This is a genomic window from Roseateles saccharophilus (assembly GCF_031458095.1).
Lineage (GTDB): Bacteria > Pseudomonadota > Gammaproteobacteria > Burkholderiales > Burkholderiaceae_C > Pelomonas > Pelomonas saccharophila_A.
On the sequence record NZ_JAVDXU010000003.1, the window covers coordinates 335,457 to 391,197 of the forward strand.

Genomic DNA, 55,741 nt, shown 5'->3' on the forward strand with positions numbered 1-55,741 from the left:
GATCGAGAACCAGGAGCAGCTGGTGCGCATCGCCCGCGAGGTCGTCACGCGCCAGATCGATGCCCATGAGTTTTCCGCCCAGGCCCAGGCCTTCGCCCGCGAGCGGCCCGAGCTCACGCACGTCACCTGGCTCAGCGCCAAGCGCGAGCGCCGCAGCAGCGTCGGCGCGGCGGGCTTCCAGGCCGATGGCCTGATGTCGGCGGACGGCGGTGATCCCTCCATGCCCATGGCCAACCAGTCCAATGCGGCGGCCATCGCCTTCGAGGCCGCCAAGGAAAGGCGCCAGCCGGTCTACTCGCCGCCCTTCTCCGACGCCAACGGCACCACCGTCTTCCAGCTGCACATTCCGCTGATCGACCGCGGCGGCTTTGCCGGCGTGCTGATCGCCGAATACACCGTCGAGTCGCTGCTGCGCTACTACGTGCCCAGCGAGGTCGCCACCCGCCACAGCATCGCCGTGCTGGATGCGCGTGACCAGGTCGTCAGCAGCACGGTCACGCCCATGCCGGGCCAGGTGCTGCGCCGCGCCTCGCTGCTGCACGACGTGCCGCTGGCCCCGGCCCTGAACGGCCTGGTGCTGCGCGGCCAGGGCTGGCGCACCTCCATCGGCCTCATCAACAACGCGCTGTTCTGGCTGGTGCTGGCGCTGGCGGGCATGACGGTGTGGATGCTGCTGGGCACCTGGCGCCATATGCGCCGGCGCACCCAGATCCAGAACGCGCTGACGCTGGAGACCAATTTCCGCCGCGCCATGGAGAACTCCATGCTGACCGGCATGCGCGCCATGGACATGGACACGCGCATCACCTATGTGAACCCGGCCTTCTGCGCGATGACGGGCTTTTCCGAAGCCGACCTGGTCGGCCGCACGCCGCCCTACCCCTTCTGGCCCAATGACAGACGTGAGGAGAACGCACGCCTGCTGCAGCAGGAGCTGCAGGGCCGCAGCCCCTCGGGCGGCGTCGAGGTCAAGATCCAGCGCAAGGATGGCTCGGCCTTCGACGCCCGCGTCTATGTGTCGCCGCTGGTCGACACCAAGGGCAAGCAGACCGGCTGGATGACCTCGATGACCAACATCACCGAGGCCAAGCGCGTGCGCGACCAGCTCTCGGCCTCGCACGAGCGCTTCACCACCGTGCTGGAAGGCCTGGACGCGGCCGTGTCGGTGCTGTCGGTGCAGCCACCCGAGCTGCTGTTCGCCAACCGCAGCTATCGCCTGTGGTTCGGCGCCGACCCGGCAGGACATGCCCTGCTCGCCGGCGGCCAGCTGGTGGGCACGACGAGCCGGCGCGGCGGCCTGGACGATGGCGCCGACGAGGTCGACGACTATTCCGGCCTGCCCGCCGAGGCCCTGACCGATGTCGGCTCCGACCCGCGCGAGGTCTATGTCGAGTCGCTGGCCATGTGGTTCGACGTGCGCGCCCGCTATCTGCAGTGGACGGATGGGCGCCTGGCGCAGATGCTGATCGCCACCGACATCACCATGCGCCGCCACGCCGAGGCGCAGGCCGCCCTGCAGGCCGAGAAGGCCCAGGTGACGAGCCGGCTGATGACCATGGGCGAGATGGCCTCCAGTGTGGCCCACGAGCTGAACCAGCCGCTGACCGCCATCACCAACTACTGCAACGGCATGGTCAGCCGGGTGCGCAGCGACAGCATCGACAAGGACGCCCTGATGGCGGCCCTGACCAAGACCGCCAAACAGGCCGAGCGGGCCGGCCAGATCATTCACCGCATCCGCAATTTCGTGAAGCGCAGCGAGCCGCAGCGCCAGCCGGCGCATGCGGCCGACATCGTCGAGGACGCGGTGGAACTCGCCGGCATCGAGCTGCGCCGCCGCACCGTCGCCATCCACACCTATGTGGCCCAGCGCCTGCCGCAGCTGATGGTCGACCCCATCCTCATCGAGCAGGTGCTGATGAACCTGCTGAAGAACGCCGCCGAGGCCATCGACAACGCCTCGCTGCCGACCTCGCGCCGCCACATCGAATTGCGGGTCGTGCCCAAGCACAGCGCCGAGCTGGGCGGCCAGATCGAGTTCTCGGTCACCGACATGGGCCCGGGTTTGCCCGATGAGGTGCTGGCCCGCATGTATGAGGCATTTTTCTCGACAAAAGCCGACGGATTGGGCATTGGATTAGGGTTATGCCGGTCTATCGTCGAGTCCCACCAGGGCCGGATAAAAGCCGAGAACCTCTACAATGGCTCCCTGGTTGTTGGCTGCCGATTCGCCTTCACGATCCCCGTCACCATCACCTCAGAACACCTGCGTCAGGAAGCCTCTCAAGGCATTCTCGGCAGCGCTCAGAGAACAGAACCCACAGCACCATGAGCTTGATCCCCAAGAAGGGCAACGTCTACGTTGTCGATGACGACGAAGCGGTCCGCGACTCCCTGCAGTGGCTTCTCGAAGGCAAGGATTACCGGGTCAAGTGCTTTGACTCCGCCGAATCCTTCCTGGCCCGCTACGACCCCCGTGAGGTCGCCTGCCTCATCGCCGACATCCGCATGGATGGCATGACCGGCCTGGAACTCCAGGACCGCCTCATCGAGCGCAAGAGCCCCCTGCCCATCGTCTTCATCACCGGTCACGGCGACGTGCCCATGGCGGTGCAGACCATGAAGAAGGGCGCGATGGACTTCATCGAGAAGCCCTTCAAGGAAGAAGAGCTGCTGGCCCTGGTGGAGCGCATGCTCGACCAGGCCCGCGACGCCTTCTCCAGCCACCAGGAAGCCGCCAGCCGCGACGCCCTGCTGGCCCGCCTGACGACGCGTGAAGCGCAAGTGCTGGAGCGCATCGTCGCTGGCCGCCTGAACAAGCAGATCGCCGACGACCTCGGCATCAGCATCAAGACGGTCGAGGCGCATCGCGCCAACATCATGGAAAAGCTCAACGCCAACACGGTGGCCGATCTGCTCAAGATTGCGCTGGGCGCCACCGCCAAGGCTTGATTCCCAACATCCCCTCGAAGGCCGCTGCACCCCAGCGGCCTTTTGCATTTCTCCGGAGTAGTTCATGACCGCCCAACTGATCGACGGCCTCGCCCTGTCCAAGGCCACCCGCGCCGAAGTCGCCCAACGCGCCGCTGCGCTGACCGCCCAGGGCCGCCAGCCCGGCCTCGCCGTCGTGCTCGTGGGCGACAACCCGGCCAGCCAGGTCTATGTGCGCAACAAGGTCAAGGCCTGCGAGGAGGCGGGCATCCATTCGGTGCTGGAGAAGTACGACGCCTCCATGAGCGAAGCCGAGCTGCTGGCCCGCGTCGAGGCCCTGAACAACGACCCGACCATCCACGGCATCCTGGTGCAACTGCCCCTGCCCAAGCACATCGACGACCACAAGGTCATCGAGTCCATCTCGCCGGCCAAGGATGTGGACGGCTTCCACGTCGCCAGCGCCGGTGCGCTGATGGTGGGTGAGCCCGGCTTCAAGGCCTGCACCCCTTATGGTTGCATGAAGATGCTGGAGAGCATCGGCATGGCCAACCTCAAGGGCAAGCACGCCGTCGTCATCGGCCGCAGCAATATCGTCGGCAAGCCCATGGCCATGATGCTGCTGGCCGCCAATGCCACCGTCACCATCTGCCACAGCGGCACCGCCAACCTCGGCGAGATGACCCGCCAGGCCGATGTCATCGTCGCTGCCGTGGGCAAGCGCAATGTGCTGACGGCTGATATGGTCAAGCCCGGCGCCGTCGTCATCGACGTCGGCATGAACCGCAACGATGAAGGCAAGCTCTGCGGCGACGTGGATTTCGACGGCGTCAAGGACGTGGCAGGCTGGATCACTCCGGTTCCCGGTGGCGTGGGTCCTATGACCATTGCCATGTTGCTCGTGAACACGCTTGAATCCGCGGAGCGAAGCCTCAAGTCCGCCTGACCATGACGAATCCCCTGCTGTCCACCGCCGCCCTGCCCGAGTTCGCGGCCATCACGCCCGAGCACGTCAAGCCGGCCATCACCGAACTGCTGGCCGCCGCCCAGGCCGCCCTGGACGAAGCCACCCATCCGGAAACGCCGGCCGACTACGACGTCCTCTCGCGCATCCTCGACACGGCCACCGAACGCCTGGGCACCGCCTGGGGCGCCGTCGGCCACCTGAATGCCGTCGCCGACACGCCGGCCCTGCGCGAGGCCTTCAACGCCATGCTGCCGGCCGTCACCGAGTTCAGCACGGCCATGGGCGCCAACGAGGCACTGTTCGCCAAGTACAAGGCGGTCATGGCCGCCCAGGGCGCGTCCTTGAGCGCGCCCCGCCAGCAGGTGCTCAAGCACGCCATCCGCAACTTCGTGCTGTCCGGCGCCGAGCTGCAGGGTGCGGCCCGCGAGCGCTATGCCGCCATCCAGGAGCGCAGCGCCGAATTGCAGCAGCAGTTCAGCGAGCATGTGCTGGATGCCACCGACGGCTGGAGCCATGTCGCCACGGCTGAGGAGCTGGCTGGCGTGCCCCAGGACGTGCTGGACGCCACCCGCCTCGACGACGGCGGCCATAAGCTGACGCTGCATTTCCCGGTCTATCTGCCCGTCATGCAGTACGCCGAGAACCGGGGCCTGCGCGAAAAGCTCTACCGTGCCTATGTGACGCGTGCGAGCGATATCCAGGAATCCGGCGGCAAGCCCGAGTGGGACAACACCGCCGCCATGCGCGAGATCGTCGCCCTGCGCCAGGAAGAGGCCCAGCTGCTGGGCTACAAGAGCTTTGCCGAGGTGTCGCTGGCGCCCAAGATGGCATCCACGCCGGCCGAGGTGACGAGCTTCCTGCGCGACCTCGCCCGGCGTGCCCGCCCCTTCGCCGAAAAGGATCTCGCCGAGCTGCGCGAGTTCAGCAAGGGCCAGCCGCTCGAGTCCTGGGACGTCTCCTACTGGAGCGAGAAGCTCAAGGAAGCCCGCTACGCCTTCAGCGACCAGACGGTGAAGCAGTACTTCACGGCGCCCAAGGTCGTCGGTGGCCTTTTTTCCATCATCGAGCGCCTCTTCGACGTGTCCATCAGCGAGGCCCACGCCTCGGTCTGGCACGAGACCGTCAAGTTCTACGAGATGCGCCGCAACGGCCAGCTCATCGCCCAGTTCTACCTCGACCTCTATGCCCGCAACGGCAAGCGCCCCGGCGCCTGGATGGACGAGGTGCGCAGCCGCTGGCTCAAGCCCACGGGTGAGCAGCAGACGCCCGTCGCCCTGCTGACATGCAACTTCGCTTCGCCCGTCGGCGACAAGCCGGCCCTGTTGACCCACGACGACGTCATCACCCTCTTCCACGAGTTCGGCCACGGCCTGCACCACATGCTGACCCAGGTCAACGACCTCGGCGTGTCGGGGATCTCGGGCGTCGAGTGGGACGCGGTCGAACTGCCCAGCCAGTTCATGGAGAACTTCTGCTGGGAATGGGATGTGCTGCAGCAGTTGAGCGGCCATGTGGACAGCGGTGAGCCGCTGCCGCGCGAGCTGTTCGACAAGATGACCGCGGCCAAGAATTTCCAGAGCGGGCTGATGACGCTGCGCCAGATCGAGTTCGCGCTGTTCGACATGCGCCTGCATGGCGAGCCGGGCGCTGAAAGCCATGTGCAGAAGGTGCTGGATGAAGTCCGCGCCGAGGTCGCCGTGCTGATCCCGCCGGCCTTCAACCGCTTCCAGCACAGCTTCTCCCACATCTTCGCGGGCGGCTATGCAGCGGGCTATTACAGCTACAAGTGGGCCGAGCTGCTCAGCGCCGATGCCTGGAGTGCCTTCGAGGAAGAAGGCGTCTTCAACGCCGCCACCGGCAAGCGTTTCTTGAACGAGGTGCTGGAGCAAGGCGGGGCGCGCGACGCCATCGACAACTTCAAGGCCTTCCGCGGTCGCGAGCCTCGCATCGATGCGCTGCTGCGCCACCAGGGCATGAGTTGAGGACAGCGCGAAAAAAGTCTCACGCCGGCGAGGCGGGAACGGGAATTCCACCCGCTTGAGGGTGGCCGGTCCCGGACGGCGGCCAAGACAATTCAGGGTTCAGGGACAACCACTGAACCATGAGCCTTCGAATCCTGCCGGCGCTGCTAGCCCTCCTCAGCCTTTCGCCTGCCGCCTTCGCGGCGACCTACCGCTGCGAAGTCAGCGGCAGCGTCGTCCTGACCGACAAGCCCTGCGCCGGCAGCAGTCCGCCGCCGATGGGCTCCATCGGCCCGGCTCGCATGCCGTCTTCCTACCAGACGCCGCCTCCGAGCATGGAGCCGGCGCCGGAGCACCACCGCTATCTCAGCCAGCGCTGCGCGGAACTCAGCGATGCCATCCGCACCGCGCCCGCCCGCGGTGTCGGCTACAGCACGGTCAACGACCTGCGCCGCGAATATTCGCGCGATTGCAGCGAGGACGACCAGTACGCCCGACGCCTGGCCAGCGACGCCAAGCGCAAGGAACGTGAAAACCAGTTGGCCCTGCGCGCCGAGGCCGAGCGCTCGCGCCAGGACGCCGACCGTCTGCAAGAAAAATGCATGGCGCTGCGCGATTCGCTGCGCAACCGCCGCGTCGAGAACGAGACCGAGAGACTCAACAAGAAGGCGGCCGAAGAGGCCTACAACGCCAACTGCCTCGGCAAGTAAGCCCCTCATCAGGGCATGAGCTGATGCCCGAACCGGCTGCGTCGCCGACTGCCGGCATGCAGGGATCGCCCACCCCCTACCGGCTTCGCCGGCCCCCTCGAGGGGGCGCTGTCAGCGGCCCAGCAAAGCCGGTTCCGCGACAGCCGCTGTGTAGACCCATCACCGGTTTGCCGCTGGGATCACCACAGTAGAGCAACCGATACGCAATCAAGCCTCGATGGCCGAGACTGCGTGCATGCCATTCAAGACATTATTTGCCGCCGCTGTGCTGACGCTCAGCGGCGGTGCCGTTTCCGCCCAAGGCCTCCTCGTCCACAACGCCCGCGGCCTGACCCTCGATGAGCGCGGCCGCGTCATCCGCTTCGATGCCATGCAGGTGGGCGCCGACGGCCGCGTGATCGCCATCGGCAAGCTGGGTGAACTGCCGGCCGGCGACATGCAGCGCGTGGACGCCGGCGGCCGCGTGCTGATGCCCGGCCTCATCGACGCCCACGGCCATGTGCTGTCCCTCGGCGCCGCGCGGCGCAGCCTGCAGTTGCGCGACACGGCCGACCTCACCGCCGCATTGGCTGCGATCAAGACCCACGCCGAAGCCAGGCCCGAGGTGGCCTGGATCACCGGCGGCGGCTGGAACCAGGCCGTCTGGAAGCTGGATCGCTTCCCCACCGCTGCCGAACTCGATACGGCAGAGAGCCAGCGCCCCGTTTTCCTCACCCGCGTCGACGGCCACGCCGGCTGGGCCAACGGCCGCGCCCTGCAACTGGCCGGCATCACGCGCGACACGCCCGACCCGGCCGGCGGCCGCATCGAGCGAGACGCCAGCGGCGAGCCCACCGGCGTGCTGGTCGACGCCGCCATGGGCCTGGTCGAACGCCAGATCCCGGCCGAGGATGCGGCCGAGCTGGCGGCCAATCTCGACACCGCCGAGCGCGAACTGCTGTCGCTGGGCATCACCAGCGCCCACGACGCTGGCATCTCGGCAGCCGCCGATCAGTTGCTGCGTCAGCGTGCCGCGGCCGGCCAGCTCCAGATGCGCATCTATGGCATGGCCCGCGGCAGCGACGAGGCCTTCATGGCCCGACTGCGCGCCGCCGGCCCCTTGCCGGACCTCGGCAATGGCCACTACGCCTTGCGCGCCGTCAAGCTGTTTGCCGACGGCGCCTTGGGCAGCCGTGGCGCGGCCCTGCTCGCACCCTATGCCGATGCCCCGCAGACCCGCGGCCTGCTGTTCCGCAGCGATGCCGAGCTGCTGGCGCAGATGCGCGCCGCCGCCAAGGCCGGCTTCCAGGTCAATGTCCATGCCATCGGCGATGCGGCCAACCGCCAGGCCCTGGCCGGCTACGAGGCCCTGGCCAAGGAGATGGGCTCCCGCAGTACGCAGCTGCGCCACCGCATCGAGCATGCCCAGGTCATCGCGCTCACCGACATCCCGCGCTTCGCCAAGAATCAGGTCATCGCCTCCATCCAGCCCACGCATGCGACGTCCGACATGAACATGGCCGAGGACCGCGTCGGCGCGCAGCGCATCCAGGGCGCCTATGCCTGGCAGCGCCTGCTCAAGAGCGGCGCCAGCCTGGCCTGCGGCTCCGACTTCCCGGTCGAGGAGCCCAGCCCCTGGGCGGGCCTGTATGCCGCCATCACGCGCGAGGACGCGGCCGGCAAGCCGGTCGGCGGCTGGTACCGCCAGCAGGCGCTCAACCCCGTGCAGGCCCTGGACTGCTTCACCCGCGGCGCGGCCTTCGCGGCCCATGCGGAAAAGGACCTGGGCCTGCTGACTCCTGGCCACCGCGCCGACTTCATCCTCGCCGACCGCGACCCGCTGACGTCTTCGCCGGCAGCCCTGCTCAAGACGCGGGTGCTGCAGACCTGGGTCGGTGGCAGGCTCGTCTTCACCCGGGAGCCCTGAAGTGCGCTATGTCGCCCTCTGGCGTGGCATCAATGTCGGCAAGGCCAAGCGCCTGGCCATGGCCGATCTCAAGGTTGTGCTCGCCGAACTCGGCGCGACGGATGTGCAGACGCTGCTGAACAGCGGCAACGCCGTCTTTGACTCGAAGAAGAAGCTCAGCGCCGACAAGATCCGCGCGGCCGTGCTCGAGCAGCTCGGCGTCGATGCCGCCGTCATCTTGAAGACGGCCGCCGAATGGGCCGCCATCGCGGCGGGCCATGGCATTGACGGGGCCGACGATCCCAGCCGCCTGCTCGTCGCGGTGACGACCGACGCCGCCGCACTGCAAGCCGCATCCTCCGTCACGGTCCAGGGCGACGAGCGCCTGATCGTCACCGAGCACGCCGCCTATCTGTGGTGCGCCCACGGCATCCTGGAAAGCAAGGCAGGGGTCGCCCTGCTGAAGAAGCTCGGCGACGGCGGCACGACGCGCAACTGGGCGACGGTGGAGAAGCTGAACGCTGTCGCGAACGCTTAGTCGCCGTCCAGCATGTGCACCCGCATGCCGACGCGCTCGCGGGCCGGCGCCTTCCAAGGTGCCCGCTCCAGCATGCGCCGCCCATCCTTCAGGCCAGCGCCCCAGCGGGCGCGCAGGCGCGAGTCGGAGAAGTCGATGTCGCGCCAGGAATCCTCGCCGGGCAGGGCCTGCATGACGAGGTGGACGACGTCGATGCGCGAGTCGCAGCCCAGGGCCAGCAGCTCCTTGATGGCGGGGTCGGCGGCCGTCTTGGCGTCAAGCTTGTGGCCGACGATGCGCAGGGCGCGGCGCAGGTTCTGCAGGCGCTCATGGTCGTCCAGGTGCTCGAGGATGCGGCTGGCGTACTGGATGTCCTTGTAGCGCGTCAGCGCGCCGGCCATGGTGCTGGGCGCGGCCTCGCTGGCGTCCCACAGGTCGACCATGAAGCACAGGGTGTCGCGGCGCTCGCTGTCGTCCAGCACCACGTCCAGCGGCGTGTTGGAGTAGATGCCGCCGTCCCAGTAGGCGTCCTTGCCGATCTGCACCGGCGCGAAGCCGGGCGGCAGGGCACCGCTGGCCATCACATGCTCGGGCGTGATGCGTGTCTTGCCATCGCGGTTGTCGAACAGGGCCAGGTTGCCGGTGCGCACATTGACGGCGCACAGCGTCAGCCGCACCTCGGCAGCGGCGATGCGGTCGAAATCCACCAGCTCACGCAGCGTCGCAGCCAGCGGCGCAGTGTCGTAGAAGCCGAGTTCGGTCAGCGGCGCATGGCGGTTCATGTCCCAGGCCTGGGGGCCGCGCGGGCGGAAGAAGCCGGGGATGCCGGTGGTCAGCGTCTGCCAGGTCTGCCAGGCGGCGGTGAAGGGGCTGGCCGGCAGATGCGGCGCAAAGCCGGGCCGCGTCACGCCGTCCCAGAACTTGCGCAGCGCCGGCAGGCGGTCAGCCGGTGCATTGCCGGCGATCAGGGCCGCATTGATGGCGCCGATGGAGGTGCCGACCAGCCAGTGCGGCGGCAGGTTCGCATCCTCCAGCGCCTCGACAAAGCCGGCCTGATAGGCGCCCAGGGCACCACCGCCCTGGAAGACATAGACGGTCTGCGACGGGCGGCTGGCCATCAGCTCAGCTCGACGGCGTCGTCGCAGGGAATGGCGCGCAAGACCGGCAAGTCCTCGCAGGCCGCTGAGAGGGCCGACAGGGCGGGAAAGTCCGTCGCAGCCACCTGGGCGGCCAGCACGGATTGCGTGAACGTCCATGCGGTGCTGACGGTGATGCCCGCCTGGCTCAGACCTTGCGCCGTCGCGTCCAAAGATCGCGAGGCCAGCTCGCGCTCGAGTTCGCCATAGGCCGCAAGCAACTGGCCGGTGACGCGCTGCACCCACGGGTCGTGGCGTTTCTCCGCCGGACGCAGGGCGCGCTCGTAGACGATCTGGGCCGACTTCTCGCAGGCCGCCAGCGCCAGGCCGATCAGCCTCAGTTCGCGGGCCAGCGCGGCGCTGTCGCGCGGCAGCAGGCTGCGGCCGGCGAGGCTTTCCACGTATTGCAGCAGCAGCGTCGAATCCATCAGCACCGTGCCGTCGTCGCAGATCAGCGTCGGCGCCTTGACGACGGGGTTGATCTGCTGGAAGGCATCGAAGCCGCGGAATACCGAGATGGCTGCGTGCTCGAAGGGCAGGCCCAGCAGCCGCATCGAGATGGCGACGCGGCGCACATAGGGGGAGTCCAGCATGCCGATGAGCTTCATGCGCCTTCCTTCGGTTTGACGGGGCTGATGCCGCGTTCGCTCATCAGCTGGTCCAGCACCTCGCGGCCGTGGCGGCGCTCGATCTCGGCCTGCATCACGCGGTTGTAGGCGTCGGCATGGGCCTGGGTCAGCGAATCGGCTTCCTTGCCCTTGATGACCCAGGCGAAGCCGTAGCGCTGCTTCAGGCTTTGCGCCCGGGCCGCGGGCGTTGCGGCACCGAAAACCTCCAGCTGCAAGCGGCCGGCCTCGACGTCCATCCGCGCCTTGGCCTCGCCCCGCTCCGCGGCGCCTGCCGGATTGCCGATGCGCAGGTCGATCTCCGCGATCGTCTGCCGCTGCGGCCTGGAATCGCCCTGGGAGACGCGGAAGCGCTCGAACAGCCCGTACATGACGAGGGCGGCCAGCAGGCTGCACAGGACGGCCACCACGCGGATGCGCGTGCTCGAGCGTTGCCAACCCTTGCCCAGGCGCTCATCGGCCAGGGCCACGGCCAGAGTGGATTTCGCTGATTCCATGGATTGCATCAATTCCTTGAAGTTGTCTTCGCGGCCAGCGGCGCGAGCGCGGCACGCACGCGGGCCTGCCAGGCGCCCTGCTCCGCGGGAGTCCAGTCCGGCCAGCGCGGCGTCTCGGCTTCGAGTTCGGCCGCCAATTCTCGCAACCCGTCCAGGCCTGACACGGTGGCCGCCAGGCTGAGCCGGGCCAGCCATTCCTGAACCTCGCGCATGCGCGGGTAGGCCGCGAACAGCCAGCGGGCCACCTCGGGCCGGGCGCGCCAGTCGGCGCTGCCGAAGCGCTCCAGAGCCAAGGCGGTGAGGCGCTGGCCGGCGCCCAGGCAGTCGAAGGCCACGCAGCCCTCGAAGCCGCGCGGGATCAGCGCGTCATGGATGCCGCAGCGGTGGTCGGCGCAGAGATGCCCGCAGGGCGTCTCGGCGGGCTTGTCAAAACCGAAGCCCTGTTCGGCGTCGAAAGGCGGGATCACGCAGCACAGCGCCACGCAGGCCGAGCAATCGGCCTTCAGGTGGGCGGGGAGCTGTACTGCAATGGTCACTCCGCATTGTCCGATACACCGACCATCCAGCCCACGCCGAAGCGGTCGTTGACCATGCCGAACAGCGGTGCCCAGAAGGTCTTGCTCAGCGGCATGCTGATCTGGCCGCCATCGGCCAGGGCCGCAAAGGCCTCGCGGGCGGCGTCGGCGTCGGGGCAGTCCAGCGACAGCGAGAAGCCTTTGAAGGCCATGTTGCCGTCGCACATGCCGTCGGACATCATGACCAGGGCCCCGCCGATATGCACGGAGGCATGCATGATCTTGTGCTCCGAGCCCGGCGGCAGCATGCCCTCGGGCGGCGGCTCCGGGCTCTCGGAGTTGCGCATCATGAATTCCACCTTGGCGTTCAAGGCCTTCTTGTAGAACTCGATGGCTTCTTCGCAGCGGCCGTTGAAGAACAGATAGGGATCGATCTTCATTGCAGTCTCCGGTGACGGGCAGTTAGGCAACTCTACGGAATCTTGAAATCGCCAGCTGTCGAAATGATGAAACTCTCTGCCTTGATGTGTTTGCGCCAGGCCGCGTTGGCCTGCTCGACGCTGACGGCCGCCAGCGCCTCGTCGCGCTTCTGGGCCGCGGCCCAGGTCTCGCCGCGCTCGGCCAGGCTGGTCAGGCCGCCGGCCAGCGCGCCGGGGTCGGCGCGGCCCTGCTTGCGGCCTTCCAGGATGTCCTTCTTGGCGCGCTCCAGTTCCGCCGCGGTGACACCGTCCTTGGCCATGCGCGCCACTTCCTCCTGCACGACCGCGATGACGCGCTCGCGCTTGTCCGGCGCATAGCTGGCCTGGATGGCAAAGCTGCCCGCATTGCCCCAATGGCTGGCGCTCAGCGAGGCGCCGATGCCATAGGTCAGCCCCTCCTTCTGCCGCACCCGCTCCGAGAGCCGGCTCTCCAGCCCGCCGCCGCCGAAGATGTGCACAGCCAGCTCGAGGGCCGCGTAGTCGGGCTCTTCGCTGTTCAGCGGCAGGGTCTCGTGCAGGCGCACGATGGCGTTGGCCTTGTCGCGGGCGATGGCGTCGAAGCGCGCCGGCGGCACGACGACATGCTGGGGGATGTGGCGCACGAACTTCGGCGCCGCGGGCTTCTTCCAGTCGCCAAACAGCTTGTCGACCTCGGCGCCCAAGCCGTCAGGCAAGGCACCGACGACGCTGACCTGGGCCTCGTTGAAGCTCCAGTAGTCGGCGTAGAAGCGCTTGATCTCCTCCAGCGTCGTCGCCTTCAGGTTGGCGATGCGTTCGTCCACGCTCATCACATAGTCGGGATGGCCCAGGGTGACGCCGCGCGCCTTGTTGTAGTGGCCGCGCGTGGCTTCCTGGCGCAGCACGCTGGGCTCCTGGCGCGAGGCCTCGATGCCGGCGATGGCCGACTTGATCTCGCGATCGAAGGCGTCCTGCGGGAACAGCGGCTTGCGCAGGGCATCGGCCGCCACGCGCAGCGCCGGCAGCAGGGTGTCGCGCTCGGCGCTGAGGAAGATGGTGGCGCCCTGGTCGTAGCTGGTGACGTTGAGGTTGGCGCGCAGCTTGATCATGGCGTCCTGCAGCTGTTGCTTGGTATAGCCGCTGCTCCCCTCGTCCATCAGCGAGCCGACCATGCCGGTGCCGTTGCGCACGAAGGTCGCGTCGCGTTCACCCCAGCGCAGCTGCATCTGCAGCACCACGGTGTTGCCGCGGGTCTGCTTCTTCAGCGTGTGCAAGTGGATGCCGCTGGGCAGGGTGCTGCGGCTCATGCGCGTCTCGAGCACGGCGGGCACGGGGTCGAGCTGCTCGCCCTCCTCCACCTGGGGCGGTCCCTTGAGTTGGGCCAGGCGCTGGGCCAGGGCCGGCGCGGCGGGAATCTCCACGCGTTCGACCTTGTCGACCGGCAGATAGCGGCCCAGGGTGCGGTTGGCGGGCTTGAAGTAGGCGGTGCGCACGCGCTCTACATCGGCCAGCGTGACCTTGGGGATGTCCTCCATCAGCTGGAACAGCAGCCGCCAGTCGCCGGCGGCGATGAGGCCGGAGATCTGCTGGATCAGGGCCTCGGGGTTCTTCATCTGCTGGCGGTAGCTGTTGACGGCGATGTCGCGCACCCGCGCCAGCTCGCTCTCGTCAAACGGCTTGGCCGTGCGGCCTTCGGCCAGGTCCAGCAGCTGGGCCTCGATCTTGTCCACCTCGGCGCCCGGCGGCAGGGCCGCGAAGGCGGCGATGGTGCCGGGGTCGGCGCCACCGACGCCGGCAATGCCAGCCGCCAGGGCCAGCTTGGGCTCGACGAGCTGCTTGTAGAGCTGGCCGCTGGGCTGCAGGCTCATCAACAGGCCGTAGACGACCAGGGCCGGCGTGTCCGGGTGGGTGATGGCCGGCACGTGGTAGACCGCCAGCAGGATGGGCTGGCCACCGACCCGGCGCACGACCACGGTGCGCTCGCCGTCCTGGGCCGGCTCCACCGTGTAGGGCTGGGGAATGGGCACGGCCGGTTGGGCGACAGCGCCGAAATGCCTGGCGATCAGGGCCAGCGTGGCCGCCTTGTCGAACTGGCCGGCAATCAGCAGCGTCGCGTTGTCGGGCCGGTAGTAGCGCTTGTAGAAGGCCTGCAGCTTCTCGATGGGCACGTTCTCGATGTCGCTCTTGGGGCCGATGGTGGCGTGGCCATAGGGGTGCCAGGCAAAGGCCGCCGCGCTGACGCGCTGGTTCAGCACCGCGAAGGGCTGGTTCTCGCCACGCTCGAACTCGTTGCGCACCACGGTCATCTCGGTGTCGAGGTCGACCTTGGCGACACGGCTGTTGACCATGCGGTCGGCCTCCAGGTCGAGCAGGAAGGCCAGGGTGTCGGCGTTCGCATTGAAGCTCGCGAAGTAGTTGGTGCGGTCCACCGTCGTCGTGCCGTTGAAGCGCACGCCGCGCTGGGCCATGGCGCCGGGGATGTCCTTCTGGCGCTGCGTACCCTTGAACAGCATGTGCTCCAGCAGATGGGCCATGCCGTATTCGCCGGGCGCCTCATGGCGGCTGCCGACGCGATAGGTGATGTTGACCGTCGTGGTGGTCTGCGTGGCGTCCGGCAGGAGCAGCAGCTGCAGGCCGTTGGGCAGGCGGTATTCCTCGATGCCGCCGAGTTCGCGCACACGCTCTGGAAGCGCGACGATCGCCGCAGGCGCCATGGCGACGGGCCGCGGGACGGCGGTCTTGGGCTTGGCGGCTGCCGCCGGCTGGGCCTGGGCCGTTCCCAGCGCCAGGCTCAACAGGGCGATGCCCAGACTCCGGGGCATCCACCCAGCCAGCTTCATCTTCATTGCGTCTGTCTCCAGTCGGCCGCATCTTCGGCCTGGCGGGGATTCTGCGTGGTTTTGGCGGCGTGGCCGTTCGTCAGGCCTCTATCCAGCCTCTGGGGCCGGCGAGCAGAATGTCCCGCACGGCGCGAGCCCAGGAGGCCCCCATGGACTACTCCCCTTTCCACGACGGCATGCGCCGCCTGCAGGACGAGCGCGACACCCGCGCCATCGCCGACCGGCTGGCCCAGGTCACGCTGCGCAGCGCCTTCACCGACGATGACCGCGCCTTCATCCAGGGTTGCACGATGTTCTTCGTCGCCAGCGCCGACGCGGCCGGCCGGCCCGATTGCTCGTACAAGGGCGGCCTGCCCGGCTTTGTGCGCGTGCTGGACGGCAACACCCTGGCCTTTCCCGACTACGACGGCAATGGCATGTACCGCTCCTGGGGCAATGTCGCCGTCAACCCGCAAGTAGGCCTGCTCTTCATCGATTTCGAGAAGCCGCGCCGGCTGCGCGTGAACGGCAGCGCCCGCCTCAGCGCGGAAGACGAGTTGATGGCGCAGTTCCCCGGCGCCGTCTTCATCGTGCGCGTGACGGCCGACGCCATCTTCCCCAACTGCCCGCGCTACATCCACAAGATGGCCCTGGTGGAGGCTTCTGTCTATGCGCCGCGCGAGGATTACACGCCGCCGGTGCCGGCCTGGAAGGGCTTTGACGCCTTCCGCGACGCCCTGCCGGCACGCGACCGGCAAGGCTGAGCTAGAGCTGCGCCAGCAGTGCCGTCACGGCGTCCACGCTGGCCGGCTTGGTCAGGTGGGCATCGAAGCCGGCGGCCCGCGAGCGCTTCTTGTCCTCCTCCGAGCCCCAGCCCGTCAGGGCCACCAGCAGCGTGGACGCAAAGCGCGCGTCCTGGCGCAGCAGGGTCGCGAACTCATGGCCGCCCATGCCCGGCATGCCGACGTCGCAGAACACGGCCTGCGGCAGAAAGCTGGCCGCCTTTCGCAGCGCGGCCTGGCCGCTGTTCTCGACCTCGACCTGATGGCCCGACAGGGACAGCAGCATGGCCAGCGACTGCGCCGCGTCATCGTTGTCGTCCACGACAAGGATGCGCGCCGGCCGGGCTGCCTCGGGCTCGGCGGCGGCCGGCAGCGGCGCCGGCGCGGAGTCCGCGGCCAATAGCGGCAGCTCGAGGGTGAAGGTGCTGCCCAGGCCAGGGCCGGGGCTTGCCGCGCTGACCCGCCCGCCATGCAGGGACACCAGGCTCTTGACCAGAGCCAGGCCTATGCCGAGGCCGCCCTGGGCGCGCTCCAGCGAACGATTGACCTGGGCGAACATGTCGAAGACGCGGTCGGTCATGCCCTCGGGCAGGCCCACGCCGCTGTCGCGCACCGTCAGCACCGCATTGCCGCCGGCGCGCGACAGCGTGAGCCAGATGCTGCCGCCGTCCGGCGTGTACTTCGCTGCGTTGTTCAGCAGATTGCTCAGCGACTGCGCCAACCGCGTCAGGTCGCCATCGACGCAGAGCTCCTCATCCGGCAGCGACACGCTGAGGTGATGGCCGCCGCGCTCGATCAGCGGCTGGCAGGACTCCAGCGCCACCTCGACGACACGCCGCATGTCCAGCGGCTCGCGCTGCAGGATGAGCTTGCCGGTGGAGATGCGCGACACCTCGAGCAGGTCGTCGATGAGGCGCAGCAGCTGGTTCATCTGCCGGTTCATCATCTCCGTGACGCTCCTGGCATGGGCCGAATCCTGGGGCGGATTCGCGCCCAGCAGCTGCAGGCCGGTCCGGATGGGCGCCAGCGGGTTGCGCAGCTCGTGCGCCAGCGTGGCCAGGAACTCGTCCTTGCGCTGGTCGGCCTGGCGCAGCGAGCGCTCGGCACGCTGCAGGGACTCGATCTGGTCGCGGATCTGGTACTGCCAGCGCCGCCCGCGCAGGGCCGTGCGCACGGCGCTGATCATCACGCGCGTCGACGTGGGCCGGTCCAGCACGGTGAGGTTGCGCAGCCGGGCCTCGCGCAGCCCCGCCGCCTGCATGCCGTGACGGCACAAGGCCAGCACGGGCAGGTTGGACCAGGACGGCTGGCGCTCCAGCACGTTCAGCAGCACTGCGAAGCCGGGATCGACGAAGGCCGAGTCGGTCACCATCAAGGCCCCGGCGCCTTCATGCATCAGCTCGTCGGCGTGCCGCCACCCTTTGCAGGCGACCCCTTCGATGCGCGCCTCGGCCAGCAGGCGACGCGTGACCTCGCTGTCACGCGCCGTCGGCGCCAGCACGATGACGCGTTCGCTGTAGGAGCGGCTGTCAGCGTCGTCCGGCTCGATCATCGCCAGGCTCGCCCTCGTGCCGCACCGTCACTTCCACCGGAACGCCCGCCAATACACCGCGCAGATTCATCAGCGGCGGGCCCAGGTGCACGCCCTCGCCATCGAACCAGAGCTGGCGGATGGTGTCCTCATGCCAGCCACTGCGCTTCTTGATGACCGAGATGGCCTTGCGCACCGCGCCGTGGTGCTCATACATGCGGAACAGCACGACGGCATCGGCCAGATAGCTGGTATCGACCGGGTTGCGCATGTTCGATCCCATCATGCCGGACTGCGTCGCCACGACGAAAGTCGCCACGCCATGGTTGTTCAGATAGGTCAGCAGCTCGTGCAGCTGGGTGACCAGCGCGCGCTCCTCGGGCATGGCGTTCAGATAGCCGTTCAAGCTGTCGATGACGACAACACTGGCGCCGTCGGTCTCGACGGAGGTGCGGACGATGTTGGCGAACTGGCTGGGCAGGACCTCGGCGGCGTCGATCTGGCGCACCTGCAGCTTGCCGGGACCTATGCCTTCCTCGGCCACCATTCCCAGGCTTGCCAGCCGGTCCAGCAACAGCTTGCGGCCTTCCTCGAAGGTGAAGATGGCGGCATGGCCGCCCCGCTTGGCCGCCATGACGGCATATTGGGCAGCGATGGTCGATTTGCCGGAGCCGGCCGGGCCGACCAGCAGCGTGGCCGTGCCGCGGTCGGTGCCGCCGCCCAGCAGTTGGTCCAGCGCGGGGACACCACTGGGCACGACGTCCCGCTGGTAGGTCGCGCCATGCTGACCGGGCCTGAGTCGCGGGAACACCTCCAGGCCGCCGCGGCGGATCAGCAGATCCTGCTGGCCGCTGATGAAATCGCTGCCGCGGAACTTGGTGATGCGCAACTGGCGCTGCGCCGGCCCGTAGGCCGGCACGTGGCGCTCCAGCGCGATGACGCCGTGGGCGATGCTGTGCAGCTGGGTGTCGGCGCCCTCGCTGGAGCGGTCATCCAGGAACAGCACGGTGCAGCCACGGCCGACAAAGAACTGCTTGAGCGCCAGGATCTGGCGCCGGTAGCGCAACGAAGCCTGGGCCAGCAGGCGCAGCTCGGACAGCGAGTCCAGCACCATGCGGCGCGGCTTGCAGCGCTCGACGGCCTCCAGCACCCGCCGGGTCGTCTCGCTGAGCTCGACTTCCGAGGGGTGGTACATGGTCAGGTCGGAGTCGCCGAACAGGTCACTTTCGGCCGCCACCAGTTCCACGATCTCGACGCCATCGAGCGCCCAGCCGTGCGACGCCGCCCCGGCACGCAGCTCGGCGGCCGTCTCGCCCAGGGTCACATAAAGGCAGGGCTCGCCCTCGCGCACGCCCTGCATCAGGTACTGCAGCGCCAGCGTCGTCTTGCCGGCCCCAGGCTCGCCGTCGACCAGATAGAGCTGCCCGGCAATCAGGCCGCCATGCAGCACCTCATCCAGGCCGGGCACGCCAGTCGCTGAACGGGTTTTTCCCGCGGTCATCAGGTCCTCCTGTCGGGATGTGGGGCCAGGGCATCGGCAGTCCGACGCCGCTCATAAACCAGTGTATGTCGACCGGTCGGCCCCGCTTGTCAGCCAAGGGCGCGACAAGCGCCGCCGCGGTGCTAGCGCATGCCCGTGACGCGCAGGATCTGGGTCAGCAACTGCTGCGGGCGCACGGGCTTGCCCAGATGGACATCGAAGCCGGCAGCCAGCGTGCTGTCGCGATCGGTCTGGCGCGAGAAGGCGGTCAGCGCGATCGCAGGCAGCCGCGCGCCCCCGCCCTCGCGCTGGCGCAGCTCGCGGATCAGCTCGTAGCCGTCGCGGTCCGGCATGCCGATGTCGCTGATCAGCAGGTCGAAGCGGTTCACCGCCAGGCTCTGCAGCGCGGCGTCCACCGAGGCCTCGTGCTGGACCTGCACGCCCTGCTCGCCCAGGATCATGGACAGCATGGCGCCGGCCTCCAGGTCGTCCTCCACCAGCAGCACCTTCAGCCCCACCAGCGGCGTCGACGGCGCGCCCTGGGCGCCGAAGGCGCTGGCTGCGCCAAGATCGGCCGGCGAGGTCGTGCTGTGTTCCCCCGGCAGCCAGATGGCGAACTGCGCCCCCTGGGCGCGGCCGGCGCTGGCCACCGAGACATGTCCGCCATGCGCCTCGACCAGGTTCTTCACGATGGCCAATCCCAGGCCCAGGCCACCATGCCGGCGGTTGCTGGACGCATCGCTCTGGGCGAAGCGGTCGAACACGAAGGGCAGGAAGTCCGCGGCAATGCCCTCGCCCTGGTCGGCGACGGTGAGGGCCACGCCGCCCTCCTCGACCCGCAGCGTCAGCGTGATCTCGCTGCCCGCGGGCGAGAACTTGACGGCGTTGCCCAGCAGGTTCCAAAGCACCTGCTGGATGCGGGCGTCGTCGGCGTAGATCTTGAAATCCTCCTGCTGCAGGTCCAGGCGCAGGTGATGGTTGCTGCGCTGCAGCAGGGGCTGCACGGCCGTGACGCTGGCCGCGACGATGCTGCCGGCATCCACCCAGTCGAGGTTGAGCGGCAGCTTGCCGAGATTCAGGCGCGACATGTCCAGGATGTCGGAGATGAGCCGCGCCTGGATGACGGCATTGCGCTCGATGGCGGCCAAGCCGCGTTCGAGCATCTCGGGCTGGCTGCGCTTTTGCAGCATGTGGGCCCAGTTCAGGATGACGTTCAGCGGCGTGCGCAGCTCGTGCGACAGCACGGCGATGAGGTCGTCCTTGAGGCGGCTGTGGCGCTCGGCCGTGCCGCGTGCGCTGCGCTCCCGGTCCAGCAGCTCCTGGCGCTGCTGCGCCAGCAACAGACGCTGCGAGATGTCGGTCGCCACCAGCATCGCGATGCCGGGCTCGGTGTAGGTGGCGGCCGCCCATTCGATGGGCACGAGACGGCCATCCGGCTGCGCGAGCTGGAACTCGGCGTGCGCGCTTTCGGTGGACAGGCCGCTCACGAAGGCCGCCGCGGCGCCGGCGTCGGCCGCGGCGACGAAATCCTGCAGCACCCGCCCCGTCACCTCCGCCTGCGTGCGGCCCAGCAGGGCGAGCATGGCCGGGTTCACGTCCAGCAGCCTGCCGTCCAGCGTGTCCAGCAGGCCGATGCCGCTCGGCGCCCCCTCAAAGGCGGCGCGGAACTTGGCCTCGCTGTGGCGCATCGCGTCCTCGGCTTCGCGCGTGCGCACCAGGGCTTGGATGGTCGAGACGATGACGGCCGGCTCGACCGGATGCGTCAGGTAGGCGTCGGCGCCGGAATCCAGGCCACGCACCTTGTCCTCGTCGGTCAGATAGGCCGCGGTGAGGTGGATCACGGGCAGCTTGAAGGTGGTGGGCTGGCGGCGCAAACGGCGGCAGACTTCCAGGCCGTCGATGTCGGGCAGGTGGATGTCCAGCACGACGGCCGACAGGCTCTCGTCGGCCAGGGCCAGCGCTTCCATGCCGCTGGCGGCCTCGACGACGGGAAAGCCGGCCGCTTGCAGCTGGCGCACGGTGGCGTAGCGCCCGACCGGGTCGTCGTTGACCACCAGCACGCGATGGCGCGAGCGATCCAGCTTGCGCGGATCGGCGACGACGGGGGCGTCAGGCAAAAGCGGCCCGCTCATGATCAGCCCGCTGCCTCCGGCCCCTCGGCCAGCCTCAGCGGTACGGTGACGGAGAAGATCGAGCCGCTGCCGGTCGCGCTCTGCAGGGCGATGCTGCCGCCCAGCAGCTCGGCCAGGCGCTTGCTCAACGACAGTCCCAGGCCGGTGCCGCGCAGGCGTTTCTGGGCCGGCGAGTCGAGCTGGGAGAAGTCCTGGAAGATGGCCGAATGGAACTCGGCCGCGATGCCCATGCCGGTGTCTGCGACCGAGAAGGTCATGACCTCGCCCAGCTGCACCGCCGACACGCGGATCTCGCCCTTGGCGGTGAACTTCAGCGCGTTGGAGATGAAGTTGCGCAGGATCTGCGACAGCTTGCCGTTGTCGGTGAACAGCTGCGTGGCGCCCTGGGGTTCCTCGAAGATCAGCTGCACGTCGGGGTTGACCAGCACCGGCTTGAACATGCCGCGCAGGGCGGCGAACAGATCGACCAGCTCGAACCAGGCCGGCGACACGTCGATGCGCCCGGCCTCGACCTTGGCCAGGTCCAGCAGGTCGTTGACCATCTCGGCGAACTCCTCCGACGTGGTGCGGATGAAGTTGATCTGGCGCTCCTGCTCGACGGTCAGCGGCCCGTCGACACGGTCCAGCAGCAGGCGTGTCAGGCTGCGGATGGACGAGATCGGCGTGCGGAACTCATGGCTCATATAGGCCAGGAAGCGGCTCTTCAGCTCGGTCGCCTGGCGCAGTTGCTGGGCCTGCGTGTCCAGCTCGGCATACAGGGCCAGCACGCCGCCGTTGGTCTCGTCGAGCTCCTGCTGCAGCAGGATCACCTGCTGGCGCGCCTCATCCAGGGCCGCCTGCAAGGCAGTGACGTTGTCCGTGGGTCGTGCCTGCATACCAGGGTCTTGCCTTCAGTGTCTGCGGACGACGACGACGGTGGCGTCGTCATGGCCGCGGCAGTAGTCGCGGATGATCCAGCCCGCGATCACCATCGGCCCGCAGGCCATCAGGCCGGCCGCATCGGCCAGGTTCCAGCGCGACACGATGCCGTCGGTGAACAGCACGAGGATGGCGTGCTCGGGCCAGTCATAGGCCACGTCGCGCAAGCTGCGGATCTGCAGCCCCAGCGTGCCGGGCTGGGACATCAGGCCGCGGTCGCTGATGCCGTTGATCAGCCGGCCGGAGACATTGCCCGCGCCGGCAAACAGCAGCCGATCCAGCGAGCGCTCGATGGCGACGACGGCGACGGCCGCGCCGCGCGTGCTGCGCATGCTGGGGTGGGCATCCTCCAGCACGGCGGCAGGCGCAGCGGACGCGCAGCGGCGGAACAGCTGCAGCGCCAGGTCGGCGGCCTCGGCAGCATCGGGGCCGTGGCCCAGGCCGTCGGCCATCAGCAGCAGGGTGCGGCCCTCCTTCAGGCACAGGCCCCAGCTGTCGCCGGAGACGCGCTCCCCGGGCGCGGGCAGGCCGATGCCGGCCACGGTCAAGTCGGTGGCGGGCGCGGCCGCAGTCGTCGTCGCAGCCTCGAAGCGTGCGGCGATGACGGCACCGCGCTGCGGCTGCGAAAAGGCCGAGAAGCGATTGGCGATGCGCTTCACGGCGCCCAGCCCCGTCCCCGCGGAGCCCGCGGTGGAAAAGCCGTCCTGCAGGCAGCGCTCGACGTCCATGCCGGGCCCGTTGTCGAGCGACACCACCTCGATGGCCGTATCGCCGTCCAGACCCAGCAGCAGCGCACCGCCGCCGGCATGGCGGACAAGATTGGTGCCGAGCTCGGTGACACCCAGGGCCAGCCGGCCTGCGGCCGACTCGCCGAAGCCGAGTTCCGTCGCCAGCAACTGGGCCGCGCGGCGCGCCTCGCCGACCTGGCTCGCATCCGCGATGGCAAAACGTTGGAAGGGGCGCATGCCGGCCTACTTCCAGCGCGTGATGGTCACGCGGGTGCCCTTGCCCACGGTCGACACCAGCTCGAACTCGTTGACGAGCCGCTTGCTGCCCGACAGGCCCTTGCCCAGCCCGCCGCCAGACGTCCAGCCGTCCTTCATGGCCAGGTCCAGGTCGGGAATACCAGGGCCCTGGTCGACGAAGGACAGCGTCAGCCCCGCGCGGATGCCTTCCCGGTGCAGCTGCCATTGCATGTCGCCACCGCCGCCGTAGATCAGGGTGTTGCGCGACAGCTCGCTGGCCGCCGTGATCATCTTGGTCTGGTCGACCAGGGAAAAGCTCAACTGCTGGGTGAGCTTGCGCACCAGTTGCCGGCTGGTGACGACATCGTGCTCGGTGCGTATGGGCACGCTGCCCTCATTGCCCGCTGGATTCGTCGTCATGTAACTGTTCCCCGCTTGCTTGGAGCAGCAGTTCCATGCCGCGCTCGACGTTGAGCGCCGTGCGGACGCCATCCAGGGACAGCCCGAGCTCGACCAGCGTGATCGCGACGGCGGGCTGCATGCCCACGACCACCGAGTTCGCACCCAGCACGTGGGCGATGCTGGAGATGCTGGCCAGCATGCGCCCGATGAAGGAGTCGACGATCTCCAGCGCGGAAATGTCGATCAGCACGCCGGTGGCGCCGCTGCGCTCGATCCTGGCGGCCAGGTCGTCCTGCAGCGCCAGGGCGGTCTGGTCCATCAGGTCGACCTGGATGGTGACCAGCAGCAGCCCGCCGATCTGGAGGATGGGGATGCGTTGCATCTCACTGCGCCGTGGCGGCGGCCACCGGCTTGACGCGGTTGATCACGAAGCCCGCGCGCTTGAGCGCCACCGACAGCGCGTCGGCCAAGGTGGCCTTGGTGATGACGCCGGCCAGGTCGATGCCCAGGTGCACGATGGTCTGGGCGATCTGCGGGCGGATGCCGCTGATGATGCACTCGGCGCCCATCAGGCGGATGGCGGTCACCGTCTTCAGCAGATGCTGGGCCACCAGCGTGTCCACCGTGGGCACGCCGGTGATGTCGATGATGGCGATGGTGGAGCCGGTGTCGACGATGCGCTGCAGCAGCGCCTCCATGACGAGCTGGGTGCGGCCGCTGTCCAGCGTGCCTATCATCGGCGCGGCCAGCACGCCGTCCCACAGCTTGATGACCGGTGTCGACAGTTCCAGCAGCTCCTGTTGCTGGCGGGCGATGATCTCCTCGCGGGTGCGCTGGTAGCTCGTCACCGTGAACTGGGCCATGGTGTCGATCAGCGTCGACACTTCCCAGACGGCATTCACCAGCCCGTCGGACTCGTTGGCGAGGGTGTGCTGCAGGCCGGAAAAGACCGGTTTCTTCAGCGCCAGCACGAAGCGGCTGGTGTCGGCCGCCGAGGCCCCCTGGGCGGCGCGCGAGCGCGACACCGCGGCGAGGAACTCACGCACCTTCTCCCAGGCCGGATCATCGAACTGGTCGAAGCCGCCGTTGGCGCGCACGCCGGCGACAAAGGCATCCAGCAACTGCTCGGTGCCCTGGCTGTCGGTGCCAAGGCCACGACCGCCAGTGGTGGTGGCCAACTCGGCTCGCCAGCCGGCGAGGATCTGGTCGCGATGCTGCGACAGCAGCGACTCGACGGCCGCGGCGTTTTTCTTCATGGGTTCCTCGCATGACAAAAGGTGACCACCATTGGTCATGCGCGGGTCCGATGCCAGGCGCCGGCCATGCTAGCCCGCCGGGCCGGCCTTCCCTGTCAGACAAGGCGCCGAAACCTGTTCCCGGTCGCACGGTGATGACGCCGGTGTCAGACAACGCGAGATCCGGCAGGCAAGCCACCTCGGCCGCCTCGCTGGCATCTACACTGCAACATCTGCCGCGCGTCTGCTCACTGCCGCGGCAGCCCCAGCAGACCGGGCGCCACGCACCACCTCCGCGTTCCCATGCTCGCCGGCTTCCGCCGTCGGCTTCGGTTGTCATCTGCTTGCAGCGGCGAGCCCCACTTCCACCTCGAAGCCCGCTTCGAGTCGCCCCTTCCGGCACCGCGGCCCGCCCGCCTGGGCGCACCAACGCCGCCCTGCCCCCTTGATGACCTGCATGACAGGCCCGCCGCACGCGGCGACCGCTGCCACGCGCTGGAGAAGCTGATGAAGACAGCCCCGAATACCCCCGACACGAGACGCGACGCCCTGCGCGATGGATTGCTCGCCACCGTCGACCTGCTCAAGCGCCGCCGCGCCGCGGAGATCGCCGAGACGGCCATCGACGGATACGTCGCCCTGCACTGGCTCGAATGGCATGGCGGCTCGCTGCGCCTGACGACGACGGGCGAGAACATGTGCAAGCACCTGACCTCGCAACTGGACCGCGCCACGCCGCGTCCGGCGTATTGAAGCGCCGGCTGGCCGCCCGATGCCCGCGCCCGATCCGTTGCTGCTTGCCATCGTGCGCATCGGCACCTTCGCCGGCAAACGCGCGTTGACCGGCGCCAGTGGCTTCTTCTTCCGGCGCGAACAGCGCCTGTATCTGGTCACGAGCCGCCACGTCTTCATCGACGAGGAGGCCGACCACCATCCCGACCGCGTCGAGCTGGAACTGCACGCCGACGCCGGCAACCTGGCCGATGCCATCGTGCTGTCGGCCCTGCTCTACCGCGACGGCCGCGCCAATTGGCGCCAGGGCCGCGACGACGCCGGCGGCATTGATGTCGCAGTGCTGGAGATCGATGTCGCCGCCCTGCCCGGCAGCGTCCAGCTGACGGCCTTCACGCTGGAAAGCCTGCCCGGCAAGAGCGATGAGGTGCCGCTGGGCCAGGCCGTGCTGATCCCCGGTTTCCCGCTCGGCTTTCACGACGACCTGCACCACCTGCCCGTCGTGCGCCACGGCGCCATCGCCTCGCCCTATGGCTGGCGCTTCCAGGGCCAGGGCTGGTTCCTGACCGATGCACGCACCCATCGCGGCATCAGCGGCGCGCCGGTGGTCATGCGGGCGCCGGGCCGCAAGCCCCTGCCCTGGCTGCTGGTGGGCATCCATTCGACGCGCTTTGACATCGGCAACCGCGACCTCGCGGCCGACGAGTCCCTGGGCCTGAACGCAGCCTGGTATCCCGACATCCTCGCCACCCTCACCGATCCCTCACCACGCCGCGAGCCGGCGTCCAGACCGGCGGCGAAGGCCGCGCCATGACGCGCGACGGCGAGCAGAGCCGCCTGCTGGCGCTGGAGCGGCAGATCGCCGCTGCCGAAGCGACGCTGCTGGAATTGCAGGCCGCCATCCTGGAAGCCCGCAGCGAGCGCGGCCTGGTGGCCGCCGCGGACGCCCGCCTGGAGAACGAACGCCTGCAGGTGGAGAACCAGCTGGCGACGCGCGAGGTGGTGAGCGCCAACGCTGCGCTGCAGGTCGCCGTCAAGGCCTCGCAGACCGACTCGCTGACCGGGCTGAAGAACCGCGAGGTGCTGTGGGATCGCCTGGGCCATGACATGGCGCTGGCACGCCGCCATGGCCACCGCCTCATCATCTATTTCCTCGACATCGACGGCTTCAAGCGGGTCAACGACCAGCTCGGCCATGCCGTCGGCGACCTGCTGCTGCAGCATGCCGCAGCCGTGCTGCAGACCACGGTCCGCGGCAGCGACACCGTCTGCCGCATCGGCGGCGACGAGTTCGTCGTGCTGGTCGCCGCGGCGCGGCGCGAGGACGCGACCCAGGTCGCCGACAAGATGGCCCGCGCCCTGGCCGAACCCTGCCTGCTCGCCGGCCATCCGATGAGCATCTCCGCCAGCATCGGCTACAGCGTCTTTCCCGACGACGGCGATTCGCCCGGCGTGCTGGTGCACATGGCTGACGAGGCCATGTACCGCATCAAGCGCGCTGCCTCGCGCCTGCACCCGCCCCAGCCGCTGCTCAGCCGCCAGCAAATCTCATGACGACCCTGTACGAAGGACATGTTTTCACGCCGCGGGCGTCGGGAACGGGACCCTACTTCGGGCACTACCGCGTTGCGGTCCAGGGTTCGGATGCCACGGCCTCACCCTGGGTGGACCTGGCGAAATCATGGCCCACGCAGCAGCTGGCCTGCGATGACGCGACGCGGGCGGCGCGCTTTGCCATCGACGCCAGGAACTACGGCAGCGCATCGAGCCGGGCGGTGGAGGCCGCGGCTCGCGTCATGATGCTGGATGGCAATGCGTCCGGCTGGGCGGACGCCGTGAAAGCCCAGCGAGCGGCAGCGCGTGAGCGCGACAGCCTGGAAGCCCGGTTGCTGGGCGCCAGGGAAGCGCATTGGCCGGATGTGCTGGTGCATGACGATGGCGCCGGACCGTCGCGCAGCCGTTGAAGGGCCTCAGGCGAGCCACAACCGCAGCAGGCCGTAGACCTGAGGGCTGGACAGCAGTTCGAGGTGGCCTGTGTCCGGGACGATGGCCTGCAGCTCCGGGTCGAAGTCCAGGTGGCAATCGGCGTCGCCATGCTGGCCCAGCGCGCTGGGCACCGGCACCAGGCCATCGCCCGGCAGCCTGGCCTTGGGCTGCCCGGTCGCAGGGCCCAGGCTGGCGGCGACGGCAAAGCAGCGGGTAGCGCCGGGCAGTCCAACCTGGCCGGCGCGCTGCGTGCCGTCATCCCCCGAAGGCGCGCTCAGCACATTGCCCAGGCGCAGGTCGTTGATGCCGGCACTGCGCAACTTGCCCAGACGCGCCAGCGGCGCGGCATAGGGCGCGGCGCCAAGCAGCAGGTCGACATCCTGTCCGGCGCGCCCGAGCGGTGCGCCCTGGTGCGGCGTGCCCAGGCAGACCAGGTCATTCACCCGCCCCGGCCAGCGCAGCCCGCCGCGTTGCAGCAGGGCGCCGTGATGGATGGCGCTGCGCGCCACCAAGCCGCCCATGCCGTGGCCCATCATGGCCAGTCGTCCCACCGGCACCGGCCAGACGTCATACAGCCTCTCCATCATCTGCGCCAGGATGCGGCCGTTGGTCGACACGCTCAGGCCGCTGTTGTAGTGCAGATAGACCGGCGTGTAGCCCAGCTCGCGCGCCAGCGCCTCGCCGTGGTCATGGCCCGCCTGCTGCCACTGCAGGTCGTTCATGCACAGCTCGTGCAGCAGCACGAGCACCCGCGGCGTTGCGCCGGCGTAGTGCGAGCGCAGCTCGTAACGGTCCAGCAGCAAGGAGCCGCCCGAATGACGGAACGCCATCGGGATCGCCAGCGGGCTGCGGGTCGCGGCCAGATGATCGCCCAGCAGGCCGTTGAGTGCGGCCAGGATGGCCTCGCGTTCCGGGCCGCCATGCAGGTGGGGATCCGCAGCGGCCAGCGCCGCCGCCAACCAGCCGAGCAGGGTCTCGGCGCTGGCTTCGTTCGCCGCGGCCGCCCGGCCCAGCATGGGAAGCTGGGGCGGTGTCGCGACGCGCGACCGCATCGCCTCGACGAGGCCGGCCAGCCCGGCCACGGCCTCCGTGCTCAAACGGGCGGCACCGCGCAGATCGGCGGCCTGCAACAGCTGCGTCATGGCCGCGCCGCCGCAAATGCCGCGACATCGCCGCAGGCCTCCTTGAGCAGACCAAGGCGAGGGGATGGGGGAAAAGGCAAGGGACAGCTCCGTTCAAGGACTTGTCCCGTCAGAGGCGACGCTTCCGCCCGTGGCGCTTCAAGCAAACCGATGCGGGGCGATTTCACGTGCAGCGTGCCCCGATGCGACGCAATGTACCTGAACGGTTGCAGCAGAACGCCGAGCCAGCCGCAGCCGTTGGGGCTGCCGCCAGCCCTATTTCTTGCGCGGCGCGACGGAAATCGCCTCTGCGGCCTTCTCCGCCAAGGTGGCGGGAATCACCGGCAGGACAGGCGCATGCACCTTCTTCGGTTTCTTCTGTTCCTTGTTGCCGCGTTGACCTTTGGACATGGGAGCTTTCGTTGAGGGAGCGAGCACGGCGTGCCGCCAAGTCTTGCTTTTAGACCTGGGGCGCGCTGATGTCGGTGCGGCGGCGCACGGACCGAGCCGCGATTCGTGACCCGGGCGTTCGAGCCTGGATCTGGCGCTACGGTCTCGCTAGCGCCGCCACGGCGCGCTCTTGATGGCCTCCGTCGCCTGCGCCTGCGGCAATGCCTTGGCAAACAGCCAGCCCTGCCCCACCTGCACGCCAAGCTGCTCCAGCAGGGCGGCCTGCTTCTCGTCCTCGACGCCCTCGGCCAGGGTCTGCTTGCCCAGGGCCAGGGCCAGGCCGACGATGGTGCGCACGATCTCCTGGGCCTCGCGGCCGGCGGCCAGGCGGATGACGAAGCTGCGGTCGACCTTCAGCGTGTCGAAGGGGAAGCGGTGCAGATAGGCCAGCGACGAATAGCCGGTGCCGAAGTCGTCGATGGACAGCTTGAAGCCCATGCGTGCCAGCTCCTGCAGCACCTCGGCGCTGCGCTGCGGGTTGGCCATGGCCATGCTCTCCGTGACCTCGAGCTTGAGGCGGTGCGTCGGCACATCGCCCAGGGCCGCCAGCGTGGCGCGGGCGTCGGCCAGCAGTTCGATGTCACGCTCCAGCTGCACGCCGGACAGGTTGACGGCCACCTCGCCGGTGAAGCCCAGTGGCTGCCAGCGGCGCAATTGGGCCGCCGCCTCCAGCAGGGCCCAGCGGCCGATGGCGCAGATCTGGCCGCTGGCCTCGGCCACCGGGATGAAGTCGCCCGGCATGATCAAGCCGCGCTCCGGATGGCGCCAGCGGATCAGGGCCTCGAAGCCGAGCAGGGCTCGATCTGCGAGACGCACGAAGGGCTGGTAGTGCAGCTCGAACTGGGTGCCGCTCGCCAGGGCCGCGTCGATGGCGTCACGCAGCCAGCGCCGCGACTGCTCGACGAGCTGCTCGGCGGGGTCGAACTCATGAGTCTGGCCGGGACCGCCGGCCTTGGCGCGGGCCAGCGCCCCTTCGGCGGCGGCCATCAGCTCGTCGGCCGTCGCCGGACCATGGCGGCGCTGGGCCCAGGACAGGCCGGCCGTCAACTGCAGCATCGGCGTGGCGACATTGAAGGGCGACTGCAGCAGGGTCTGCACGCGCCGGCCCAGGTCAGCGGCGCTGTCGCCCCCGGCCAGCAGCAGGGCGAACTGGTCGGGGCCGATGCGGGCGACCAGATGGCGTGCGCCGAAGGCCGCCTTCAGGCGCGCACCCAGCTCGGTCAGCACGGCGTCGCCCACCACCGGACCCTGGGCCTCGTTGAGCGCCCGAAAGCCATCCAGGCCGAGCAGCAGCAGCCCGGTCTCGGGCGCCGGCACGCCGCTCAGCAGCTGGGTCAGCTGCTCGCGGAACAGCACGCGGTTGGCCAGGCCGGTGAGGCGGTCGTGCAGGGCGTCGAAGCTGATCTGCTGCTGCAGGCGCTGGCTCTCGGAGATGTCGGTCAGCGAGCCGGCCATGCGCACGGGCTTGCCGTCCTCGCGCACGGCCAGGCCGCGCGCCAGCAGCCAGCGCTCCTGGCCGCCTTGGTGGAAATGCAGCACCTGGTGGAACTGCAGGCTCTGCCCGTTCAGGTGGGCCTGCAGCTCGGCCTCGAAGGCGTTGCGCATGGCCGGCTCCAGCGGCTGGGTCCAGGCCTGGATGGAATGGCCCGCCTCGGCCGCCGACAAGCCCATCAAGGCCAGCCAGCGCGGCGAGTAATAGACCTCGCCCGTCGTCAGGTCCCAGTCCCACAGGCCATCGTTGGCGCCCTGGGCCGCCAGGGCATAACGCTGCTCGCTGGCAGCGAGCCGGCGGGCGGCCAGGCGGCGCTGGCCCTGTTCGATGCCGGCGCGCAGCGCACTGCCGCCCAGGGTCGCCAGGCCACAAGCCAGCAGCGGCGGTGCCAGCGCGAAGACGAAGTAATGGCTCTCGAAGGCCCATTGCACGCCGGCCAGCAGGGCCAGGGTGCCCAGCAGGATGGCAGCCAGGGCCATGCCCAGGGGCCGGCGCGCCAGCAGGGCCACGGCCGCGAAGGGCAGCAGCAGCACGGCCGCCAGCTCGGCCGCACCGCCCCAGGCCGGACGCACCAGGCTGCGGCCGGTCAGCAGGTTGTCGGTGACGGTGGCGATGCGCTCCATGCCGGGCAGGCGGGCATCGAAGGGCGTGGGCACATGGTCGCCCGCGGCCAGGGCCGACACGCCCAGCACCACCACGCGACCCTGCAGCTTCGCCGGGGCCACGCGGCCGGCCAGCAGGTCGTCGAAGCCGACGCTGTCGAAGCTGCCGGTGGGGCCGTAATAGTTCACGCCCAGGCGCGACAGCTCGTCCAGCCGCGACTGCAGCGCCTGGCCGACGCTGAACTCGGCGCCAAAGCGCGCCTTCGCCTGCTTCCAGTCGGCGCCGCGCGCAAAGGCCGCCAGGCGCAGCGGCATCGACGGATAGACCTCGCCATTCAAGCGCAGCAGCGGCAGGTCGCGGCGCATGCTGCCGTCGGCCTCGGGGCGCACGCTGATATGGCCCAGGGCGGCCGCCGCCTCGGCCAGGCCCGCCTCGGGCGCGACCAGGCGGCGCGGCCGGTACCAGTCCTCGCTGCGCGCCAGGGCGGCTTCGTCGTCATAGCGCAGCAGGGCCTGAGCCAGCACGGGCGCAGGCACGGCTGCCGCATCGGCCTTGCCGTCGTCGGGCAACGAGAAGGGAATCACGGCGCAGCCGCAGGCCTTCATCGCGGCAGCCAGCGCGGCGCTGCCTTCGGGCGTGCCGCCGCCGGGCAGCAGCAGGATGTCCAGGGCCACGGCGCGCGCGCCGCCCGCCTGCAGAGCCTGCACGGCGCGGGCCATCTCGGCACGGTCGGGCACGCGGCCGCCCAACGCCTCCAGCGCTGCGTCGTCCACCCGCACCAGCAGCAGGGGCAGTTCGGTGCCCGGCGCGAGTTCGCCGCGCCAGCGCGTCTGCCAGTCCAGGGCCCATTGGTCGGGGCGCTCGAGAACGGACACATTGGCCCGCGAGGCCAGCATGGCAAAGCCGAGCAGCGCGGCCGCGAGGCCGATCAGCAGATAACCGAGGCCGGACGCAGTGCGCCTCAATCCAGCGACCCCAGGCGCTGTTCCAGGCGGGCCACCTTGTCGGCCGTCCAGACCATGGCCGCGGCGCATTGGCTGGCATCGCAATGCGTGCCATTGAGCTTCTTCTCCAGCCGCACCGGGTAGCGCGGCTTGATGCCGCGGGTTTGCGGGCCGGCGGGCTCGACGTCGACCTCGCCGGTCTTCACGTGGACGGCGGTGGCGCGGTCGTCGCCGACCTCGACGCTGAACTCGGTGCCGCGCACGGCGGTCACGGCCGTGGGTGTGCGGACCTTCCAGGAGCCATGGCTCGACGGCGTCACGCGCTGGCCGATGAGGCCGGTCTCGAGCAGGAACTCGGCCGTGCGCGGCTGGCTGGCCGGCGCCGTGAAGGCCTCGATGCGCAGCTGGCTCTTGTCGGCCAACACGAGGACGGAACCGTCCGTGAACTTCAGCCGCACGCGGCCGGCGGCGCCGGTGCGCAGCGTGGTGCCGACGTCGAGCTTGTCGCCCACGGCCAGCACCTTGCCGTCGACTCGCTGGGCCTCGCCGCTGACCGCCATGACTTCGCAGGCCTGCTGCGCGAATGCGGCGGAACTCAGCAGGGACAAGCAAAACACCAGGGCACGCATTTCAAGACTCCTATCGACTCGGGTCGCCAAACAAGGCGTAGCCCGCCCAGTAGAACGGATGGGCCCAGCGCCCGCCACCGAGTTTTCCTTCGATCATCCCCATTTGCGCCATGCGCAGGGCCTCGGCACGCGGCGCATGGGCTGAGAAGGTGGCCGAGGTCAGCGCCGCGGCCGAGGCGGTTTCGACCGACCAGTGCGTGGCCAGCACCGAGCGGCTGCCGGCGAAGAAGAAGCCACGCACCAGGCCCGACATGGCCGCCCCGCCCTGCTCGCCCGCGGCCGTGTTGCAGGCCGACAGCAGCACGGCCTGGGCATTCAGGCGCAGGGTCAGCACATCGTCGAGCTCGAGCAGCGGCGAAGCGGTGGCATCGGCCCCGGATGCGAGGGCCAGAGCGGGCTTGGAAATCCCGGGCAGCTCGCCGGGCATCAGGCCGTGGGTGGCGAAGGCGACAACGCGGCGGTCCTGCAAAGGCGCGGCCAGCACGGCCTCGCGCGTGGCTGCGGCTCCCAGCAGCAGGTCGACTTCGGGCCTGGCACCCAGGGCCTTGGCCAGGGCCGTCAGTTCGGCGCGGGTCTCGGGCAGGGGCGGGATGTCGCCGTAGCTGAAGCCCCAGGCTGCGTCATATTTCGTGGCGGCCTGCCCCAGGGCCGCACGGCCCGCCTTGGCGGTGGACTTGAACTGCGGGTCGCCAACGCCGAAGAGGGGCTTGGCCGCCGGTGCCGGCGCGGCGGCGCGACGCAAGGCGAACAAGGCGCCCGCCGAAGGCAGCTGGGTGACGGCCATGCGGCGCACCGCGAAGGCGCCAGGCTCGGGCGCCGTCAGCGCGGTGGCAAACGGCATTGCCGCGAGAGCCCCGTCCGCCGCCACAAGCAGGCTCTTCACGTCGGCACCCGGCTGCAAAGGCACCACGAGCTCGCGCCAGACCTCATGCAGGCCGGCGACCGGCAGCGTCGGCGGGCGGCCGGTGCTGAGGTCCAGGGCGGTGCGGATCTGGGCGACCTTGTCGACCCAGGCCGCCGCGCCAACGCTGGACGCCGCAAAGCGCGTCGGTGCCCCTGGCGTGACGAGCCAGACCAGGGTCGCGCCCTCCAGCGGCTGCACAACCAGCAGGGCCTCGCCGGGCGACATCAGCTTCTGCAGCGCGGCGGGTGCCGGCAGCGTGGGCGTGACGAGATCGGCATAGGCCGGATAGGCCTTGGCGACGCGTTCGCGCTGGGCGTTCAGCGCCTCGCGCGCGGCCTGGGCCTGCTCGCGGCCCGCCTTCACCTGCTCGCGCACGGCGGCCAGTTCGTCGGCCATGGCCTTGAACTTCTTCTTGCGCTCGGCCTCGGGCAGGACCTTCAATTCGGCCCTGGTCTCCTCGCTGCTGTTGCGGCGGCGCAGCCGGTCTTCCTCGCCCAGCTGGGTGGCCAGGGCGCCGTTGCGCGAGCTGGCCGTGGCGCGAAGTTGGGCCTCTTCCTCCAACAGGGCGCGCAGGGCCGGCGTGGCCGCGAGCAGGCGGGCGGTGGCATCGGTCAGCGCGCGGTGGGCGGCGCCGGCCTGCAGGCGGTCGGCGACCTGCATGGCGCGATCGGTCCAGGCCGGCTCCAGAGCCTCGCCGCGCAGGGCCCGGGCGGCGATCTCACGCAGGAACTCGTCGAAGGCCAGGCCCAGCACGAAGCCGCGCGCGCCGTTGAGGTCCAGGTCCTGCCAACCGCCGGGGCTGTCGAGCAGGGCGGCGAACAGCGGCTGGTAGTCGCTCCAGGCGCCGGCCATGTCGCCCTTCAGCAGCCTCACCAGGGCGCGCACGCCGCTGGCCTCCTGGGTCTGCGGATGGGCCTCGCCATAGAGGCGCTGGCGGTAGCGCAGGACGCGGTCGACGGCCTCCAGGGCTTCGTCGAAGCGGCCGTTCTTGGCCGCCAGCAGGGCGCGCAGCCGCCAGTCGTTGGCACGCTCCTTGGCCAGGCTGTCGGCCGGCAGGCTGGCCAGGAAGTCACGATAGAAGGCATCGGCCTCGGGCCAGCGGCGCAGGCCGATCAGCGCCCTCACCTGCTCCTGGCGGGCCAGCCAGCGGGTGTGGCTGGCGGGGCTGGCGCCGGAGCGCTGCAGCATGTCGTCGCTGCGCTGGGCGTTCTCCAGCGCGGCGGCGTATTGGCGTGCGGCCACCTGGGCCTGGCCAAGGCGGTAGCTCCAGCGCGCACCCAAAGCGTCGCTCAGCTGGCCGGCCCGCCACAGCGCCAGATTGCCCTGGGCGACCTGGATGGCTTCGGGCGCGCGGCCGTGGCGCACCAGGGCATAGACCAGCATGCCCTGGGAGCCGTCATACCAGCCATAGGCGTCCTGCACCGCGGCGTCGCGCGGTCCCTTGGCCAAACGGCGGGCGTCCTCGACTCCCTTCTGGGCCAGCCGCACGGCCTCGCGCATCGTGGCGACGGCCTCGGCCAGACGCCCGTCCCAGCGCTCGATCTCGGAGCGCACCTGCAGATGCTGCACCTTCAGCCGCAGCGTCGCGGCGGGGTCGCCATTGCCGAGCGCTTCCTGCGCCTGCTTGACCAGGCCCTGGGCCCGCGACCACATCCGTTCCAGCATCGAGCGGTCGCGCGCCTGGGCCAGCGCATAGACCTGGCGCAGCGCGGCCTCGGCGCGGGCGATCGGCGCCAGCGTCCTGTCGCTGGCAAAGGCATCGGCCGCGGCCAGCGACTGGCCGGAACTGCCCCAGATGAATTCGGCGCTGAGGTAGTGACGGATCCAGATCTCGCCGCCAGGCTGGCTGCGGCCCAGCGTGGCCAGTTCGCGCAGCAGCTCCACGTATTTGCCGCGCTGCTCCAGGGACTGGGCCGCACGGGCCTGCTGTTGCAGCAGGGCATAGCGCGCCGCGGGTTCAGCGGGCAGGGGCAGGGCCAGCAGCGCCGAAGCCTCGGCCGCGGGCATCAGCACCGCGGGCGAATCCGCCGCGTCCTCCTCGTCGACCTGGGCCACGGCGGTCGTCGCCGCCAGCACGCCGGCCACCAGCCACATCAGCTTGCGCATCCGCCACCTCCGGGGCCGATGCTATCGGCTGGCTCGGCTCGCGCGGGCCCCCGATCGCGGGGCCGGCTTCAGCCTAGAGCTTGCGCGCCGGCCACTGCGCCGCCAACAGTGCGGCAGCCATGACCCACATCGGCGCCGTCAGGGCCGTCGCCGCGGCCAGCATGCCGAAACCGACCGGCATGCCGACCGTGGCGCCATTCAGCGTCAGCATGCGCAGGCCCAGGGCCTGGCCATGGCGCTCGGGCGGCGTCGCGCGGTGCAGCATGGCCAGCACCATGGGCTGCACCGAGCCCAGGGCCACGCCCAGCAGGGCCGAACCGCACATCAGGCCCAGGGTGCCGGGCAGCCAGGCATAGGCGATGAAGGTCAACATGGCGACCACCATGGCGGCACGCAGGGCCTTGGCCTCGTCGATGTCGTCGGCGAAGCGCACGATGGCCAGGCGCACGACGGTGGCCGCCGCGGCGAAGCTGCCCAGCACCACGCCGATGCTGGACGCCGACAGGCCACGAGCATGGCCGACCACGGGGACGACGAAGCTGTGCGCGTCCCAGCCTGCCGACAGCGCCAGGTTGACCAGCAGCAGGCGGCGGTAGGCCGGCAGGCGGAACAGGTCCCAGGCGGCCGGCTCGCGAAAGCTCTTGGTGTAGACCGCCGGCGGGTTGCGCGGCACCTTGCGCGCCAGGGCCCAGGCCAGCAGCGGCAGCAGGGTCGCGAAGCCAAAGGCGGCCGTCATGCCGACGTGGTCGATCAGCAGGCCGGCAATGATGGGCGACAGCGCATTGGACAGGGCCGGGCCCAGGGCCATCCAGCTGAAGATCTTCTTCAGCTCGCCGGGCTCCTCGGCCATCAGACCGGCCTCGCGCTGCAGGGCCACGGCCGCCACGGCGACGGCGCCGCCGCACAGCAGGCAACCGGTGGCGATGGCCCAGAGCTTGGGAATGAGGAGGGCCAGCAGCGCGCCGGCAAAGGCCAGGGCCACGCCGATGCCGACGGGGCGGTGAAAGCCGTGCCGGTCAGCCAGCCGGCCAGCCCACAGCGACAACACGATGGGGGCGACGGCGAAGAGGCTGAGCAGCATGCCCACCGAGGCCTCGCCATAGCCCTGCTTCAGCACCCACAGGCTGGCCGTCACCCGCGTGGTGGCCATGCAGGCATGCACGCAGATCATGGTGGCGATCAGCCACCAGAACGCATCGCGCAGATTCTTCTTCGGCGCTGCGGCGGTGTCGGTCACTCGGCGTCCTCGCCGAGGCTGAGCTGCAGCAGCTGCTGGGCCGCGTCGTCGGGCAGGGCTTCCACGCCCTTGAGCTTGCGCGTCATGGCGCGTGTGCGCACCTCGGCGGCGTCCAGCGTGTTGCCGGCTTCCTCGAGCTTCTTCTTGGCCTTGGCCAGCACCTCTCCGAACTTGCCGAACTCGGTCTTGACGGCGCCCAGCACCTCCCAGACCTCGGCGCTGCGCTTCTCCAGGGCCAGGGTGCGGAAACCCATCTGCAGGCTGGTCAGCGTGGCCAGCAAGGTGGTGGGGCCACACAGCATGACCTTGTGCTCGCGCTGCAGGCTCTCGAGCAGGCCGGGGCGGCGCAGGGCCTCGGCATAGAGACCCTCGGTGGGCACGAACAGGATGCCGAAGTCCGTCGTGTGCGGCGGGGCGATGTATTTCTCGCGGATGGTCCTGGCCTCCAGCCGCAGCCGGTTCTCGATGGCCTTGCCGGCGGCTTCGGCTCCCGGCGCGTCGGCGCGCTCCTGGGCGTCGAGCAGGCGCTCGTAGTCCTCGCGCGGAAACTTCGCGTCGATGGGCAGCCACAACGGCTTGCCGTCGTTGCGCTGGCCGGGCAGCGAGATGGCGAACTCGACGCGCTCGTTGGAGCCGGGCAGCACGGCCACATTGGAGGCGTATTGCTCGGCCGTGAAGACCTGTTCCAGCAGGCCCGCCAACTGCACCTCGCCGAAGACGCCGCGCGTCTTCACATTGGTCAGCACGCGGTTGAGAGACCCGACGTCGCGCGCCAGGTTCTGCATCTCGCCCAGGCCCTTGTGCACCTGCTCCAGGCGCTCGGCCACCTGCTTGAAGCTCTCGCCCAGGCGCTGCTCCAGCGTCGCGTGCAGCTTCTCGTCGACCGTGGCGCGCATCTGCTCGAGCTTCTTCTCGTTGTCCTGCTGGATGCTGGTCAGGCGCAGCTCGACAGTGTGGCGCAGCTCGGCCATGCGCTGTTCGTTGGCCAGGGACATGGCCTGCAGCTGCTCGCGCATCGCGTCACCCAGGCGCTGCATGGACTCGACCTGGGTCTGGGCGCTGCGCAGCGAAGCGGCGTCCTGGGCCTCGCGGGCGGCCAGGGCCTGCTGGGCCAGGGCGTTGTTGCTGCCCTGCAGGCCTTGCGCCAGCACCTGCTGGAACTGGGCCAGGCCCTGCACCAGCTCCTGGCGCGTGCCGCTGGCACTGCGGCCCAGCTCATCGCGCAGTTCGCGCTCCAGCCTTTCGTTGCTCTGCAGCAGCTCCGGCGCCACACCGGTTGATTGAGGTTTCTGGCGAGCCCAGATCAACACCAGCAGGATCAAAACCAGGGCCATCAGACCCAGCAGCAACACATCGAACAGGCTCATGCGACCCATTGTCACCCGTCACGCAATCGCCTTCATTGGTCCGACATTGGTATCACATACAGTCAAGCATCTGGTATTTCATTGGCATTGCGAGGCGATGATGGAGAGACGGCGTTTTGTTCTCGGCCTGGGCAGCGCGGCGGCCTTGAGCGGCTGCGGGGGTGGCGGAGGCAGTGGCAGCCCGGCGCCGTCACCGGCTCCCGCCCCTGCTCCGGCACCCGCACCTGCGCCCGCCCCGGCGCCCGACTGGGACAGCCTCTCCCGCCAGCTGCAGGGCCAACTGGTGCTGCCAGCCAGCGCCGATTTCGACCGCGTGCGCCGCGGCGCGAATGCGCGCTACGACAGCCAGCAGCCACTGGCCGTGGCGCGCTGCGCAAGCGCCACCGACGTGGTAACGGCCCTGGCCTTCGCCAGGCAGCAGAAGCTCGCCTTCACGGCCCGCAGCGGCGGCCACAGCTATCTCGGCGGCAGCACGGGGACCGGCCTGCTCATCGATGTGGGCGCCATGGACAGCGTCCAGCTTGAAGGCGAGCGCGCCACCGTCGGCGCCGGCGCCAAGCTGGTCGATGTCTACGACACGCTGATCAGCGCCGGCCGCTGCATCCCCTCGGGCAGTTGCGTCAGCGTCGGCATCAGCGGCATCACGCTGGGCGGCGGCATCGGCGTGCTGGACCGGGCCTATGGCCTGACATGCGACACGCTGCTGTCGGCCCGCGTCGTCACGGCCGATGGCCAGCAGCTGGAGTGCAGCGACACGCAGCGGCCCGACCTCTTCTGGGCCCTGCGCGGCGGTGGCGGCGGCCAGGTCGCCCTCGTCACCTCGCTGAGCTTCCAGACCCATGCCGTTGCGCCGCTGGCCCAGTTCGGCGCCAGCTTCGCCCTCAGCGAGCTGCCCGCCGTCATGGCCGCCTGGCAGGCCTGGCCACAGACCTTGCCGGACGCGGTCTGGGCCCAGCTCGCGCTGTCCACCCAAGGCGTCTATCTGCGTGGTGTCGCCATCGGCGATGTGGCGGCCATGCAGCCGCACTGGAATGGCCTGCTGGCCCGCATCGGCCGCACGCCCGGCGACGCCTTCCTGGTGGCACGCAGCTATCGCGACGTCATGCTGGGCGACTGCATGGCCTTCAGCCGCGCCCAGTGCCATCTGCCCAGCCAGAACGCCAGCGGCCAACTGGGCCGCGTCGCCATGGCCGCGAGTTCGGACTATTTCGACGCGCCGTTGAACGCCGCCGGCATCAACGCCCTCGGCGCGGCCCTGCAGCAGCGCCGTGACAGCGGCCGCGCTGGCGCCGTGCTGCTCAATCTGATGGGCGGCGCCATCGCGCGGGTCGCGCCCGACGCGACGGCCTTCGCGCATCGCCGCGCCCTCTTCAGCGCCCAATACCTGGCCGAACTCCCGGTCGGCACGACGGCCGCGACCCTGGACGAGGCCGCCACCTGGACCCACGGCATGCGCGCCACGATGCAGGCCTGGAGCAGCGGCGGCGCCTATGTGAACTACCTCGATGGCCTGATCAGCAAGCCCGCCGAGGTCTATTACGGCGCCAATCTGGCCAGGCTGCGCCAGGTCAAGCAGGCCTATGACCCGCTCGGCCTGTTCAAGGCCCTGCCGGACTTGGCCTAGGGCGCGACGAGAGGCGCCACGACGCGCGGCAGTTCGGCCTCGATGAGGGCCTCGAGGGCCTTGACGCGCTGCTCGGTCGTGATCGCGGCCCAGGGGTTGTTCGCGGCTTCGGCCGCGATCGGCAGGCGGGTCGCGACGGCCAGGGACTGCTCGCGCTTGAGCTTGAGGTCGCTGAGGTCGACCAGGGCGACGCGGATGGACACATAGGGCGCCAGCACCGGCAGCCCGGGCGCGCCGTCGAAGCCGATCTGGGCGCTGGGGCGCTGGTCCAGCACGAAGCCGGGGCCTTCCAGCGTCGCGAGGATGCGGCCCGGCAGGGCTGCGGCGAGGGCGGGCTCCTGGCGGCTGCGCGTGACCAGCAGCAGCTTGGCCGCGCCGCTCTGGCGCACCGCCTCGCCGAGCTTGCCTGGCAGGCTGAGCTTGCCATCGACGAACAGCAGGGCCGGGTCGCCGAACAGGCTGCGCGTGCTCGACGTGTAGAGCTTGATCTCGCGGTTCTTGCCCACGGCCTTGACGGCGGCGTCCAGGGACTGCAGCACCGCGTTGTCCAGGCCGCCGGCGGGCGAGGACGCCCACTCGCCGGACTGCACCGTGTCGCCGCGCGCCGGGCTCAGGCTGAGCAGCTGCACGCTGTCGCCCAGCAGGGACAGGGCCGCGAACTTGTTGGGGTCGCGCGGGGTCTTGTCCTCGACGGCGGGCGCGGCTGGCGGGGGCGGTGGGGCCTTGTTCTTCAGCGACTGGCCAAAGGCGATGGCGGGCAGCAGGGCAAGCAGGCAGAGCAGGCGGCGGTTCATGCGTTGAGGACCTGGGGGTTCAGCGGCGTCAGCGGCGGACGCGAAGTGAGGGCCGCAACGAGATTGTCGGCGGCCAGCTGGGCCATCGCGATGCGCGTGGGCAGGGTGGCGCTGCCGATATGGGGCGTCAGGACGACATTGGGCAGGGTCAGCAAAGCGGGGTTCACGCGCGGCTCGCCTTCAAAGACATCCAGGCCCGCCGCGGCGATGCGCTGTTCGCGCAGCGCTGCGGCCAGCGCGTCTTCGTCGACGATGCCGCCCCGCGCAATGTTGACCAGGGTCGCCGTCGGCTTCATCAGCGCCAGCTCGGCCGCGGCGATGCAATGGTGGGATTCGGCCGAATAGGGCAGCACCAGGACCAGGTGATCGGCCTGGCGCAGCAACTCGTCCTTGCTCAGATAGCGGGCGCCGAGTTCGGCCTCGGCATCGGCCGGCAGCCGCGAACGGTTGTGATACGCCACCTGCATGCCAAAGCCGAAACGGCCGCGGCGCGCGATGGCCTGGCCGATGCGGCCCATGCCGAGTATGCCCAGCGTCGTGCCGTGCACCTCCTGGCCGGCCAGGAAATCCCAGGACCAGCTCTTCCACCCGCCATCGCGCAGCAGGCGTTCGCCCTCGCTCATGCGCCGGGCCGTGGCCATCAGCAGCGCAAAGCCGAGGTCGGCCGTCGTCTCGGTCAGCACATCGGGCGTGTTGGTGACGAGGACGCCGCGCGCCGTGCAGGCCGCCAGGTCGATGTGGTTGTAGCCCACGCTCATGGTGCAGACGGCCTTGAGGCCAGTGCAGGCGTCCAGCAGCTCGGCGCTGATGCGCTCGGTGCCGGTGATGTAGGCGCCGGCCTTGCCTTGCAGACGGGCGCGCAGTTCGTCCGGCGCCAGCGGTGCTTCGCCGGGGTGGTAGTCCACGTCGAAATGCGCCGAGAGTTTCTCGACCACCTCGGCCGGCGCGCGGCGCGCCACCAGAACCTTGGGCTTCATCGCATCCATATCCAGGCCATCACGAAAAGTAGAGGCAGCAGCACCGCACCCGACCAGAGCAGATAGCCGCCAAAGCTCGGCATCTTGACACCCCTCTCCTCGGCGATCGCCTTGACCATGAAATTGGGAGCATTGCCGATATAGGTCATGGCGCCCATGAAGACGGCGCCACCGGAGATGGCCGCCAGCACCGCGGCGCCCTCGCCCATCAGCTGCTGCGCATTGCCGCCGGCGAGGTTGAAGAAAGCCAGATAGGTCGGTGCGTTGTCCAGCACCGAGGACAGGCCGCCCGTCAGCCAGAAATAGGCCAGCGGCGAATCCAGCATGGCGGCCAGCGGCGCGAACACGCCGGCCGGGCCAGCCTTGAGCATGGCGATGACGGGCACCATGGTCAGGAAGATGGCGATGAAGAGCTTGGCCACCTCTTCCATCGGCGCCCAGCTGAAACGGTTCTTCTCACGCACGCCGGCGGGTGTCAGCCACAGCGAGGCGGCCGTCACGGCGACCAGGCCCAGATCGCGCACCAGGGCCTGCAGCGGCAGCGGCGTGCCCCAGAGGTCGAAGACGATGCCGGGCTTCCAGGTTCCGCTCATCAGCACCAGGCCGACGGCGACGGCCAGCGGCAGCAGATTGATCGTGCCCTCCAGTCCCAGCCTGGGCGCGTCGGGCGTGGGGTCGGCGGGCCTGATGCCTTCCTTGCGATACAGCCAGCTGTCCAGCACCCAGAACACAGCCAGCAGGCCGGCCAGCAGGAACAGGGTCTCGGCCCACAGCTGGCCGGCGGTCCAGAAGAAGCTGACACCCTGCAGGAAACCAAGGAAGAGGGGCGGATCGCCCAGCGGCGTCAGTGAGCCACCGACATTGCTGACGATGAAGATGAAGAAGACGACGACATGGGCGTTGCGGCGGCGGTTGTCGTTGGCGCGGATCAAGGGGCGGATCAGCAGCATGGACGCGCCGGTCGTGCCCATGACGCTGGCGAGCACGGCGCCGATCAGCATCAGGCCCGAGTTCAGCGCCGGGCTGCCATGCAGATTGCCGCGGATGAAGATGCCGCCGGCCGTCGTGTACAGCGCCCCGAGCAGGATGGTGAAGGGCAGGTATTCCTCGATCAGCGTATGCACCAGCACATGGCCCGTCTCGCCAGCGCCGAAGGCCAGTGTGAAGGGCAGCAGCAGGGCCAGCGTCCAGGCCGCGGCGATCTTGCCGAAATGGTGATGCCAGAAGGCCGGTGCCGCCAGCGGCATGACGGCGATGGACAGCAGCAGGCCTGCGAACGGCGTGGCCCAGCTCAGGCCGAGTTCGGCGCCGGAGAGCGCCATCAGTCTTCCAGGAAGCGGGTGAACTCGGCCACCGGCGCGCGCTCGGTGACCAGGCTGTTCTCGACCGCATCCGGGTCGGCATAGCCCATGGACATGCCACAGACCACCATCTGCTCGCTGCTCAGCTGCAGCTCCTCGGCGATGACGCGGTGGAACTGCGTGAAGGCGGCCTGCGGGCAGGTGTGCAGGCCGCGGGCCCGGGCCGCGACCATGATGTTCTGCAGGAACATGCCGTAGTCCAGCCAGGAGCCCTGCTGCATGACGCGGTCGATGGTGAACATCAGGCCCACGGGGGCGTCGAAGAAGATGAAGTTGCGGCCATGCTGGTGCTGCATGCGCGCCTTGTCGGTCTTGGCGATGCCCAGCAGCCCGTAGAGATCCCAGCCCACCTTGCGGCGGCGGTCGATATAGGGGCTGCGCCACTCGGTGGGGTAGTAGGCGTACTCCTCCTTGTGGGCGGCGTTCTGCTCGGCGTCAAGATAGGCGGCCTGGATGCGGCCCGAGATGCGCTTGAGCGCCGCGCCCGTCAGCACATGCACCTGCCAGGGCTGGGTGTTGGTGCCCGAGGGCGCCCAGGAAGCGACCTCGAGGATGTCCTCGATGGTCTGGCGGGGCACTGGCGTCGGCAGGAAGGCGCGCAGGGAGTGCCGGGTCTTGATGGCGGCGTCGACCGCAGCGGTCTGTTCGGAGGTGGGCGTGATGAAACGGGACTCGGGGCGGTTCATGGCGTCAGGGTCTTCAAGGTTTGCAGATAGGCGTCCGGCAGGGCGGCCACCGGGCGGCGGCTGTCGCGGTCGACGTAGACGTGAACGAAATGACCCCGCGCGGCGCAACTCTGCGCTCCTTCGGCGAACAGGCCGATCTCGTAGCGCACGCTGGAGCGCCCTTGCTGGGCCACGCGCACGCCGGCCTCGATGCGCTGGGGAAAGGCCAGTGACTCGAAGAAATTGCAATGCGTCTCGACGACCAGGCCGATGACGGCGCCGCCATGGATGTCCAGGGCTCCGGCCTCGATGAGGAGGCTGTTCACGGCCGTGTCGAAGAGGCTGTAGTAGACGACATTGTTCAGGTGGCCGTAGACGTCGTTGTCCATCCACCGGGTCGTCAGAGGCACGAAGCGGGCGTAGGCCTCGCGGCCATCGGGCTGGGGTCGGGTCGTCATGCGACCATTCTTCCATGCCCTCCCCTAGCGTCTGTTTTGTGCGGCATATGCACTTGCACGACCTGATTCGCGGGAGCGACACTGCCCCAGAGAACAACGATTTCACAACGCTGGCCAGGAGTTCGGCATGAACCGATTCACCGTTAGAGGTTTTGCTGCTTTTTCACTCACGCTGGCGGCCGTCTTCGGCGCCCCAACTTCTTGGGCCCAGAACGCGACCAAGGAAGACGCGGTGGCCATGGTCAAGAAGGGCGTGGCCTACATCAAGGCCAACGGCAAGGACAAAGCCTATGGCGAGATCACCGCCAAGAGTCCGCAGTTCGTCAAGCAGGATCTCTACCTCGTCGTCTACGGCCTGGACGGCAAATGCCTGGCCCACGGCGCCAACGAGAAGCAGGTCGGCCGCGATCTGATCGACCTCAAGGACATCGACGGCAAGGCCTTCGTTCGCGAGCGCGTCGAGCTCGGCAAGTCCAGCCCCAAGGGATTCTGGCAGGACTACAAGTTCACCAACCCGACGAGCAAGAAGATCGAGCCCAAGCAGATGTACTGCGAGCGACTGGACGACACCATCGTCTGCGGCGGCATCTACAAATAGGTCGACGGCGATGAAGCTCGCCGCCAAGATGCTGGTGCCGCCGATGGCGGCACTGGCAGTCGTGCTGGCCATTGGCCTGGGCAGCACCGTGCTGTCCTTGCGCGAGGTCGTTGCAGCCAACGAGGCCGGCCAGCAGCGCAACGAAGTCTTCATGACGACGGTGGCCGTGCAGACCCAGGTGGGCGAGATGCATGGCGGCGTCTATCGCACCATCGCGCTGATGGCCTCGCTGGACGAGGCCAAGGTCAAGGCCTTGCGCGGCCAGCTGAAGACCCAGGTCGAGGGCCTGACGCGCACGCTGACGACGTTGGCCGACATGGAGGCCACACCGCCCGAGACCGACGCCCACATCAATGCGGCCCTGCCGCTGCTGAAGGCCTATCTGGGCAAGGCCGATGCCGCCATCGATCTGGCCTCGGTCGACCCCAACACCGGCGTCGCGGCGATGCAGGACGCCGAGGCACGCTACAAGGAGGTCGCCACCCTCGTCGCCAAGATCGTGCAGAGCATGGGCGATGACCAGCAGGCCGCTGCCGAAGCCCAGCAGGCCAATGCGCGCCGTCGCGCCTGGATCTTCGCCCTCATCTCGCTGCTGGCTGCGGGCATCGGCATGGGCCTGCTGCTGGTCAACCAGCGCAAGATCGCAGCCGACGTGAACGCCTCGCTGTCCCTGGCCGAGTCCGTCGCGGCGGGCGACCTGACCCAGCGCGCCCATCCCCAGGGCCAGGATGAACTGGCCGGCCTGATGCGGGCGCTGAACCAGATGTGCGAACAGCTCGGCAGTTCGGTCGGCGAGGTCATGCTGGTGGCGGACTCCATCCGCACCGCGTCGGCCGAGATCGCCTCCGGCAACCAGGACCTGAACATCCGCACCGAGCAGACGGCCTCCAGCCTGGAAGTGACGAGTTCGTCCATGGCTCAATTGACGGGCATCGTGCGCCAGAGCGCCGACAGTGCCCAGACGGCCAACCAGCTCGCCACCAGCGCCGCGACCGTGGCCCACCGCGGCGGCAGCGTCGTGCAGCAGGTGGTCGACACGATGAACGACATCAGCGCGTCAAGCAAACGTATCGGCGACATCATCGGTGTCATCGACGACATCGCCTTCCAGACCAATATCCTGGCGCTGAATGCGGCCGTCGAGGCGGCCCGCGCCGGCGAGCAGGGCCGCGGCTTCGCCGTCGTGGCCGGCGAGGTGCGCAGTCTGGCGGGCCGCAGTGCCGCGGCGGCCAAGGAGATCAAGACCCTGATCGGCGCCAGCGTCGAACGCGTGGAGTCCGGTGCCCGCCTCGTGCAGGACGCCGGCTCGACCATGACCGACATCGTTGGCGCCGTGCAGCGCGTCACCGACATCATTGGCGAGATCAGCAGCAGCGCCGCCGCCCAGAGCCAGGGCATCGACGACGTCACCCAGGCCGTCACCAAGGTCGACGACATGACGCAGCAGAACGCCGCCCTCGTCGAGGAGAGCGCCGCGGCCGCCGAGTCGCTGCGCGAGCAGGCCCAGAAGCTGGCCCAGGTGGTCAGCCAGTTCCGCGTGCCGTAGCCCACAGCGCCCAGGATTGGGCGGCCAGATTCAGCGTGCTGACCTGCACGGCGACGGTCGTGGCCAGGTCGCGGCCATAGCCGCCGGCCATGCTCAGCGCCACCGGGATGCGGCGCTCGGCCAGGGCATCGAGCACGCGCAGGTCGCGTCTGGCCAGGCCGTCGTAGCTCAGTTTCAAGCGCCCCAACCGGTCACCTTCGTGAGGGTCCGCACCCGCCAGATAGAAGGCCAGGCCCGGTTTGAAGCGCCGCCAGACTTCGGCCATCGCCTGGTCCAGCCGGTCCAGGTATTCAGCATCGCCGCAGCCATCGGGCAGGTCCACGTCCAGATCGCTCGCCTCCTTGCGGAAAGGGAAGTTGCGGGCGCCGTGCATGGAGAAGGTGAACACGGTGTCGTCGTCGCGGAAGATGGAGGCCGTGCCATTGCCCTGATGCACGTCCAGGTCGATGACCAGCACGCGCAGCAGCTGGCGATGACTGCGCGCCCATTCGGCCTGCATCAGCCTTGCGGCCACGGCCACGTCGTTGAAGACGCAATAGCCCGAGCCCTTGTCGGCGTAGGCGTGGTGAGTGCCGCCGGCCATGTTGGCAGCCACGCCCTCCTCCAGCGCCGCCCGCGCGGCCGCGATGCTGGCCCCCACCGAACGTCGCGAACGCTCGGCCATCGACTCCGACCACGGAAAGCCGATCTCGCGCTGCTCGGCCGCACTCAGATGGCCGTGCAGCACCGCGTCCACATAGTCCGGCGTGTGGGCCAGGGCCAGCTCGCCCTCGGTGGCGGCCGGTGCCGGCTGCATCCTCAGCAGCCCCGGTGCGCGCTCGAAATGTTCCCTTAACAAGCGGTACTTGGATTGCGGAAAACGATGTCCCGGCGGCAGCGCGAGGCTGTGGGCGTCGGAATGGAAGGCCAGCATGGCCGCCACGATAGCGCCGGGCCTTTGTCACAGCCCGACACCCCTAATTTGCTGCACTGCACAAAATAGTTCTTGCAATCTGGCGCAGGACCCCTATCATTCAGTCCATGTTGCAGTGCAGCAAAAGAAGCACAGCAAACGGTTCAACCACCTGAAATCGGAGTTCCCCTATGCTGACCGCTGAACAAGTCCTCGCCGCCCACAAGGCCAATGTCGAAACCCTCTTCGGCCTGACCAACAAGGCTTTCGAAGGCGTCGAAAAGCTCGTCGAGCTGAATCTGCAAGTCGCCAAGACCGCGCTGAGCGAAGCCGCCGACACGACCGCCGCCGCGCTGTCCGTCAAGGACGCCCAAGAGCTGCTGTCCCTGCAAGCCGCCCTGCTGCAGCCGACCGCCGAGAAGGCTGCCTCTTACAGCCGCCATGTCTACGACATCGCTTCCGCCACCGGCGCCGAAGTCGCCAAGGCCGCTGAAGCCCAGTTCGCCGACGCCCAGAAGAAGTTCACCGCCGTCGTCGACAACGCCGCCAAGAACGCCCCGGCCGGCACCGAGAACGCCGTCGCCCTGGTGAAGTCGGCCGTCGCTGCCGCCAACAACGCTTTCGAATCGGTCCAGAAGGCCGCCAAGCAAGCCGTTGAAGTCGCCGAGTCCAACTTCCAGGCCGCCACCAGCCAAGCCGTCAAGGCCACGCAGACCGCGACCCGCGCCACCAAGCGCGCCGCCTGAGCCTCAGGCTCCTGCCTCCCGAAAGCCCGGTGCGAAAGCGCCGGGCTTTTTTCATTGCAGGCCGGGAATCAGCGAGCGATGCACCGCCGCACCCGTCATCGCACCGTCGCCGACCGAGATCGCGACGTTGGCAAATGCCATCGCTGCATCCCCGCAGGCAAACACGCCCGGCACCGTGGTCTCCATCATCGTGCGACGCAGATAGGGCCCGGCCGGCCCCTGCTCGAACTCGCAGCCCAGTTGCTCGGCCAGCGGGCTGGCCATGCGCGTGCGCGTCGCCGTGAACAGACCGGCCAGCGGCAGTCGGCGGCCATCTACCAGCTCCACCGTCAGGGCATCGCGGATGCGTGCGATGGGCGTCGCCTCGACCGCGACGCCACGCGCAGCCAGCGCCTGGCTTTGCGCGGCATCCGGTTCGAAAGCGCCGTTGAGGAAGAAGGTCGTCGGCCCCCAGTCCGGCAGCATCAGCGCGTGATGCATGGACAGCGGGCTGCTGGCCAGCACGCCGATGGCGCCCTGGTCCAGCTCATAGCCATGGCAATAGGGGCAATGGAAAACGGTCTGGCCCCAGCGCTCGGCCAGGCCTTCGACCGCGGGCAGCTCGTCGGCCACGCCGGTCGCCAACACCAGGCGGCGTGTGAACAGCGTGTTGCCACCCACATCGACCTCGAAGCCCTCGCCGCGCCGACGTGCCGCAATCGCCAGGCCGTCGTGCCAGCTCGCACAGGGATAGGCCAGCAGCTGCGCCTTGGCATCCGCCACGATGTCGCCAGGCGCGCGGCCGTCCTGGCCAAGAAAGCCGTGCGAGGCATCGACAAACCGGTTGCGCCGTTGGCCGGCATCAACGACGGCGATGCGCCGCCGTGCGCGGGCGAGCTGCAGCGCAGCGGACAGGCCGGCAAAGCTGCCGCCCACGATCAAGGCGTCAAACGTCATGGTGGAAATCCTTGGGTGACAGGCCGCGGGCCTGCATGCGGTGGTGGAAATCCTCGGCCAGCACGGACAGCTTCACGCCATGCAGGCGCGCGACCAGCAGGGCCTCGGCTTCAGCATAGGCCGAGCCCAGCGCCGTGTTGACGGCCTGCTCGACGAGGCAAGTCGACTGCTCATCGCGCAGGCCGGCGGCCAGGAAGGGCGGCGCGCCCAGGGCCGCGTGCACATCGCCCAGCGTCATGTCCGACAGCGGGCAGCTCAGCACCCAGCCGCCGCCATGGCCCTTGGCCGAGGCCACGAAGCCGGCCTTGCGCAGCCCCGCCATCAGCCGCCGCACGACGACGGGGTTGGTGTTCATCGCCCGCGCCAGCGTCTCGGAGGTCGCGGGCTCCCGGGTCTCGGCCAGGTGCAGCAGCATGTGCAGCACGCCGGACAGCTTGCCGTCTCGTTTCATGTAACCATAGTAGTTTCAAGAAAATGGCCTTGGACTCGACAAGGCCTTGGCGCGGTTCGCGACAGCCGCTGTCGATTCGTCGGCGGCTGGCGTCGATTCGCCGAGTCGCCGTCCCCAGGGCCACGCCGCCCGTGTCTACTTGCGCCATCGCAACCCGAGTTCTCCCATGAAACCCCATCGCCTCCAACGCCACGCCAGCCGCCGCATCGCCTTCGGCCTGGGTGTCATCGGCATCGGCACGCTGGCCCTGCTGGACAACCTCGGCGTCTTCGGCATGCCCCTGCTGCGCACCTTCTGGCCGCTGGTGCTGGTGCTGTTCGGCGTGAGCCATCTCGTCTCGCCCCGCCACAGCGGCAGCTGGCTGGTGGGTGCCGTGCTGATCGTCGTCGGCGGCGTGATGACAGCCCACAACCTCGACCTGCTGCACTTCCGGCCGCGTGACTGGTGGCCGGTCCTCATCATCCTGGTCGGCGTGTCCATCCTGATGCGCGGCCTGTTCCCGCACCGCCGACTGGAGCGCTGCGGCGATACGCCGTCGACGCTGGAGCATGGGGACCGCATCAATATCGATGCCAGCTTCAGCGCCATCAACCAGCAGAACGATTCGCGCAGCTTCAAGGGCGGCCGCATCGACGTGAGCTTCGGCGGTGTGGAGCTGGACCTGCGCCAGGCCGTCATGGAGGGCCCCGAGGCCGTGCTCGAAATCTCGGCCCGCTTCAGCGGCGTCGAGTTGCGCGTGCCGCGCGAATGGCAGGTCGTCGTCGACATCTCGCCGACGCTCGGCGGCGTCGACGACAAGACCGTGCCGCCGATGAACCCGACCCAGCGCCTGGTGCTGCGCGGCGACGCGGTGTTCGGCGGCGTCGAGATCAAGAACTGAAGACGCCGCGTGCATCCGCTGCTGACGCACTGGCGCGGCCTCGCGGTCTATCTCGGCCTCACGCTGCTGGCCGGACTGGGTCTGGCTGCACTGATTGCCACTCAAGGCGTGGCCCCACTGGGCTGGGCCCTGGTCTGGACCTGCCCGCTGGCCCTGGTGACCGGCTTTGCGGCGCTGTCGGTCTACTACCTCTGCCGCGCACGCCCCTTCGGCCCTGGCCGCTGGCCTGCTGCCCTGGCTTCGCGCGCCACCGCCGTGCTGCTGCTGGCGGGCGCGGCCCTGATCCTCGCGGCGGCCTGGAACGCCGCGGGGCAAGTGCTGGGCCGCGAGGCCGGCTTTGTCGCGCTGCCACCCACCGCCTGGGCCCTGGCTTTCGTCGCTTGCCTGGGGCTTTTCCTGCTGGCCATACTGGCCCACGATGTGCTGATCGCCGTCGAGGCCGCCCAGGCCGCGGCCATGCGCGAGGCCCAAGCGCGGCTGCTGGCCCGCGACATGGAGTTGCAGCTGCTGCGCCTGCAGATCGACCCGCACTTCCTCTTCAACAGCCTGAACTCCATCAGCGCGTTGACCAGCTTCGATCCCGCGGCCGCGCGCCAGATGAGCATCGACCTGGCCCAGTTCTTCCGCCAGACCCTGGCCCTGGGCGGGCGCGAACGAATCCGCCTGGAGGATGAGCTCGAACTCATCGGCCACTACCTCGCCATCGAGCGCCAGCGCCTGGGCGACAAGCTGCGCAGTGCCATCGATGCGCCGCCCGAGGCCCTGGCCGCCCTGCTGCCGCCGTTGACCCTGCAGCCCCTGGTGGAGAACGCGCTCAAGCACGGCCTGCGCGCGCTGGACGATGGCGGCCTGGTGCAGATCCAGGCCCTGGTGCGCGACGGCTGGCTGCACCTGGCCGTGCGCAATCCCGTGCCCGATGAACCGACGCGCGAGCCCGGCCTTGGCCACGGCCTGCGCCATCTGCGCGAACGCCTGGCGGCGCAATATCGTGACCGCGCCCGCGTGGCCTGGGGCGCGACGCCCGAGGGCTTTGCGGTCGAGATCAGCCTGCCTTACGACAACGAAACGCCATGACGCTGCAAGCCCTGATTGCCGATGACGAACCCCTGGCCCGCCGCCTGGTGCGTGAGTTCCTGAAAGCCCATGCCGACATCACGATAGCCGCCGAAGCCGAGAACGGACTGGACGCGGCCCGCGCCCTCACCGAGCTCAAGCCCGACCTCGTCTTCCTCGACATCCAGATGCCGCGCCTGACCGGCCTCGAAGTGCTGGAGCTGACGGGGCGCCGTGACGGCGTCATCTTCACGACGGCTCACGACCAGCATGCGATGCGCGCCTTCGAGCTGCATGCGGTGGACTATCTGCTCAAGCCCTTCGACCAGGCCCGCTTCGACGCCGCCCTGGACCGCGCCCGGCGCCTGCGCGGCCAGCCTCAGCCCGGGCTGGAGGCGTTGATCGCGCCGCAGCTGCTGGCGCGCGTGCTGGTGCGCGACAGCGAGCACGAAGGCGGCATGCAGGTGCTGGCCGTCGAGGCCATCGACTACATCGAGGCCCAGGCCGACAACGTCGCCTTCCACAGCGCTGGCCTCGATCACCTCAAGGCTCAGCGCATCTCCGAGCTGGAAGCCCAGCTCGACCCCGGCCGCTTCGTGCGAGTGCATCGCAGCTTCATCATCAATCTCGCGGCCCTGCAGGGGCTGGAGAAGACCGACAGCGACGCCCATGTCGCACGCATGAGGAACGGCAAGCGCATCCCCGTCAGCCGCAGCGGCTACGACAAGCTGCGCGCGGTGCTCTGACGCGCAGCGCGAAGGCTGTGGCGGGAAAACACGGAGCCGGGGCGGCTTGGCGCCAAGTAGGATAGCGCTATCCAACAAATCCGAATACGGCCTCCGCTCGCGTCCCCATGATTCCATCTGCGCCCGAATCCCTTGTCTTCATGGGCGTTGCCGGCAGCGGCAAATCCACGCTGGGCGCCGCCGTCGCCGCGCAACTGGGCCGGGTCTGGCTGGAAGGCGATGATTTCCACGGCGAGGCCAACCGCCGCAAGATGGCCCAGGGCCAGCCCCTGACCGACGCCGACCGCGCCGCCTGGCTCGCCGCCCTGTGCGAGCAGTTGCGCCGCCAGCCGCCCGGCGCCATGGCGGCCTGCTCGGCGCTTAAGCGCGCCTACCGCGACCAGCTCCGCCAAGCCTCGCCGGGACTGCGCTTCGCCTTCCTGGACATCAGCAAGGCCGAGGCTCGCCTGCGTGTACAGACGCGCGGCGGCCACTTCTTCTCCGCCAGCCTGATGGACAGCCAGTTCGATACGCTGGAGTCGCCTGTCGGCGAGCCGGGCGTGCTACGCCTGGACGCGCTCGCTCCGCTGGGCGAGTTGCAGGTCCAGGTGTGCGACTGGCTGCAGACATGAACCCCAAGCCGCTGACCCGCCGCGAGATCGTCGGCTATGGCCTGGGCGACATGGGGTTCAACTTCTACTGGACCAATATCTCGACCTTCCTGCTGATCTTCTACACCGACACCTTTGGCATCACCGCCGCTGCCGCGGCCACCATGCTCTTCGTCGTGAAGATCTTCAACGCCTTCACCGACCCCATGATCGGCGCCCTGGCTGATCGCACCCAGACGCGCTGGGGCAAGTTCCGCCCCTTCCTGCTCTTCATGCCGCTGCCGCTGGCCGTGGTGGGCGTGTTGACCTATTCCACGCCAGACCTCGGCCCCACGGGCAAGCTGGTGTGGGCCTATGTGACCTATCTGTTGTTGATGACGCTGTACACCAGCGTCAACCTGCCCTACAGCGCCTTGTCCGGCGTGATCTCGGGCGACGCACGCGAGCGCAACGCCATCAACGCCTCCCGCTTCGTTGCCGGCTTTGCCGGCGGCACCATCGTCACGGCCGCGTCGCCCCGCCTCGTGAACTGGTTGGGCGGCGGCGACCACGCCCTGGGCTGGACGCTGGCCATGGTGTTCTGGGGCCTCGCCGCAGCACTGATCTTCGCCATCACCTTCAGCACCACCACCGAACGCGTGCAACCCACGCAGGCCGAGCCTTCCAGCGTGCGCCAGGATCTCGCCGACCTGCGCAGCAACCGGCCCTGGATCCTGCTGTTCTTCCTGGCGCTGATCATCATGGGCGGCATCACGCTGCGCATGACCAGCGCGGCCTACTACTTCAAATACGTCGTCAACCGGCCCGAACTGCTCGCCACCTTCGTGCCGGCCTATCTGCTGGCCGCTGCTGCGGGCACGGCCTGCACGCCACTGCTGACGCGCTTCATCGACAAGCGCCGGCTGATGATCGGGCTGATGATGGCTTCCACCGTGCTGTCCGCCGCCTTCCTGTTCGTCGACGCCGACCAGATCGTGCTGATGTATGCCCTGCAGATCGCCCTCGGCCTGGTATTGGGCCCGAAGTCGCCGCTGTCGTTTTCCATGCTGGCCGACTCGGCCGACTACAACGAGTGGCGCAACGGCCGCCGCGCCACGGGCATGACCTTCGCCGCAAGCTCCTTCGCACAGAAGCTCGGCACGGCGGTCGCTGTCGGCGTCATCGGCACGCTGTTCACGGCCCTGGGCTATGTGCCCAACGCGGCGCAGTCGGCGGGCTCCCAGGCCGGCATCGTCTGGCTGATGTCCGTCATCCCGGCCAGCTTCACGCTGCTGGCCGCCGTCCTCATGATGTTCTACACGCTGGACAACCCGACCATGGCGCGCATCCAGGCCGACCTGGCCGCCCGCAAGCCCAATCCCATCTGACCCATGCTTGGCCCCATCGACCAAGGTGAGCGCTACGAGCTCACCAGCCCCACCGCCCTGCCCCAGGCCGCCGGCTTCCTGTGGAACCGCCGCATGATGATCCAGGTGACCTGCCGCGGCTATGCCGTCGCGCAGTTCATGCAGCCCGAACCGGCCAAGTACGCGCATGCACCCAACCTGGAGGCCAAGACCTTCATGCAGCCGGAGCAGGCGTACTACGCCCACCATCCCGGCCGCTTCGTCTATGTGAAGGACGAGGACACGGGCGAGCTGTTCTCCGCGCCCTACGAACCGGTGCGCGCGCCCCTCGAGTCCTTCCAGTTCCGCGCCGGCCGGCATGACCTGGGTTGGACGGTGGAGCATCTCGGTCTGCGCGTGGAGATGGTGCTGGGACTGCCGACGGACGATGTCGCCGAGTTGTGGGAGCTGCGCATCACCAACCTGTCGGGCCGCTCTCGCCGCCTCAGCGCCGTGCCCTATTTCCCCATTGGCTACATGTCATGGATGAACCAGTCGGCGCAGTGGCGGTCCGACCTCGGCGGCATCGTCGCCAGCTGCGTGACGCCCTATCAAAAGGTCGCGGACTACTTCAAGAACCAGCAGCTCAAGGACAAGACCTATTTCCTCTGCGAGCGCGCGCCCGACGCCTGGGAGGCCAGCCAGTCGGCTTTCGAGGGCGAGGGGGGGCTGCACAACCCGAGCGCACTGCAAGTCGAACAACTCGCCGGCGGCGACGCACGCTACGAGACGCCGGCAGCCAGCGTGCAGTACCGGCTGACACTGCAAGCCCATGGGAGCGAGAGCTATCGCTTCCTGTTCGGCCCGGCCCTGGACGACTCCGAGATCGCGCAGATGCGCTCCACCTACCTGAGCGAAGCCGGCTTCGCCCGCACGCGCGAGGCTTATGCCCGCTACATCGATGGCGGCCGAGGCTGCCTGCGCATCAAGACGCCCGACGCGGAGTTCGACAACTTCATCAACCACTGGCTGCCGCGCCAGGTTTTCTATCACGGCGACGTCAACCGCCTCAGCACCGACCCGCAGACCCGCAACTATCTGCAGGACAACCTCGGCATGGCCTATATCGCGCCGGCCGTCACGCGCGGCGCGCTGCTGCACGCGCTGAGCCAGCAGCATGCCAACGGCTCCATGCCCGACGGCATCCTGCTTGTCGAAGGTGCCGAGCTGAAATACATCAACCAGGTGCCGCACACCGACCACTGCGTCTGGCTACCGGTCTGCCTGCAGGCGTATCTGGACGAGACGGCTGACTTCGCGCTGCTCGATGTGGAGGTCGCCGGCATGACCGTGGCCGCGCGGCTCGATGCCGCCATGGCCTGGCTGCAGCAGGACCGCGATGCGCGCGGCCTGAGCTATATCGCCCAGGGCGACTGGTGCGACCCGATGAATATGGTGGGCTACCAAGGCCGCGGCGTGTCGGGCTGGCTGACGGTGGCGGCGGCCTACGCGATGCGGCTGTGGAGCGGCATCTGTGCCGATGCCAGTCGGCCGGAGCAGGCCGTGCACTGGCAGGCCGCGGCCGACGAACTCAATGCCGCCGCCAATCTCCATCTCTGGGACGGCGACTGGTTCGCCCGCGGCATCACCGACGACGGCGTGGTGTTCGGCGTCAGCAAGGACACCGAGGGCCGCATCTATCTGAACCCGCAGTCCTGGGCCATGCTGAGCGGCGCGGCCAGTGCCGGGCAGCGCGCGAAGATGCTTGCGGCCATCGACGCCCAGCTCGAGACCCCGCATGGCGTGGCCATGTTCAACCCGCCCTACTCGCGCATGCGCGAGGACGTCGGCCGCGTCACGCAGAAGCACCCGGGCTCGGCCGAAAACGGCGCCGTCTACAACCATGCGGCCAGCTTCTACGTCCATGCGCTGTACGACGCCGGCGAGGCCGACCGCGCCTACAGCGCGCTGCGCCGCATGATCCCGGGGCCGGACCGTGGCGACTATCTGCAGCGCGGCCAGCTGCCCGTCTTCATCCCCAACTACTACCGCGGCGCGCACCAGCAGTACCCGCGCACGGCC

51 protein-coding genes (2 of these 51 only partly in view) are annotated in these 55,741 nt (G+C 69.2%); 22 read left to right on the forward strand and 29 right to left on the reverse strand.

All coding sequences use genetic code 11. The annotated features are described in order from the left end of the window. The 7 genes from J2X20_RS20560 to J2X20_RS20590 all read left to right on the forward strand — a co-directional run. Nucleotides 1–2,332 carry the 3' portion of a PAS domain S-box protein gene (locus J2X20_RS20560; protein ID WP_310268720.1) on the forward strand. It extends 269 nt beyond the left edge of the window, so the window shows 2,332 of its 2,601 coding nt (coding positions 270–2,601); its start codon lies beyond the left edge, outside the window; the stop codon is at nt 2,330–2,332. Then, nucleotides 2,329–2,952: a response regulator transcription factor gene (locus J2X20_RS20565; protein WP_088483486.1), complete on the forward strand. Its 624-nt coding sequence runs from the start codon at nt 2,329–2,331 to the stop codon at nt 2,950–2,952. Before J2X20_RS20560 ends, J2X20_RS20565 begins: the two co-directional genes overlap by 4 nt. Before the next feature lie 64 nt (nt 2,953–3,016). Then, nucleotides 3,017–3,877 (forward strand): bifunctional methylenetetrahydrofolate dehydrogenase/methenyltetrahydrofolate cyclohydrolase FolD, encoded by an 861-nt coding sequence (folD, locus tag J2X20_RS20570; protein WP_310268731.1) that lies wholly within the window; start codon nt 3,017–3,019, stop codon nt 3,875–3,877. A 2-nt stretch (nt 3,878–3,879) separates the two neighbouring features. Then, nucleotides 3,880–5,880, forward strand: a complete 2,001-nt coding sequence (locus tag J2X20_RS20575) for a M3 family metallopeptidase (protein ID WP_310268733.1) — start codon at nt 3,880–3,882, stop codon at nt 5,878–5,880. Nucleotides 5,881–5,999: 119 nt separating this feature from the next. After that, entirely contained in the window at nt 6,000–6,569 is a 570-nt protein-coding gene (locus J2X20_RS20580; protein ID WP_310268736.1) for a hypothetical protein, read from the forward strand. Nucleotides 6,570–6,804: 235 nt separating this feature from the next. Then, nucleotides 6,805–8,475, forward strand: coding sequence for an amidohydrolase (locus J2X20_RS20585; RefSeq protein WP_310268738.1), 1,671 nt, complete (start codon nt 6,805–6,807; stop codon nt 8,473–8,475). Between the two features lies 1 nt (nt 8,476). Next, complete coding sequence (locus J2X20_RS20590) at nt 8,477–8,992, forward strand: DUF1697 domain-containing protein (protein WP_310268740.1); 516 nt, start codon at nt 8,477–8,479, stop codon at nt 8,990–8,992. Here the strand turns inward: J2X20_RS20590 and J2X20_RS20595 are convergent. The 6 genes from J2X20_RS20595 to J2X20_RS20620 are packed head-to-tail and all read right to left on the reverse strand — an operon-like array spanning nt 8,989 to nt 15,028. Beyond that, nucleotides 8,989–10,089: a patatin-like phospholipase family protein gene (locus tag J2X20_RS20595; RefSeq protein ID WP_310268743.1), complete on the reverse strand. Its 1,101-nt coding sequence runs from the start codon at nt 10,087–10,089 to the stop codon at nt 8,989–8,991. The genes J2X20_RS20590 and J2X20_RS20595 overlap by 4 nt on opposite strands. Continuing rightward, nucleotides 10,089–10,715 carry a glutathione S-transferase gene (locus tag J2X20_RS20600; RefSeq protein WP_310268746.1) on the reverse strand — a complete coding sequence of 209 codons (627 nt, stop codon included), beginning with the start codon at nt 10,713–10,715 and terminating at the stop codon, nt 10,089–10,091. Before J2X20_RS20600 ends, J2X20_RS20595 begins: the two co-directional genes overlap by 1 nt. Beyond that, nucleotides 10,712–11,230 carry a hypothetical protein gene (locus J2X20_RS20605; RefSeq protein WP_310268748.1) on the reverse strand — a complete coding sequence of 173 codons (519 nt, stop codon included), beginning with the start codon at nt 11,228–11,230 and terminating at the stop codon, nt 10,712–10,714. The genes J2X20_RS20600 and J2X20_RS20605 overlap by 4 nt, the downstream gene beginning before the upstream one ends. Before the next feature lie 8 nt (nt 11,231–11,238). Beyond that, on the reverse strand, nt 11,239–11,766 hold the full coding sequence (locus J2X20_RS20610; RefSeq protein ID WP_310268751.1) for a hypothetical protein: 528 nt from the start codon (nt 11,764–11,766) through the stop codon (nt 11,239–11,241). Then, a complete protein-coding gene (locus J2X20_RS20615) occupies nt 11,763–12,185 on the reverse strand; it encodes a VOC family protein (RefSeq protein WP_310268753.1) in 423 nt (140 codons plus the stop codon). Before J2X20_RS20615 ends, J2X20_RS20610 begins: the two co-directional genes overlap by 4 nt. 32 nt (nt 12,186–12,217) lie before the next feature. Then, nucleotides 12,218–15,028 (reverse strand): M16 family metallopeptidase, encoded by a 2,811-nt coding sequence (locus J2X20_RS20620; RefSeq protein ID WP_310268756.1) that lies wholly within the window; start codon nt 15,026–15,028, stop codon nt 12,218–12,220. Nucleotides 15,029–15,171: 143 nt separating this feature from the next. Here J2X20_RS20620 and J2X20_RS20625 point away from each other — a divergent pair, with 143 nt between their 5' ends. Further along, entirely contained in the window at nt 15,172–15,765 is a 594-nt protein-coding gene (locus J2X20_RS20625; protein WP_310268760.1) for a pyridoxamine 5'-phosphate oxidase family protein, read from the forward strand. A gap of 1 nt (nt 15,766) precedes the next feature. Here J2X20_RS20625 and J2X20_RS20630 read toward each other — a convergent pair whose 3' ends face one another. The 8 genes from J2X20_RS20630 to J2X20_RS20665 form a co-directional block, all read right to left on the reverse strand. Beyond that, nucleotides 15,767–17,335 (reverse strand): hybrid sensor histidine kinase/response regulator, encoded by a 1,569-nt coding sequence (locus tag J2X20_RS20630; RefSeq protein WP_310268763.1) that lies wholly within the window; start codon nt 17,333–17,335, stop codon nt 15,767–15,769. Then, the gene (locus J2X20_RS20635; protein ID WP_310268766.1) at nt 17,313–18,815 is read right to left on the reverse strand and encodes a DUF7125 family protein; all 1,503 of its coding nucleotides are present in this window, start codon (nt 18,813–18,815) and stop codon (nt 17,313–17,315) included. The genes J2X20_RS20630 and J2X20_RS20635 overlap by 23 nt, the downstream gene beginning before the upstream one ends. A 122-nt stretch (nt 18,816–18,937) precedes the next feature. Beyond that, complete coding sequence (locus J2X20_RS20640; RefSeq protein WP_310268769.1) at nt 18,938–20,926, reverse strand: hybrid sensor histidine kinase/response regulator; 1,989 nt, start codon at nt 20,924–20,926, stop codon at nt 18,938–18,940. 2 nt (nt 20,927–20,928) lie between these two features. Further along, nucleotides 20,929–21,801, reverse strand: coding sequence for a sensor histidine kinase (locus tag J2X20_RS20645; protein ID WP_310268772.1), 873 nt, complete (start codon nt 21,799–21,801; stop codon nt 20,929–20,931). A gap of 15 nt (nt 21,802–21,816) precedes the next feature. Then, the gene (locus J2X20_RS20650; RefSeq protein WP_310268774.1) at nt 21,817–22,809 is read right to left on the reverse strand and encodes an ATP-binding protein; all 993 of its coding nucleotides are present in this window, start codon (nt 22,807–22,809) and stop codon (nt 21,817–21,819) included. A gap of 6 nt (nt 22,810–22,815) precedes the next feature. Further along, nucleotides 22,816–23,229, reverse strand: a complete 414-nt coding sequence (locus tag J2X20_RS20655; protein ID WP_310268778.1) for an anti-sigma regulatory factor — start codon at nt 23,227–23,229, stop codon at nt 22,816–22,818. Continuing rightward, complete coding sequence (locus J2X20_RS20660; RefSeq protein WP_310268781.1) at nt 23,204–23,593, reverse strand: STAS domain-containing protein; 390 nt, start codon at nt 23,591–23,593, stop codon at nt 23,204–23,206. Before J2X20_RS20660 ends, J2X20_RS20655 begins: the two co-directional genes overlap by 26 nt. A gap of 1 nt (nt 23,594) precedes the next feature. Beyond that, nucleotides 23,595–24,467 carry an STAS domain-containing protein gene (locus tag J2X20_RS20665; RefSeq protein WP_310268784.1) on the reverse strand — a complete coding sequence of 291 codons (873 nt, stop codon included), beginning with the start codon at nt 24,465–24,467 and terminating at the stop codon, nt 23,595–23,597. A gap of 486 nt (nt 24,468–24,953) precedes the next feature. Here J2X20_RS20665 and J2X20_RS20670 point away from each other — a divergent pair, with 486 nt between their 5' ends. The 4 genes from J2X20_RS20670 to J2X20_RS20685 are packed head-to-tail and all read left to right on the forward strand — an operon-like array spanning nt 24,954 to nt 27,142. Next, nucleotides 24,954–25,199, forward strand: a complete 246-nt coding sequence (locus tag J2X20_RS20670; protein ID WP_310268786.1) for a hypothetical protein — start codon at nt 24,954–24,956, stop codon at nt 25,197–25,199. 19 nt (nt 25,200–25,218) lie between these two features. Then, on the forward strand, nt 25,219–25,992 hold the full coding sequence (locus J2X20_RS20675) for a S1 family peptidase (RefSeq protein ID WP_310268788.1): 774 nt from the start codon (nt 25,219–25,221) through the stop codon (nt 25,990–25,992). Next, nucleotides 25,989–26,732 (forward strand): GGDEF domain-containing protein, encoded by a 744-nt coding sequence (locus J2X20_RS20680; protein ID WP_310268792.1) that lies wholly within the window; start codon nt 25,989–25,991, stop codon nt 26,730–26,732. The genes J2X20_RS20675 and J2X20_RS20680 overlap by 4 nt, the downstream gene beginning before the upstream one ends. Continuing rightward, nucleotides 26,729–27,142: a hypothetical protein gene (locus J2X20_RS20685; RefSeq protein WP_310268794.1), complete on the forward strand. Its 414-nt coding sequence runs from the start codon at nt 26,729–26,731 to the stop codon at nt 27,140–27,142. Before J2X20_RS20680 ends, J2X20_RS20685 begins: the two co-directional genes overlap by 4 nt. 6 nt (nt 27,143–27,148) lie before the next feature. Here J2X20_RS20685 and J2X20_RS20690 read toward each other — a convergent pair whose 3' ends face one another. The 7 genes from J2X20_RS20690 to J2X20_RS20720 form a co-directional block, all read right to left on the reverse strand. Further along, a complete protein-coding gene (locus J2X20_RS20690; protein ID WP_310268796.1) occupies nt 27,149–28,306 on the reverse strand; it encodes a lipase family alpha/beta hydrolase in 1,158 nt (385 codons plus the stop codon). Nucleotides 28,307–28,561: 255 nt separating this feature from the next. Next, nucleotides 28,562–28,696 carry a hypothetical protein gene (locus J2X20_RS20695; protein ID WP_310268800.1) on the reverse strand — a complete coding sequence of 45 codons (135 nt, stop codon included), beginning with the start codon at nt 28,694–28,696 and terminating at the stop codon, nt 28,562–28,564. Nucleotides 28,697–28,843: 147 nt separating this feature from the next. After that, nucleotides 28,844–31,795 carry an EAL domain-containing protein gene (locus J2X20_RS20700; RefSeq protein WP_310268802.1) on the reverse strand — a complete coding sequence of 984 codons (2,952 nt, stop codon included), beginning with the start codon at nt 31,793–31,795 and terminating at the stop codon, nt 28,844–28,846. Continuing rightward, a complete protein-coding gene (locus J2X20_RS20705; protein WP_310268805.1) occupies nt 31,792–32,403 on the reverse strand; it encodes a FecR family protein in 612 nt (203 codons plus the stop codon). The genes J2X20_RS20700 and J2X20_RS20705 overlap by 4 nt, the downstream gene beginning before the upstream one ends. 10 nt (nt 32,404–32,413) lie before the next feature. Continuing rightward, nucleotides 32,414–35,413, reverse strand: a complete 3,000-nt coding sequence (locus tag J2X20_RS20710) for a CHAT domain-containing protein (RefSeq protein WP_310268807.1) — start codon at nt 35,411–35,413, stop codon at nt 32,414–32,416. Between the two features lie 73 nt (nt 35,414–35,486). Then, entirely contained in the window at nt 35,487–36,650 is a 1,164-nt protein-coding gene (locus J2X20_RS20715) for an MFS transporter (protein WP_310268810.1), read from the reverse strand. After that, on the reverse strand, nt 36,647–38,017 hold the full coding sequence (locus J2X20_RS20720; RefSeq protein WP_310268813.1) for a DNA recombination protein RmuC: 1,371 nt from the start codon (nt 38,015–38,017) through the stop codon (nt 36,647–36,649). Before J2X20_RS20720 ends, J2X20_RS20715 begins: the two co-directional genes overlap by 4 nt. Before the next feature lie 283 nt (nt 38,018–38,300). On the opposite strand from J2X20_RS20720, the gene J2X20_RS20725 reads away from it, so the two are divergent. Continuing rightward, a complete protein-coding gene (locus tag J2X20_RS20725) occupies nt 38,301–39,641 on the forward strand; it encodes an FAD-binding oxidoreductase (protein WP_310268816.1) in 1,341 nt (446 codons plus the stop codon). Here J2X20_RS20725 and J2X20_RS20730 read toward each other — a convergent pair. Genes J2X20_RS20730 through J2X20_RS20750 form a run of 5 tightly spaced genes read right to left on the reverse strand, consistent with a single transcriptional unit; the run spans nt 39,638 to nt 43,896 of the window. Continuing rightward, on the reverse strand, nt 39,638–40,435 hold the full coding sequence (locus tag J2X20_RS20730) for a hypothetical protein (RefSeq protein ID WP_310268818.1): 798 nt from the start codon (nt 40,433–40,435) through the stop codon (nt 39,638–39,640). The genes J2X20_RS20725 and J2X20_RS20730 overlap by 4 nt on opposite strands. Next, nucleotides 40,432–41,412 carry a 2-hydroxyacid dehydrogenase gene (locus J2X20_RS20735; RefSeq protein ID WP_310268819.1) on the reverse strand — a complete coding sequence of 327 codons (981 nt, stop codon included), beginning with the start codon at nt 41,410–41,412 and terminating at the stop codon, nt 40,432–40,434. The genes J2X20_RS20730 and J2X20_RS20735 overlap by 4 nt, the downstream gene beginning before the upstream one ends. Beyond that, nucleotides 41,409–42,734, reverse strand: a complete 1,326-nt coding sequence (locus J2X20_RS20740; RefSeq protein ID WP_310268822.1) for a sodium:proton antiporter — start codon at nt 42,732–42,734, stop codon at nt 41,409–41,411. Before J2X20_RS20740 ends, J2X20_RS20735 begins: the two co-directional genes overlap by 4 nt. Beyond that, on the reverse strand, nt 42,734–43,459 hold the full coding sequence (locus tag J2X20_RS20745; RefSeq protein WP_310268826.1) for a nitroreductase: 726 nt from the start codon (nt 43,457–43,459) through the stop codon (nt 42,734–42,736). Before J2X20_RS20745 ends, J2X20_RS20740 begins: the two co-directional genes overlap by 1 nt. After that, the gene (locus tag J2X20_RS20750; protein ID WP_310268829.1) at nt 43,456–43,896 is read right to left on the reverse strand and encodes an acyl-CoA thioesterase; all 441 of its coding nucleotides are present in this window, start codon (nt 43,894–43,896) and stop codon (nt 43,456–43,458) included. Before J2X20_RS20750 ends, J2X20_RS20745 begins: the two co-directional genes overlap by 4 nt. A 127-nt stretch (nt 43,897–44,023) precedes the next feature. On the opposite strand from J2X20_RS20750, the gene J2X20_RS20755 reads away from it, so the two are divergent. Together J2X20_RS20755 and J2X20_RS20760 are read left to right on the forward strand one after the other, a co-directional pair. Further along, nucleotides 44,024–44,494, forward strand: a complete 471-nt coding sequence (locus J2X20_RS20755; RefSeq protein ID WP_310268831.1) for a cache domain-containing protein — start codon at nt 44,024–44,026, stop codon at nt 44,492–44,494. A gap of 10 nt (nt 44,495–44,504) precedes the next feature. Beyond that, complete coding sequence (locus J2X20_RS20760; protein WP_310268834.1) at nt 44,505–46,040, forward strand: methyl-accepting chemotaxis protein; 1,536 nt, start codon at nt 44,505–44,507, stop codon at nt 46,038–46,040. Here J2X20_RS20760 and J2X20_RS20765 read toward each other — a convergent pair. Next, nucleotides 46,018–46,953 (reverse strand): histone deacetylase family protein, encoded by a 936-nt coding sequence (locus J2X20_RS20765; RefSeq protein ID WP_310268836.1) that lies wholly within the window; start codon nt 46,951–46,953, stop codon nt 46,018–46,020. The genes J2X20_RS20760 and J2X20_RS20765 overlap by 23 nt on opposite strands. Nucleotides 46,954–47,123: 170 nt before the next feature. On the opposite strand from J2X20_RS20765, the gene J2X20_RS20770 reads away from it, so the two are divergent. Continuing rightward, a complete protein-coding gene (locus tag J2X20_RS20770) occupies nt 47,124–47,678 on the forward strand; it encodes a phasin family protein (protein ID WP_310268838.1) in 555 nt (184 codons plus the stop codon). Between the two features lie 51 nt (nt 47,679–47,729). Here J2X20_RS20770 and J2X20_RS20775 read toward each other — a convergent pair whose 3' ends face one another. Both J2X20_RS20775 and J2X20_RS20780 read right to left on the reverse strand, forming a co-directional pair. Beyond that, a complete protein-coding gene (locus J2X20_RS20775) occupies nt 47,730–48,614 on the reverse strand; it encodes an NAD(P)/FAD-dependent oxidoreductase (RefSeq protein WP_310268840.1) in 885 nt (294 codons plus the stop codon). Continuing rightward, the gene (locus J2X20_RS20780; protein WP_310268842.1) at nt 48,604–49,065 is read right to left on the reverse strand and encodes an Rrf2 family transcriptional regulator; all 462 of its coding nucleotides are present in this window, start codon (nt 49,063–49,065) and stop codon (nt 48,604–48,606) included. Before J2X20_RS20780 ends, J2X20_RS20775 begins: the two co-directional genes overlap by 11 nt. A gap of 166 nt (nt 49,066–49,231) precedes the next feature. Here J2X20_RS20780 and J2X20_RS20785 point away from each other — a divergent pair, with 166 nt between their 5' ends. The 6 genes from J2X20_RS20785 to J2X20_RS20810 all read left to right on the forward strand — a co-directional run. Further along, on the forward strand, nt 49,232–49,945 hold the full coding sequence (locus tag J2X20_RS20785) for a LiaI-LiaF-like domain-containing protein (RefSeq protein ID WP_310268844.1): 714 nt from the start codon (nt 49,232–49,234) through the stop codon (nt 49,943–49,945). Nucleotides 49,946–49,954: 9 nt separating this feature from the next. Continuing rightward, nucleotides 49,955–51,019 (forward strand): sensor histidine kinase, encoded by a 1,065-nt coding sequence (locus tag J2X20_RS20790; protein ID WP_310268847.1) that lies wholly within the window; start codon nt 49,955–49,957, stop codon nt 51,017–51,019. After that, the gene (locus J2X20_RS20795; protein ID WP_310268849.1) at nt 51,016–51,744 is read left to right on the forward strand and encodes a LytR/AlgR family response regulator transcription factor; all 729 of its coding nucleotides are present in this window, start codon (nt 51,016–51,018) and stop codon (nt 51,742–51,744) included. The genes J2X20_RS20790 and J2X20_RS20795 overlap by 4 nt, the downstream gene beginning before the upstream one ends. Before the next feature lie 107 nt (nt 51,745–51,851). Continuing rightward, the gene (locus J2X20_RS20800) at nt 51,852–52,355 is read left to right on the forward strand and encodes a gluconokinase (protein ID WP_310268852.1); all 504 of its coding nucleotides are present in this window, start codon (nt 51,852–51,854) and stop codon (nt 52,353–52,355) included. Continuing rightward, nucleotides 52,352–53,701, forward strand: a complete 1,350-nt coding sequence (locus J2X20_RS20805; protein WP_310268855.1) for an MFS transporter — start codon at nt 52,352–52,354, stop codon at nt 53,699–53,701. The genes J2X20_RS20800 and J2X20_RS20805 overlap by 4 nt, the downstream gene beginning before the upstream one ends. 3 nt (nt 53,702–53,704) lie before the next feature. Further along, a protein-coding gene (locus tag J2X20_RS20810; RefSeq protein WP_310268857.1) for a GH36-type glycosyl hydrolase domain-containing protein crosses the window boundary here: on the forward strand, nt 53,705–55,741 show its 5' portion. The gene runs 294 nt beyond the window's last position; the window shows 2,037 of its 2,331 coding nt (coding positions 1–2,037); its start codon is at nt 53,705–53,707; its stop codon lies off the right edge, out of view.

Bases quoted from the DNA above. Each gene is read 5' to 3' on its own strand.
- J2X20_RS20575 (WP_310268733.1), top strand. From the start codon at position 3,880: ATGACGAATCCCCTGCTGTCCACCGCCGCCCTGCCCGAGTTCGCGGCC.
- J2X20_RS20785 (WP_310268844.1), top strand. From the start codon at position 49,232: ATGAAACCCCATCGCCTCCAACGCCACGCCAGCCGCCGCATCGCCTTC.
- J2X20_RS20775 (WP_310268840.1), bottom strand. From the start codon at position 48,614: ATGACGTTTGACGCCTTGATCGTGGGCGGCAGCTTTGCCGGCCTGTCC.
- J2X20_RS20665 (WP_310268784.1), bottom strand. From the start codon at position 24,467: ATGAAGAAAAACGCCGCGGCCGTCGAGTCGCTGCTGTCGCAGCATCGC.
- J2X20_RS20695 (WP_310268800.1), bottom strand. From the start codon at position 28,696: ATGTCCAAAGGTCAACGCGGCAACAAGGAACAGAAGAAACCGAAGAAG.
- J2X20_RS20685 (WP_310268794.1), top strand. From the start codon at position 26,729: ATGACGACCCTGTACGAAGGACATGTTTTCACGCCGCGGGCGTCGGGA.
- J2X20_RS20795 (WP_310268849.1), top strand. From the start codon at position 51,016: ATGACGCTGCAAGCCCTGATTGCCGATGACGAACCCCTGGCCCGCCGC.
- J2X20_RS20585 (WP_310268738.1), top strand. From the start codon at position 6,805: ATGCCATTCAAGACATTATTTGCCGCCGCTGTGCTGACGCTCAGCGGC.
- J2X20_RS20690 (WP_310268796.1), bottom strand. From the start codon at position 28,306: ATGACGCAGCTGTTGCAGGCCGCCGATCTGCGCGGTGCCGCCCGTTTG.
- J2X20_RS20615 (WP_310268753.1), bottom strand. From the start codon at position 12,185: ATGAAGATCGATCCCTATCTGTTCTTCAACGGCCGCTGCGAAGAAGCC.
- J2X20_RS20680 (WP_310268792.1), top strand. From the start codon at position 25,989: ATGACGCGCGACGGCGAGCAGAGCCGCCTGCTGGCGCTGGAGCGGCAG.
- J2X20_RS20645 (WP_310268772.1), bottom strand. From the start codon at position 21,801: ATGCAGGCACGACCCACGGACAACGTCACTGCCTTGCAGGCGGCCCTG.
- J2X20_RS20660 (WP_310268781.1), bottom strand. From the start codon at position 23,593: ATGCAACGCATCCCCATCCTCCAGATCGGCGGGCTGCTGCTGGTCACC.
- J2X20_RS20635 (WP_310268766.1), bottom strand. From the start codon at position 18,815: ATGACCGCGGGAAAAACCCGTTCAGCGACTGGCGTGCCCGGCCTGGAT.
- J2X20_RS20805 (WP_310268855.1), top strand. From the start codon at position 52,352: ATGAACCCCAAGCCGCTGACCCGCCGCGAGATCGTCGGCTATGGCCTG.
- J2X20_RS20705 (WP_310268805.1), bottom strand. From the start codon at position 32,403: ATGCGTGCCCTGGTGTTTTGCTTGTCCCTGCTGAGTTCCGCCGCATTC.
- J2X20_RS20740 (WP_310268822.1), bottom strand. From the start codon at position 42,734: ATGGCGCTCTCCGGCGCCGAACTCGGCCTGAGCTGGGCCACGCCGTTC.
- J2X20_RS20600 (WP_310268746.1), bottom strand. From the start codon at position 10,715: ATGAAGCTCATCGGCATGCTGGACTCCCCCTATGTGCGCCGCGTCGCC.
- J2X20_RS20745 (WP_310268826.1), bottom strand. From the start codon at position 43,459: ATGAACCGCCCCGAGTCCCGTTTCATCACGCCCACCTCCGAACAGACC.
- J2X20_RS20640 (WP_310268769.1), bottom strand. From the start codon at position 20,926: ATGAGCGGGCCGCTTTTGCCTGACGCCCCCGTCGTCGCCGATCCGCGC.
- J2X20_RS20630 (WP_310268763.1), bottom strand. From the start codon at position 17,335: ATGATCGAGCCGGACGACGCTGACAGCCGCTCCTACAGCGAACGCGTC.
- J2X20_RS20580 (WP_310268736.1), top strand. From the start codon at position 6,000: ATGAGCCTTCGAATCCTGCCGGCGCTGCTAGCCCTCCTCAGCCTTTCG.
- J2X20_RS20755 (WP_310268831.1), top strand. From the start codon at position 44,024: ATGAACCGATTCACCGTTAGAGGTTTTGCTGCTTTTTCACTCACGCTG.
- J2X20_RS20730 (WP_310268818.1), bottom strand. From the start codon at position 40,435: ATGAACCGCCGCCTGCTCTGCCTGCTTGCCCTGCTGCCCGCCATCGCC.
- J2X20_RS20670 (WP_310268786.1), top strand. From the start codon at position 24,954: ATGAAGACAGCCCCGAATACCCCCGACACGAGACGCGACGCCCTGCGC.
- J2X20_RS20770 (WP_310268838.1), top strand. From the start codon at position 47,124: ATGCTGACCGCTGAACAAGTCCTCGCCGCCCACAAGGCCAATGTCGAA.
- J2X20_RS20735 (WP_310268819.1), bottom strand. From the start codon at position 41,412: ATGAAGCCCAAGGTTCTGGTGGCGCGCCGCGCGCCGGCCGAGGTGGTC.
- J2X20_RS20750 (WP_310268829.1), bottom strand. From the start codon at position 43,896: ATGACGACCCGACCCCAGCCCGATGGCCGCGAGGCCTACGCCCGCTTC.
- J2X20_RS20800 (WP_310268852.1), top strand. From the start codon at position 51,852: ATGATTCCATCTGCGCCCGAATCCCTTGTCTTCATGGGCGTTGCCGGC.
- J2X20_RS20675 (WP_310268788.1), top strand. From the start codon at position 25,219: ATGCCCGCGCCCGATCCGTTGCTGCTTGCCATCGTGCGCATCGGCACC.
- J2X20_RS20720 (WP_310268813.1), bottom strand. From the start codon at position 38,017: ATGAGCCTGTTCGATGTGTTGCTGCTGGGTCTGATGGCCCTGGTTTTG.
- folD (WP_310268731.1), top strand. From the start codon at position 3,017: ATGACCGCCCAACTGATCGACGGCCTCGCCCTGTCCAAGGCCACCCGC.
- J2X20_RS20625 (WP_310268760.1), top strand. From the start codon at position 15,172: ATGGACTACTCCCCTTTCCACGACGGCATGCGCCGCCTGCAGGACGAG.
- J2X20_RS20605 (WP_310268748.1), bottom strand. From the start codon at position 11,230: ATGGAATCAGCGAAATCCACTCTGGCCGTGGCCCTGGCCGATGAGCGC.
- J2X20_RS20655 (WP_310268778.1), bottom strand. From the start codon at position 23,229: ATGACGACGAATCCAGCGGGCAATGAGGGCAGCGTGCCCATACGCACC.
- J2X20_RS20760 (WP_310268834.1), top strand. From the start codon at position 44,505: ATGAAGCTCGCCGCCAAGATGCTGGTGCCGCCGATGGCGGCACTGGCA.
- J2X20_RS20565 (WP_088483486.1), top strand. From the start codon at position 2,329: ATGAGCTTGATCCCCAAGAAGGGCAACGTCTACGTTGTCGATGACGAC.
- J2X20_RS20620 (WP_310268756.1), bottom strand. From the start codon at position 15,028: ATGAAGATGAAGCTGGCTGGGTGGATGCCCCGGAGTCTGGGCATCGCC.
- J2X20_RS20710 (WP_310268807.1), bottom strand. From the start codon at position 35,413: ATGCGCAAGCTGATGTGGCTGGTGGCCGGCGTGCTGGCGGCGACGACC.
- J2X20_RS20595 (WP_310268743.1), bottom strand. From the start codon at position 10,089: ATGGCCAGCCGCCCGTCGCAGACCGTCTATGTCTTCCAGGGCGGTGGT.
- J2X20_RS20650 (WP_310268774.1), bottom strand. From the start codon at position 22,809: ATGCGCCCCTTCCAACGTTTTGCCATCGCGGATGCGAGCCAGGTCGGC.
- J2X20_RS20780 (WP_310268842.1), bottom strand. From the start codon at position 49,065: ATGAAACGAGACGGCAAGCTGTCCGGCGTGCTGCACATGCTGCTGCAC.
- J2X20_RS20765 (WP_310268836.1), bottom strand. From the start codon at position 46,953: ATGCTGGCCTTCCATTCCGACGCCCACAGCCTCGCGCTGCCGCCGGGA.